The 57,671-nt window shown below is 37.4% G+C and carries 45 protein-coding genes and 1 riboswitch (2 of these 46 only partly in view); of the genes, 19 read left to right on the forward strand and 26 right to left on the reverse strand.

Annotation, left to right across the window (positions count from 1 at the left end):
- The 5 genes from dcd to purD all read left to right on the forward strand — a co-directional run.
- Window positions 1–244, forward strand: partial view of a dCTP deaminase gene (dcd, locus tag AN34_RS03590; RefSeq protein ID WP_029282380.1) — the end only. The gene continues 293 nt to the left of window position 1, outside the view; only the last 244 of its 537 coding nucleotides appear in the window; its start codon lies off the left edge, out of view; the stop codon is at window positions 242–244.
- Between the two features lie 80 nt (window positions 245–324).
- Entirely contained in the window at window positions 325–3,018 is a 2,694-nt protein-coding gene (locus AN34_RS03595; RefSeq protein WP_029282382.1) for a TonB-dependent receptor plug domain-containing protein, read from the forward strand.
- A gap of 79 nt (window positions 3,019–3,097) precedes the next feature.
- On the forward strand, window positions 3,098–3,859 hold the full coding sequence (locus AN34_RS03600) for an enoyl-CoA hydratase/isomerase family protein (protein ID WP_029282384.1): 762 nt from the start codon (window positions 3,098–3,100) through the stop codon (window positions 3,857–3,859).
- Between the two features lie 100 nt (window positions 3,860–3,959).
- Window positions 3,960–4,841, forward strand: a complete 882-nt coding sequence (locus AN34_RS03605) for an SDR family oxidoreductase (RefSeq protein ID WP_029282386.1) — start codon at window positions 3,960–3,962, stop codon at window positions 4,839–4,841.
- Between the two features lie 544 nt (window positions 4,842–5,385).
- Window positions 5,386–6,657 (forward strand): phosphoribosylamine--glycine ligase, encoded by a 1,272-nt coding sequence (gene purD / locus AN34_RS03610; RefSeq protein WP_029282389.1) that lies wholly within the window; start codon window positions 5,386–5,388, stop codon window positions 6,655–6,657.
- 86 nt (window positions 6,658–6,743) lie between these two features.
- On the opposite strand, the gene AN34_RS03615 is transcribed toward purD, so the two are convergent.
- Window positions 6,744–7,889, reverse strand: a complete 1,146-nt coding sequence (locus AN34_RS03615) for a TlpA disulfide reductase family protein (RefSeq protein WP_029282391.1) — start codon at window positions 7,887–7,889, stop codon at window positions 6,744–6,746.
- Between the two features lie 70 nt (window positions 7,890–7,959).
- Window positions 7,960–9,141 (reverse strand): formimidoylglutamase, encoded by a 1,182-nt coding sequence (locus AN34_RS03620; RefSeq protein ID WP_029282393.1) that lies wholly within the window; start codon window positions 9,139–9,141, stop codon window positions 7,960–7,962.
- A 71-nt stretch (window positions 9,142–9,212) separates the two neighbouring features.
- Here AN34_RS03620 and AN34_RS03625 point away from each other — a divergent pair, with 71 nt between their 5' ends.
- Window positions 9,213–10,175 carry an NAD-dependent epimerase/dehydratase family protein gene (locus AN34_RS03625; RefSeq protein WP_029282396.1) on the forward strand — a complete coding sequence of 321 codons (963 nt, stop codon included), beginning with the start codon at window positions 9,213–9,215 and terminating at the stop codon, window positions 10,173–10,175.
- Window positions 10,175–11,476, forward strand: coding sequence for an HAD-IB family phosphatase (locus tag AN34_RS03630; protein ID WP_029282398.1), 1,302 nt, complete (start codon window positions 10,175–10,177; stop codon window positions 11,474–11,476). Before AN34_RS03625 ends, AN34_RS03630 begins: the two co-directional genes overlap by 1 nt.
- A gap of 362 nt (window positions 11,477–11,838) precedes the next feature.
- On the opposite strand, the gene AN34_RS03635 is transcribed toward AN34_RS03630, so the two are convergent.
- Window positions 11,839–13,128, reverse strand: coding sequence for a voltage-gated chloride channel family protein (locus AN34_RS03635; RefSeq protein ID WP_029282400.1), 1,290 nt, complete (start codon window positions 13,126–13,128; stop codon window positions 11,839–11,841).
- Window positions 13,129–13,144: 16 nt separating this feature from the next.
- Window positions 13,145–13,207: riboswitch (Fluoride riboswitch) on the reverse strand.
- A gap of 62 nt (window positions 13,208–13,269) precedes the next feature.
- Here AN34_RS03635 and AN34_RS03640 point away from each other — a divergent pair.
- Together AN34_RS03640 and AN34_RS03645 are read left to right on the forward strand one after the other, a co-directional pair.
- The gene (locus tag AN34_RS03640; RefSeq protein WP_029282402.1) at window positions 13,270–14,235 is read left to right on the forward strand and encodes a tryptophan 2,3-dioxygenase family protein; all 966 of its coding nucleotides are present in this window, start codon (window positions 13,270–13,272) and stop codon (window positions 14,233–14,235) included.
- 147 nt (window positions 14,236–14,382) lie between these two features.
- The gene (locus tag AN34_RS03645; RefSeq protein ID WP_029282404.1) at window positions 14,383–15,447 is read left to right on the forward strand and encodes a branched-chain amino acid aminotransferase; all 1,065 of its coding nucleotides are present in this window, start codon (window positions 14,383–14,385) and stop codon (window positions 15,445–15,447) included.
- 191 nt (window positions 15,448–15,638) lie between these two features.
- Here AN34_RS03645 and AN34_RS03650 read toward each other — a convergent pair whose 3' ends face one another.
- Window positions 15,639–16,106, reverse strand: a complete 468-nt coding sequence (locus AN34_RS03650; RefSeq protein WP_029282406.1) for a DUF4920 domain-containing protein — start codon at window positions 16,104–16,106, stop codon at window positions 15,639–15,641.
- A 341-nt stretch (window positions 16,107–16,447) separates the two neighbouring features.
- Window positions 16,448–17,824, reverse strand: a complete 1,377-nt coding sequence (gene radA / locus AN34_RS03655) for a DNA repair protein RadA (protein ID WP_029282408.1) — start codon at window positions 17,822–17,824, stop codon at window positions 16,448–16,450.
- A 256-nt stretch (window positions 17,825–18,080) separates the two neighbouring features.
- Here radA and hflX point away from each other — a divergent pair, with 256 nt between their 5' ends.
- The 5 genes from hflX to AN34_RS03680 all read left to right on the forward strand — a co-directional run bounded on the left by hflX (window position 18,081) and on the right by AN34_RS03680 (window position 21,607).
- Complete coding sequence (hflX, locus tag AN34_RS03660; protein ID WP_029282410.1) at window positions 18,081–19,268, forward strand: GTPase HflX; 1,188 nt, start codon at window positions 18,081–18,083, stop codon at window positions 19,266–19,268.
- Window positions 19,269–19,279: 11 nt separating this feature from the next.
- The gene (rbfA, locus tag AN34_RS03665; RefSeq protein WP_029282413.1) at window positions 19,280–19,657 is read left to right on the forward strand and encodes a 30S ribosome-binding factor RbfA; all 378 of its coding nucleotides are present in this window, start codon (window positions 19,280–19,282) and stop codon (window positions 19,655–19,657) included.
- Window positions 19,658–19,822: 165 nt separating this feature from the next.
- Entirely contained in the window at window positions 19,823–20,530 is a 708-nt protein-coding gene (locus tag AN34_RS03670; RefSeq protein ID WP_036676383.1) for a peptidoglycan DD-metalloendopeptidase family protein, read from the forward strand.
- Window positions 20,531–20,563: 33 nt separating this feature from the next.
- Window positions 20,564–21,217 carry a TonB family protein gene (locus tag AN34_RS03675; protein ID WP_029282417.1) on the forward strand — a complete coding sequence of 218 codons (654 nt, stop codon included), beginning with the start codon at window positions 20,564–20,566 and terminating at the stop codon, window positions 21,215–21,217.
- Window positions 21,218–21,607 carry a hypothetical protein gene (locus AN34_RS03680; protein ID WP_029282419.1) on the forward strand — a complete coding sequence of 130 codons (390 nt, stop codon included), beginning with the start codon at window positions 21,218–21,220 and terminating at the stop codon, window positions 21,605–21,607.
- 187 nt (window positions 21,608–21,794) lie between these two features.
- Here the strand turns inward: AN34_RS03680 and AN34_RS03685 are convergent, their stop codons facing one another.
- Window positions 21,795–22,649, reverse strand: a complete 855-nt coding sequence (locus AN34_RS03685; protein ID WP_029282421.1) for a diacylglycerol kinase family protein — start codon at window positions 22,647–22,649, stop codon at window positions 21,795–21,797.
- A gap of 59 nt (window positions 22,650–22,708) precedes the next feature.
- On the opposite strand from AN34_RS03685, the gene AN34_RS03690 reads away from it, so the two are divergent.
- A complete protein-coding gene (locus tag AN34_RS03690; RefSeq protein WP_029282423.1) occupies window positions 22,709–23,683 on the forward strand; it encodes an App1 family protein in 975 nt (324 codons plus the stop codon).
- Between the two features lie 50 nt (window positions 23,684–23,733).
- On the opposite strand, the gene AN34_RS03695 is transcribed toward AN34_RS03690, so the two are convergent.
- On the reverse strand, window positions 23,734–24,102 hold the full coding sequence (locus AN34_RS03695; RefSeq protein ID WP_029282425.1) for a YccF domain-containing protein: 369 nt from the start codon (window positions 24,100–24,102) through the stop codon (window positions 23,734–23,736).
- Between the two features lie 120 nt (window positions 24,103–24,222).
- Between AN34_RS03695 and AN34_RS03700 the strand changes: the two genes are divergently transcribed.
- Window positions 24,223–24,567: a hypothetical protein gene (locus AN34_RS03700; RefSeq protein WP_029282428.1), complete on the forward strand. Its 345-nt coding sequence runs from the start codon at window positions 24,223–24,225 to the stop codon at window positions 24,565–24,567.
- Window positions 24,568–24,847: 280 nt separating this feature from the next.
- Here the strand turns inward: AN34_RS03700 and AN34_RS03705 are convergent, their stop codons facing one another.
- The gene (locus tag AN34_RS03705; protein WP_029282430.1) at window positions 24,848–26,047 is read right to left on the reverse strand and encodes a DUF1501 domain-containing protein; all 1,200 of its coding nucleotides are present in this window, start codon (window positions 26,045–26,047) and stop codon (window positions 24,848–24,850) included.
- A gap of 17 nt (window positions 26,048–26,064) precedes the next feature.
- On the reverse strand, window positions 26,065–27,501 hold the full coding sequence (locus tag AN34_RS03710) for a DUF1800 family protein (protein WP_029282432.1): 1,437 nt from the start codon (window positions 27,499–27,501) through the stop codon (window positions 26,065–26,067).
- Between the two features lie 75 nt (window positions 27,502–27,576).
- On the opposite strand from AN34_RS03710, the gene aat reads away from it, so the two are divergent.
- Complete coding sequence (gene aat / locus AN34_RS03715; protein WP_029282434.1) at window positions 27,577–28,206, forward strand: leucyl/phenylalanyl-tRNA--protein transferase; 630 nt, start codon at window positions 27,577–27,579, stop codon at window positions 28,204–28,206.
- Between the two features lie 74 nt (window positions 28,207–28,280).
- On the opposite strand, the gene AN34_RS03720 is transcribed toward aat, so the two are convergent.
- From AN34_RS03720 to AN34_RS03775, 11 genes are all read right to left on the reverse strand, one after another.
- The gene (locus tag AN34_RS03720) at window positions 28,281–29,063 is read right to left on the reverse strand and encodes a DUF1080 domain-containing protein (protein WP_029282436.1); all 783 of its coding nucleotides are present in this window, start codon (window positions 29,061–29,063) and stop codon (window positions 28,281–28,283) included.
- A gap of 66 nt (window positions 29,064–29,129) precedes the next feature.
- On the reverse strand, window positions 29,130–29,444 hold the full coding sequence (locus tag AN34_RS03725) for a YgaP-like transmembrane domain (protein ID WP_029282438.1): 315 nt from the start codon (window positions 29,442–29,444) through the stop codon (window positions 29,130–29,132).
- A 77-nt stretch (window positions 29,445–29,521) separates the two neighbouring features.
- Entirely contained in the window at window positions 29,522–32,413 is a 2,892-nt protein-coding gene (locus AN34_RS03730) for a DEAD/DEAH box helicase (RefSeq protein ID WP_029282440.1), read from the reverse strand.
- 193 nt (window positions 32,414–32,606) lie between these two features.
- Window positions 32,607–33,179: a pentapeptide repeat-containing protein gene (locus tag AN34_RS03735; protein ID WP_029282442.1), complete on the reverse strand. Its 573-nt coding sequence runs from the start codon at window positions 33,177–33,179 to the stop codon at window positions 32,607–32,609.
- A gap of 713 nt (window positions 33,180–33,892) precedes the next feature.
- Complete coding sequence (locus AN34_RS03745) at window positions 33,893–34,879, reverse strand: pyruvate dehydrogenase complex E1 component subunit beta (RefSeq protein ID WP_029282446.1); 987 nt, start codon at window positions 34,877–34,879, stop codon at window positions 33,893–33,895.
- Window positions 34,880–35,149: 270 nt separating this feature from the next.
- On the reverse strand, window positions 35,150–35,707 hold the full coding sequence (locus AN34_RS03750) for a GNAT family N-acetyltransferase (protein ID WP_029282448.1): 558 nt from the start codon (window positions 35,705–35,707) through the stop codon (window positions 35,150–35,152).
- A 182-nt stretch (window positions 35,708–35,889) separates the two neighbouring features.
- Window positions 35,890–38,745: a PD-(D/E)XK nuclease family protein gene (locus AN34_RS03755; RefSeq protein WP_029282450.1), complete on the reverse strand. Its 2,856-nt coding sequence runs from the start codon at window positions 38,743–38,745 to the stop codon at window positions 35,890–35,892.
- A gap of 222 nt (window positions 38,746–38,967) precedes the next feature.
- Window positions 38,968–40,428: an ATP-binding protein gene (locus AN34_RS03760; RefSeq protein WP_029282452.1), complete on the reverse strand. Its 1,461-nt coding sequence runs from the start codon at window positions 40,426–40,428 to the stop codon at window positions 38,968–38,970.
- A 74-nt stretch (window positions 40,429–40,502) separates the two neighbouring features.
- Window positions 40,503–43,721 carry an exodeoxyribonuclease V subunit beta gene (locus AN34_RS03765; protein ID WP_029282454.1) on the reverse strand — a complete coding sequence of 1,073 codons (3,219 nt, stop codon included), beginning with the start codon at window positions 43,719–43,721 and terminating at the stop codon, window positions 40,503–40,505.
- A 104-nt stretch (window positions 43,722–43,825) separates the two neighbouring features.
- Window positions 43,826–44,617, reverse strand: coding sequence for a ThiF family adenylyltransferase (locus tag AN34_RS03770; protein ID WP_029282456.1), 792 nt, complete (start codon window positions 44,615–44,617; stop codon window positions 43,826–43,828).
- A gap of 16 nt (window positions 44,618–44,633) precedes the next feature.
- Complete coding sequence (locus tag AN34_RS03775; protein WP_029282457.1) at window positions 44,634–45,290, reverse strand: TatD family hydrolase; 657 nt, start codon at window positions 45,288–45,290, stop codon at window positions 44,634–44,636.
- A gap of 110 nt (window positions 45,291–45,400) precedes the next feature.
- On the opposite strand from AN34_RS03775, the gene AN34_RS03780 reads away from it, so the two are divergent.
- The gene (locus AN34_RS03780) at window positions 45,401–45,934 is read left to right on the forward strand and encodes a thioredoxin family protein (protein ID WP_029282460.1); all 534 of its coding nucleotides are present in this window, start codon (window positions 45,401–45,403) and stop codon (window positions 45,932–45,934) included.
- A gap of 66 nt (window positions 45,935–46,000) precedes the next feature.
- On the opposite strand, the gene AN34_RS03785 is transcribed toward AN34_RS03780, so the two are convergent.
- Window positions 46,001–46,204: a hypothetical protein gene (locus tag AN34_RS03785; protein WP_029282462.1), complete on the reverse strand. Its 204-nt coding sequence runs from the start codon at window positions 46,202–46,204 to the stop codon at window positions 46,001–46,003.
- Between the two features lie 250 nt (window positions 46,205–46,454).
- A complete protein-coding gene (locus AN34_RS03790) occupies window positions 46,455–48,155 on the reverse strand; it encodes a glycoside hydrolase family 3 protein (RefSeq protein ID WP_029282464.1) in 1,701 nt (566 codons plus the stop codon).
- A gap of 279 nt (window positions 48,156–48,434) precedes the next feature.
- On the opposite strand from AN34_RS03790, the gene AN34_RS03795 reads away from it, so the two are divergent.
- Window positions 48,435–48,614 (forward strand): hypothetical protein, encoded by a 180-nt coding sequence (locus tag AN34_RS03795; protein WP_029282466.1) that lies wholly within the window; start codon window positions 48,435–48,437, stop codon window positions 48,612–48,614.
- 59 nt (window positions 48,615–48,673) lie between these two features.
- On the opposite strand, the gene AN34_RS03800 is transcribed toward AN34_RS03795, so the two are convergent.
- From AN34_RS03800 to AN34_RS03820, 4 genes are all read right to left on the reverse strand, one after another.
- On the reverse strand, window positions 48,674–49,351 hold the full coding sequence (locus AN34_RS03800) for an epimerase (protein WP_029282468.1): 678 nt from the start codon (window positions 49,349–49,351) through the stop codon (window positions 48,674–48,676).
- Between the two features lie 100 nt (window positions 49,352–49,451).
- Window positions 49,452–51,593, reverse strand: coding sequence for a S9 family peptidase (locus AN34_RS03805; protein WP_231625474.1), 2,142 nt, complete (start codon window positions 51,591–51,593; stop codon window positions 49,452–49,454).
- A gap of 1,778 nt (window positions 51,594–53,371) precedes the next feature.
- On the reverse strand, window positions 53,372–54,820 hold the full coding sequence (locus tag AN34_RS03815) for a WG repeat-containing protein (protein WP_029282474.1): 1,449 nt from the start codon (window positions 54,818–54,820) through the stop codon (window positions 53,372–53,374).
- Window positions 54,821–56,430: 1,610 nt separating this feature from the next.
- A protein-coding gene (locus AN34_RS03820) for a tetratricopeptide repeat-containing sensor histidine kinase (RefSeq protein ID WP_082468306.1) crosses the window boundary here: on the reverse strand, window positions 56,431–57,671 show its 3' portion. 811 nt of this gene lie beyond the right edge of the window; the window shows 1,241 of its 2,052 coding nt (coding positions 812–2,052); the start codon falls outside the window, past its right edge; its stop codon occupies window positions 56,431–56,433.

The following is a 57,671-nucleotide window of genomic DNA, read 5'->3' on the forward strand; positions in this document are numbered from 1 at the left end:
CCGTTTGGGTATTGATATTCATGCTACGGCTGGTAAAGGTGATGTTGGTTTTTGTAATACCTGGACATTAGAAATATCCGTTGCACAACCTGTAAAAATATATGCTGGTATGCCTATTGGCCAGTTGATATACTTTGTTGTTGAAGGGAATATTGAAACGATGTACAATTCTAAAGGTAATGCCAAGTATAATAATAAAACAACCCGCCCTGTAGAAAGCATGATGTGGAAGAATAAGTTCTAAACAAAATTCATTGTACCTTCATTATTATATGCCTCGGGTTTTGTAACTTGAGGCATATTTTTATTTATAGCTTTCGTAAAATGAAATTCAGCATCAAGCTCGTTATCAGTTTTCTATTGATTGTTCTTGGCTTTTCAGCCTTCAAAATGGATGACGATCCATTTACGCAACTCCTGAAGAAGCTGGAAGATTATACCAATAAATATCCACAAGAAAAAGTACACCTTCATTTAGATAAACCATATTATGCCATTGGAGATGATATCTGGTTTAAAGCTTATGTAATTGATGCCAAATCTGCAGCTCCATCCACATTAAGTGAGATCCTGTATGTAGAACTGATCAATGAAAAAGATTCTGTTAAAAAACAATTGAAATTGCCTGTTGTGGGCGGCATTACCTGGGGAGATTTTAAACTTACTGATACCCTTGCTGAAGGCAATTATCGCATCAGGGCTTATACCAATTACATGCGCAATTTCGGCACGGCCTTTTTCTTTGATAAAAGCATAAAAATTGGCAATAGCTGGGCAAATAAAGTTTTTACGGAAACCCAATACGATTTTAAGAAAGAAAATAACGTTGATAAAGTAACAGCAACCATTCATTTTGAAGATAAGAACGGATTAGCGTATAAAAATAGTGAGCTGAGTTATGATGTTCAGCTGGATTATAAATCAGTTGAGAAAGGAAAAACAAAAACGAGTGTAAATGGCGATGCCGTAATCACCTTCGTAAATACCACAGGGCTTTCAGGTAAAACAGGAAAGATTGTAGCGACCATTACTTTGGCTAATAAGCAAAAAGTAATCAAGTCGATTCCGATTACTTCAACTTCCAATGATGTTGATGTTCAGTTTTTGCCGGAGGGTGGCAATCTGATTCAAGATTTGCCGCAAAAAGTTGCCATTAAGGCTGTGAATGCAACTGGTCATGGTGAAAATGTAAAGGGAACAATTGTTGATGAAACAGGATCTGAAGTCATGGCGTTTGAAACAACATACCTGGGCATGGGGAATTTGATTTTTAATGCCCAGGCAGGTAAGTCCTATACGGCTAAAGTTAAGCTTGCTGATGGCTCCTCAAAGGATGTTAAAATGCCACTGGCCCAGAAAAGTGGTTATGCCATCGCCATTAATAATTTAGATACAGCAAAAGTTTCCCTTAAAATTATGTCGAGTGCAGATTTGGTTAACGGGGCAGAATTAAAAGTGGTGGCACAACAAGCCGGAAACGTATGTTATGTGTCCAAAGCAAACATGGATAAACAGGTGCTAATGGCAACCATTTTAAAAAAGAACCTGCCAAGTGGAATTGTACAATTCACACTTTTCTCCGGCTCTAACCAGCCTGTAGCAGAAAGATTGGTTTTTGTGAAAAATAAAGCTGACTTTTTGGATATTGCATTAAATACCACGTCTGTATCAAACAGCAGAAAAGGAAAAACAACTTTCACCTTCGATGCCACTAATCAGCAAAAACCAGAAATCGGTAGTTTTTCTGTCGCGGTAACAAATGCAAGTAAGGTTGTGCCAGATGAGGATAATGAAACAAATATGCTCACCTCATTGCTTTTAACTTCCGATCTTGCCGGGTATGTTGAAAAGCCGAATCATTATTTCGCAAATGATGATATCAATACTCAAAAAGAGCTTGATAATTTATTGCTTACCCAGGGTTGGAGAAGGTTTCTTTGGAAAAATGTAATGAGTGGTGCTGGCCCTACCATTACTTACGGAGCAGAAAAATCTTTAGCCATTACAGGTACCATCATGAAGGGGAATAAACCTGTTGCTGGTGGAAAGGTAATGTTGATGGCAACAAAAGGTTCAACTTTTATCATTGATACCGTAACCAATGCCGAAGGAAAATTTGTTTTTGACAACCTAAGCTTTGAAGACAGTACCAAATTTGTGGTACAGGCCAGAACCAAAACGGAGAGAAAATTTGTAGATATTAATATTGATGTGGTACCGGGCCAGGTAGTTACAAAAAGTAAAAACAGCCCTGATGTAGAAATAAATGTGAATAACAGCATGATGAAATATATTAAAGAGAGCGATAACTACTTTAATGAAATGACACGGCTAGGTTTACTGGAAAGAACAATAAAACTGGATGAGGTAACCGTTACCGAAAAGAAAAATCCGGCTAAAAACTCTGCAAATCTGAATGGCGCAGGTCGTGCAGATTTTGTCATGTCGAGTGATGACCTTTCTACTTGTGTAACCTTATCTCAATGTTTACAAGGTAGGCTACCGGGGGTAATTTTCAGGGGTAATGTACCTTACTTGATGAGAAGTCAGAACACGCCGATGTCGATTGTTTTGGATGGAATGCGGGTAGAATCAGAATTTTTAGACAATATTGTGCCAAGCGATGTAGAATCTATAGAGCTGTTGAAAAGCATTGGCAATACTGCAATCTACGGTTCACAAGGTGGAGGTGGTGTGATTATCATTACCACTAAAAGAGGTGGGGGAACTTCAAATTATAACAGGTATGCACCTGGAATTGTCAGTATAAATCCAAAAGGATTCTCGGTTTCAAGGGTTTTTTATGCGCCAGTATATGATGGTGCCACAACCAATAGCACACGTAAAGATTTCAGAACAACTATTTATTGGAATCCTCAGGTGGTTGCACAAAAAGATGGAAAAGCAAAGTTTGAATTTTACAATGCTGATGAAGCCGGACAGTACAGAGTGGTTATTGAAGGTATAGATGCATTAGGCCATTTGGCGAGAAAAGTTTATACTTATGAGGTTAAATAAAGAAAAATAGATAAATTTGATTATTATGCAAGCATAACTTATTTAGTTCATGCTTTATACTCAATCTCATACGATTACCATGAATACAATTAAAGTAAGTGTTAAAGATCGCCTGGCAACCATTACTTTCGACAAAGGGAAGTCAAACGCCCTGGGAAGAGAGCTGATTACTGAGCTGGATGATATGCTTAAAAATATTGCTGCTGATGATAACATTGGTGGCGTGATATTAACCGGGAAAACTCCGTTTTTTTCAGCAGGCTTAGATTTGGTAGAACTTTATGGTTATAACGAAGCAGAAGCAAAATCATTTTTTCAACTCTTTTTTAATTTTACAGCAAATCTGGTTTCCTTTAAAAAGCCAATGGTTGCAGCAATCAGCGGGCATAGTCCGGCAGGAGGTTGTGTAATCGCTTTGGCTTGCGATGCAAGAGTAATGGCTGAAGGTCAATACATCATCGGACTGAATGAAGTGCCCGTAGGTATTATTGTCCCCAATAGCATTTTTCAACTTTATTCCTTTTGGATTGGAAAAGGAGAAGCCACCCGCAGTTTATTAACCGGAAAACTATTTAGCCCGGAAGAAGCTTTAAAGGTTGGTTTGGTTGATGAGTTGGTTAAAAATGAAAGCTTGCTTACTGCAGCAGAGCGCAAGATTAAAAAGTTTATGGAGCAGGAAAGCAATACCTGGTCGCAGAGTAAACTCAATATTCGTGAAGAATTAATTGCCGCCATGACAGCAGATCAATCTGCCACGCTAGAAAAAATGCTGGCACAATGGTGGTCACCCAATACCAGACATATTTTAGAAACCATTCTGGCCAATTTGCAGCGGAAATAGCCTAAAGTCGATTACCCAATCTAGGCAAATTAACCAGCCCTAACAATTTAGCAATCCAAAAAATACCTAACCAATTACTCACCTAACCAACTTACCCCATATGTTCAACTACAACTCACCAATGCTTAGAGAAGATGCTTTAAAAGGAAAAACCATTGTTATTACTGGTGGCGGAACAGGGTTGGGTAAAGCAATGGGAATTTATTTTCTTAAACTAGGCGCTAACTTGGTCATTACCAGCCGTAAACAGGAAGTTTTGCAGAAAACTGCCGATGAGATGGAAGAAAAAACTGGTGGAAAGGTTTTGGCCGTGGCCTGCGATGTTCGTGATGCAGAACAGGTAGACCATGTACTGGCGAAAACGTTGGAGCGATTTGGATCTGTTGATGTGTTGTTAAACAATGCTGCAGGGAATTTCATTTCACCAACAGAGCGTTTATCGGCAAATGCTTTCTCTTCAATTATTGATATCGTTTTAAAAGGAACCGTAAATTGCACTTTGGCATTTGGTAAACATTGGATCAAGGAAAAGCAATCTGCTACGGTTTTAAATATTGTAACTACTTATGCCTTTACAGGTTCTGCGTATGTGGTTCCATCTGCTTGTGCAAAAGGTGGTGTTTTGGCTTTAACCAGATCACTGGCAGTAGAGTGGGGGAAATACGGTATAAGAACTAATGCCATCGCACCAGGGCCATTTCCTACGAAGGGCGCATGGGAGAGATTATTACCAGGAGATTTAGCTAAAAAGTTCGATTTCAAAAATCGTGTACCACTTAAAAGGGTAGGAGAACACCAGGAGTTGGCCAATCTGGCTGCGTTTCTGGTTAGTGATTTTTCTGGCTATATTAATGGTGAGGTGATTACAATTGATGGTGGAGAGTGGTTGCAGGGTGCCGGACAAATGAATGGCTTAGAAGCTATACCAAATGAAATGTGGGACATGCTGGAGCAAATGACAAGAAGTGCTAAAGGAAGTTAGTGTTAAAGCTGAAAGCTAAAAGACCAAAGCTAAAAGCTGAAAGGCTAAAGCTAAAAGCTAAATCTTGATCGAACAACGATAAACGAATAACGTTTTTTATTGTGCTATTTTTTTACAAATGTCTTCACACTGGCATCTTGATACTTGATACTCACGTCTTGATACTAATTTTTTTTACAAATGTCCTCGCACTGGCGTCTTGATACTCACGTCTTAATACTAATTTTTTTTACAAATGTCTTCACACTGGCATCTTGATACTTGATACTCACGTCTTAATACTAATTTTTTTTACAAATGTCTTCACACTGGCATCTTGATGCTTGATACTCACGTCTTGATACTAATTTTTTTTACAAATGTCTTCGCACTGGCGTCTTGATACTTGATACTCACGTCTTGATACTAATTTTTTTTACAAATGTCTTCACACTGGCGACTTGATACTTGATACTCACATCTTGATACTCCTATCTAAATACCAAAACATTATCACTTTCTATCTCCCATCCTCCATCTCCCATTTTTATTTATCTTTGCCCATATGAATATCTTACTTTTAGGTTCAGGCGGCAGAGAAAGTGCATTTGCCTGGAAAATGAGCCAGTCTTCGCACTGCGATAAATTAATTATTGCACCAGGAAACGGTGGGACAGGAATTTATGGTACCAACATTAACATCAACGTAAATGATTTCGATGCCATAAAAAAGATTGTTTTAGCAGAAAATATCGAACTGGTTGTAGTTGGCCCGGAAGAACCTCTGGTAAATGGTATTCATGATTTTTTTCTTGCCGATCAAACCATTGCTCATGTTCCGGTTATAGGACCTAAAAAAGAAGGTGCGATTTTAGAAGGGAGTAAAGATTTTTCTAAACAATTTATGGATCGCCATGGTATTCCAACTGCGGCATCAAAGTCCTTCACTCCCGATACTTTAGAACAAGGTTTAGCCTATCTGGAAACACATGCCTTACCAGTGGTTTTAAAAGCCGATGGATTAGCGGCCGGAAAGGGTGTTTTAATTTGTACAGAAACTGTAGAAGCACAGGAAGAGTTGAAATTAATGCTTGGTGGTAAATTCGGTGCAGCTGGAGCAACAGTAGTGATTGAAGAATTTTTAAGTGGCATTGAACTTTCTGTATTCATTTTAAGTGATGGAGAAAATTACATTACACTTCCATCTGCAAAAGATTATAAAAGAATTGGGCTTGGTGATACAGGCTTAAATACAGGCGGTATGGGTTCAGTTTCTCCTGTTCCATTTGCCACACCTGATTTCTTGCAAAAAGTAGAAGAACGCATTATCAGACCTACAGTTGAAGGGTTAAGAAAAGATAATATCGATTATACAGGCTTCATCTTTTTCGGATTAATTAAAGTAGGTGATGATCCATTCGTTATTGAGTACAATGCCAGGATGGGTGATCCGGAAACAGAAAGTGTAATTCCACGTATTGAAAATGATTTAGTAGAGTTGTTCCTCGCAACAGCCAACAAACAATTGAATCAGGTAAACCTGGTTATTTCAGAACAGACTGCTGCTACGGTGATGATCGTAGCCGGAGGTTATCCTGGAGAATATTTAAAGGGCAAAGCCATCAGTGGAATTGAAAACTTACGTCATTCTACTGCTTTCCATGCCGGTACACTTTTAGATAATGATGTAGTAAAAACGAATGGCGGCAGGGTAATTGCCATCACCAGTTTACAGAAAGATTTGTTTACTGCTTTACAATCAGCAACTGCCGATGCCGGAAGAATTTACTTTGACGGGAAGTACTTTAGAGAAGATATCGGATTTGATTTAGTATAGTTTGTTAAAATAAAGAAGCCGCAGATTTGCAGATCATTATTCAATAAAATCTGCGAATCTGCGGCTTTATCTTTATAGCGTAATGCTTATTTAGACTTGCTGCCTAATAATTCCTGGAGCTTATCTTGTAAAGCCTGCTCTCTTAACCCTTTGGCAATAATTTTTCCAGTTGGATCAATCAGAAAGTTTGCTGGTATGGATTGAATGCCATACATTTTAGCAACTTCATTATCCCAGAATTTTAAATCTGATACATGCGTCCATGCTAATTTATCATCAGCAATTGCTTTTAACCAGGCATCTTTTTTACCCGGACGATCTAAAGAAACACCTAAAACGGTAAAGCCTTTATCTTTGAATTTATTATAAGCCGCTACCACATTCGGGTTTTCCTGACGACAAGGTCCGCACCATGATGCCCAGAAATCAACCAGTACATATTTGCCTTTAAAACTAGATAGTTTCACCGGTTTGCCAGCAGTATCTGTTTGCGTAAAATCCATTGCCATAGCACCAACAGCAGTTTTTCTGCCAGCTTCAAATAACTGGGTAAGTTTGTTACCGGTAGGGCTTGATTTTAATTCTGGTGATAAAGCAGAAAACGCTTTCTCTGCTACAGCGGCCTGATCAGGATCGCCAGCCAATTGACCAATGGCACTTAAACTGATGTATGATTTTGGATTTGCATTTGCAAACTGCAACAAAAGTGGAGTTAAGCCTTGGGCCGCTTTTTCATAACGGGCACTTAATGCCTCCATTTTTTCCTTGTTTTGTTTTTCTTCAGGTGTATAGCCATTATATTCTGCATTAATCGCCATCAGCTGATCGTTAACAGGCTTTGTAAGTGCTTTTAATTTTTTTGCATCATCATTAACTGGAGAACCGCTAATGGTAGCGTTTTTTAAAGAATCTGTTGCGGCTAACTTAATGTTTCCTGGTTCTACATAAATAGATAAACCATCTAATTTTTCACCTTGCGCCGGGCGATTCACAAACGGATTTTTATTCAGATATAAACTGCCTTGAGCCGGATTGGCAACCGTTCCTTTAAATGCGAAAGCACCATTGGTTACGGTGGTAGAATCAGTAACGTTTTTTCCATCACCCTGGTAAATCAGATAAATTTTATCTCCGGTTTTCAGGCCTTTTATATCGCCATTTAGCGTAAATGGTTTTTGAGCAAGTGCTGCAAGTGGCAATAGCGCCAATGCAGATAAGAATATTTTTTTCATAGGTTGGTTTGGTTTAACTGATTCAAAGATAGTTATATTGTATTCCTTTAACGAAAATAGGTGGTTAAAATTATGATAGCTTTTGATAGGTTCGCCACCATAAATCTGGCATCTCTCCATTCACTGCAGTTTGGTAATCGTCATATCGGCAAGGCACCAAATGGTAGCGTTCATTTTTAGATTGGCCGGAAGGATAAGGCACTTGCATCCACCAGCGATCGGATTTTTTGCTTTTTACAAACATCATTTCTCCCGAACCATCTTTAAGGCTGGTTCTGTAAATCATGAATTGTGATTTTGGGGTAAGCGGGAAATCCTTTTTGCGGGCATAAAATCCATCCACAAAATACCAAACCATCTGTGCCAGCAAAAAGGCCGTTTGGCCATTATTATCGTAGGCCGGATTAAATTCATAAAACCCAATCGAAGTGAGTTTGTCGTTCATTCCTGCATAGCGTGAAATTCTACATGCTTCCTCACCATCAAAACCATTTGGCGTGGTATTCGCATTAGCTGCTGCATCAGCAGAACGAATCGCACCCAAATCGAAACTGATCATATTCGCATTGCGGATGATGGGCTCTGTTAAACTGATATCCTGTGCAAATTCGCCTAAACGGTGTACATCAAAATATAGTTTATCCATTACACTTAAGCTTTCCTGATTTACAAAATAAGTTTGATAGCCAACATTGCTATAGTTAAATAAGAAATTAGGTTGATGTAAGAAAATCTTATTCAGATAACAGTCAGAGCGGGTTTCCAGGCCTTCACTTTCATCATCACCAATATCAAACTGATTATCAATTACCACCAGATCAACCTTTTGTTCCAGGTCTTCATATCCTAAATATTGGGCATAGGTTAAATCCTGTCCGCCGCCAATAATAATCGGGATAATGTCCTTTTTAATAAGTTCTGAAACCACCATTTTAATGGCGATGTAAGTATCGGCCATGGTTGCGCCATGTTTGATGTTGCCTAAATCTACAATCCTACTGGTAAAGGCACCTTCGTTTAATTTGTAAAACTTCTCTCTAAAATAATCAGGTGCCAGTGCGCAACCCTCATTATTTACAGCTCCTCTTCCATCAAGCACCCCAATAATGGCTAAATCATAGGTATGCTCATCAAAGTCTGGAAATGTTGAGGTGTAAATGTGTGCTTTTAATCCCAGCTGACTGGTGAAAAAACCTTGTTTGGGGGTGAAACTATCAGGGTTTACCGGGGAAAAGAAATCCGTTAACGACATATATTTAAAACTCTCGCCTCAAATATCTATTTTTGAATGCGTATTTCCACATATAGCTCGAAAAAAATAAAATGATACTGGTAACCGGAGGAACAGGATTTTTAGGCGCTGAATTAATAAAACAGTTAACTGATCAAGGTTTAACTGTTCGTGCTTTGAGGAGAGAAAAATCAAAAATACCAGATCTGATTAAGGATAATGTACTGATTGAATGGTTTATTGCTGACATTAACGAACCATCTGCGCTTGAAGATGCCTTCGCTGATATCACCCAGGTTTACCATTGCGCAGCATTTGTTTCTCTTAATTCCAAGCATAAAAAACAGCTATTTCATGTTAATATTGATGGCACTTCGAATATTGTAAATCTTTGTATCGAAAATAATTGCCGGCTGTTACACGTAAGTTCTATTGCTGCATTAGGAATTGCGAAAAAAGGAAAGCAGATTTCTGAGAAAGATTTTTGGGAGTACGATTCAAAAGCCCATGCCTATGGCCTTTCTAAATATGAAGGCGAAATGGAAGTTTGGAGAGGCATTAATGAAGGTCTTAATGGTGTAATCGTGAATCCATCAGTAATTATGGGTAAAAGTGCAGGCCTTGAAGGTAGTGGCGCCATTTTTAAATTGGTGAAGGAGGGCTTTCCTTTTTATACCAATGGGGCATCAGGTTTTGTAGATGTAGCAGATGTTGCACAATCCATGATCTTATTAATGGCAGCTGAAGTAACTGGCGAAAGGTTCATCATCTCTTCAGAAAATATGCATTATCAAGATTTATTTACCCAGATAGCACAAGGTTTTGAGGTAAAGGTGCCTACAAAAGAAGCCAAACCCTGGATGCTCGGCCTGGCCTGGAGAGCGCTCAAACTAGTGTCAGTATTTACCAGGCAAGAACCATCCATAACAAAAGATACCGCAACAAGCAGTGTAACGTTAAGTTACTATGATAATACTAAAGTGATTGAGCAAACGGGAATGCATTTTAAACCAGTTAACCAAATCATCACAGAAATTACCCAATATTTAAAATAATGCCTAAACAAAAAGCGTATTACATTATCGATTTTGATAGCACTTTCACCCAGGTAGAAGCGTTAGATGAACTTGCCAGAATTTCTTTAAAGAACCACCCTGATAAAGAAATCATTTTTCAAAAAATAGAAGACTACACTAATTTTGCCATGGAAGGCAAATTATCTTTTTCAGAAAGTCTGGCGCAAAGGGTGAAACTTTTGGAAGCCAATGAAGAGCACCTTAAATTGTTGATTAAACACCTTAAGAAAAAGGTGTCTACTTCTTTTTCTCGTAATGCTGAGTTTTTTAAAAAGCATGCTGATGATGTGCTGATTGTTTCAGGTGGTTTTAAGGAATTTATTACGCCGGTTGTAAGTCAGTACCATATTAAAAAGGAAAATATCTACGCCAATACCTTTGTAACTACAGGTGATGGAAAAATTATTGATTACGATCATGCCAATCCGTTAAGTGAAGAAGGAGGAAAAGTAAAGTTGCTGCAGCATTTAAAGCTGGAAGGGATGTTATTCGGAATTGGCGATGGCTATTCAGATTTTCAGTTGCGTGAAAGTGGATTGATTAATAAGTTTTTTGCCTTTACTGAAAATATTGCCCGTGAAAGTATTGTGGCCAAGGCCGATCACGTGACACCAAGTTTTGATGAGTTTTTATATGTTAATGATTTGCCCCGGGCAATTTCATACCCTAAAAACAGAATTCTGTGTCTGGTTATTGGAGATGTAGATCCGGCAACAATAGCTATCCTCAAAAATGACGGACTCTCTATCCGGCAGAAAACATCTTTTGAAGAAAAGTATGTAAAAGATGTAGGGATTGTAATATTAGCTGATGGCGAAAAGTTGACAAAAGAGCAATTGAAAGATGCAGTTAAGCTTAAAACTATCGGTTATTTAGGCAATGCAAAGAACAAGATAGATTTTGACGTTTGTACCAAACAAGGTATTGTGGTATTTGACGATCCTAAAAATAATCCACGGAATATAGATTTTATCCCTAAGCGTGTTGCTGATTTTATGAATACCGGGGCAACTTATTTAAGTAGCAATTTCCCGAATTTGCAATTGCCAAAAATTGATAAATCTCACCGCTTAATCCACATTCATAAAAATGTGCCAGGCATCATGGCTCAGATTAATACCGTTTTTGCTAAACATGATATTAATATTGTAGGGCAGTTTTTAATGACAAACCCGGAAATTGGTTATGCCATTACTGATATTAATGCACAATATGATAAGCAACTGTTTAAATCGCTTAAGAAAATTGAACATACTATTAAATTTAGGGTGCTGTACTAGATTCTGTTATCGCTTGTTAACTTTTGCTACAACTAAAATTCTTAATGAGCGGCTACTGCGATCGCTACTCCCTTCCTTTTTTTAAGGAGGGTGCCCAAAGGGCGGGGTGGTTGAATTCAGCTTGATCTATTTAAAAAGAGAGATTGCTTCACTCCACCGTGTCCTTCAGTTCGCAATAACGATACCGCTTTGTAAGCTGACTTACGAAGTTTCATGGGGTTTAGGAGGTGGAAAACTTCGTCAGTCTCATAGCAAAAGATTGCTTTACGCCATCACTAACCCTACCCTCAGTTCGCAAAGACGGATTCAACCCTAACCCTTGCCCTCAGTTCATTATATAGGTGATAATTTACAAGTATGATTTACTCCAAAAACTGATGTTTTTTAATGCGAAATTTTTGAAAATGGCCAATGGCCTGTGATTGATAAATTCCGGCATGACCAGAAAATAAGTATGCTGCAATGCAGGCCAAGGCAATGTAAATTGCTGATTCCATACCAAACAATTCTATCCCCATAAAAATACAAGCCAACGGTGTATTTGCTGCACCAGAAAAGACAGCAACAAAACCCATTCCAGCTAATAAACCAACAGGTAGTGGCACAAAAATACTTAAGAAACTTCCTAATGTTGCTCCGATAAAAAATAGAGGCGTAACTTCCCCACCTTTAAAGCCACAGCCCAGGGTTAAAGCGGTTAGAAAAAGTTTAATTGCAAAGGTATAATAGGGTTCTTGTTGGGTAAACGACTCTAAAATTACTGGAACACCAAGCCCTATATACCTGGTATTCCCGATCAGGAAGATAATGATGACTAGTAAAAGGCCTCCAATGAATGGTCTGATCGGTGGATATTTTATTTTGCTAAATAATCTGGATATTAGATGGTTAAGCATCGAAAAGCTTCGTGAGGCTAATCCAAAAATTATTCCTGATCCAAGCGATAACAGCAAATATGTAAAGTTCATTCCAGGTACTGATGTAATTGAATAGTGCGTATGGTCTACACCCCATGCTTTGCAGGCATAATCAGCAATTATTGCGGTAATAAAAGAAGGTATAATGGCACTATACATTACGCTACCCAATACAAAAACTTCCAGTCCGAAAATGGCTCCTGCCATTGGCGTTCCAAAAACAGAAGCGAAACCGGCACTTATTCCACAAATTAAAATAATTTTTCGGTCGCTCGGTTTGAGTTTGAATAGATGGGTTAACTGATCTGCAAATGCACCTCCAATTTGCACAGCCGTTCCTTCACGGCCTGCTGAACCGCCAAATAAATGGGTAAAAATGGTCCCGGCAAAAATTAATGGGGCCATAATTAAAGGAATTACTTGCTTTGGGCTTTGTAATTCCTCAATCAAAAGGTTATTTCCTTTCACCACTGCCTTCCCCCAGTAATGATAACTTAAGCCAATAGCTAAGCCAGCTAAAGGCAAAAAGGCAATCATCCACAAATGATGCTCACGCAAATTGGTCGCCCAATTTAGTGTGACTAAAAACAAAGCTGATGCTGATCCAACTATTCCACCAATAAGCAGGAAAAAAAACATCCACCTGATGGATTTGGTGAGGTTTAAACTAAGATTTTGCTTTACAAAACGATTGATAAATAGCAGAAATCTTGCTATTAAATTTTTAACAGGCATTCGAATTCAATTTAATAAAATTGTAGGAGTCATCAGCCTGTTTTGGCGGTTTTGGCGGTACCCCATCGCCTTCACTTCAAATGTAGAAAATTTAGCTATTTCTACAAAATCTTTATCACCTTTGTTGGGATAAACAAAACAATGGACTTTACACCTGAAATTAAAGATAAATTAAATCAACTTCAGCAAAAATACACGGCAATGGGTCAGGATATGGCTTCCTATTTGGATGGATTGCTATATGCTGATTTCCTTACTTACTGGGATTATATTCATCTGGATACTTTATTGAGTTTACAAAGCCCGAAAACACCAATTCCTGATGAAGAAATTTTTATCATGTATCATCAAATTACGGAGCTTTATTTTAAACTTTCCTTACATGAATGCAGGCAAATTGCGGAGCATGAAAATTTAACTGTAGCCTTTTTTACTGCACGTGTAAAAAGAATAAATGCCTATTTTAATGCATTAACCACTTCTTTTGAAGTTATGGTGGATGGCATGGAGAAGGAGCAGTTTTTAAAATTCAGAATGTCACTTTTGCCTGCTAGTGGTTTCCAATCTGGCCAATATAGAATGATAGAGATTTGCGCCACAGATTTTATTCGCTTAGTAGATAAAAGCAAGAGAGAAGAATTAAAGACAGCAACCATTGAGGAACAGTTTGAATATATTTATTGGAAATTCGGGGCAACGGAGCTTGCATCAGGAAAACAGACATTAACACTAAAGCAGTTTATTAAAAAATATGCAGCTCAATTTTTGCAATTGGCTAAAGATCGTTCATTAACTAATTTTTCAGCTTTATTTAAACAATTACAAGCCAGTGGTGCTGATGTTTCTGCACTTGCAGAAGAATTACGTAAACTTGATTTGTATGTTAATGTAGAATGGCCATTGTCACATTATAAATCTGCGGTTCGTTATCTGGAAAAAGATCCTGTTGATGTGGCTGCAACCGGAGGAACCAACTGGCAAAAATATTTGCCTCCACGTTTTCAGAAAAGGATTTTTTATCCGTTTCTATGGACTAATGAGCAAATGGAAGAATGGGGGAAAGGCTGGGTACTAAGTGTACTTAAAACACTCAAGAGCAAAGATTAATATCAAATAATGCTATTATAAAAGCGGTTTTTTTGCTATTTTGCACAAATACAATAATGATTGAATTATTGATTGAAGGAATGATAGAATTTGCGATTTGCAAATCATTCAAACATTCAAAAATCACTCATTCAAAATTAATATAAAATGACCGAGACATTAGATATAAAAATCACTAAAATTGATCAAACACGTTTAACTGTAACTGATTTTTCCCAATTACCATTCGGTAAGGTTTTTACCGATCACATGTTTACAGCCGATTACGAAGATGGCGAATGGAAAAACTTACAAATTCTTCCATATGGACCAATTCCAATGAGTCCGGCAATTTCGGCGCTTCATTATGGACAGGCGATTTTTGAAGGTTTAAAGGCTTATAGACAACCTGATGGTAAAATCAGTGTGTTTCGTGCCAATAAAAACTTCGAGCGTTTTAATAAATCCGCAGAAAGAATGTCAATGGCTACAATTCCTGAAGAAATATTTATGCAAGGCCTGGCATCATTAATTTCAATCGATGAAAAATGGGTGCCAAATCAAGAAGATTATGCTTTATATATTCGTCCGGTAATGTTTGCTACTGATCCTTATTTGGGCGTTAGAGCATCTGATACGTATAAATTTGCCTTGTTAACTACACCAACCGGGCCATATTATAGTTCGGCATTAAAGGTAAAAATTGAAACTGAGTTTACCCGTGCTGATGATGGTGGTGTTGGTTTTGCTAAAACAGCCGGAAACTATGCCCGTTCATTATATCCTTTTGAACAAGCCAGAAAAGAAGGTTTTGATCAGTTAATCTGGACAGATTCTATCGCTCATGAATACATTGAGGAAGCTGGAACCGCCAACTTAATTTTTGTAATTAATGGTAAATTGGTTACTCCATCTGTACGCAGTACGGTTTTAGATGGTGTTACGCGTGATACGATTATTAAATTGGCTACAGCATCTGGTATTGAGGTAGAAGAACGCAGGGTTTCTGTTAAAGAAGTGATCGAAGGGATTCAAAATGGAAGTTTAACAGAAGCTTTTGCTGCAGGTACTGCTGCAACAGTTACGCATGTTGGGCAGATTGGTTATAAAGGAGAAATTTATCAATTAACTGATCCATCAACCAGATCGATTTCAAATGGTATTGCTAAACAACTAAACGATATCCGTTATGGCTTAGCACCAGATGAATTTGGCTGGAACTGGGTTTTATAGGGAAAACATTTTTAAAAACAAAATACCCCTTGTACAAAATGTATCAGGGGTATTTTTTTTTAAGCATTCCGCTTTAAGCTTTAATCTTTATGCATTAGCCTTAACCTTTTCGCTTTCGGCTTTAATCTTTATGCTTTAGCCCTAACCTTTTCGTTTTCGGCTTTAACCTTTCCGCTTTAATCTTTATGCTTTTATAACTTATCCAGAATGACTACGCCTTTAGCTTCAAAAGCAAGTTCCTTTTTAGGGTCGGTTATTTTAGCTACTTCTTCAGGTGATTTTTTAGCGTCTTCAGCATAGTGGCGTAAAGTTTCTACAGAGATGGTTTGTTTTTTCGCTAAACCATCCAGCACTACATTTTTACCAACAATATCCATCGGCATAAAAAAGGCATAATCTTTAAAGGTTACCCGCATTGGATCACCATTTGGCATTTCCAAGGTCATCCAACAGCCCTTTTTCTTGCAAACATCCACCACCTTACCCGTAATTTTCATGTCAGCAGTAGTTTTATTGCCCATTGCTGCTTCCATTTTGGCTGCAGTTTTAACATCTCCGGGTTTTACCTCTTCTCCAAATTTCTGACCTGTGTATGCCGTTTGCGAAAAACCAGCGATGGCGAACAGACAAAAACATACACTTAAAATGATTTTTTTCATGGGTTATGATTTTAAAGTTTTAATCCAGTTGTTTATCTGATTTAAAGTTATCTAAAATTTAGATAAATTGTGCAAACAAAAAAAATCCTCGCTAGCTATCGCTAACGAGGAAAATCATCCCTATTGTTATAGATCACATCCCATGATGTACAACATATTACCTTAGGCAAACGTGAATCCAAAACAGGGAATGCGGCAAGGTGATTTTGTAATCATTTGATTTGTAGTGTTTTGATTAATTTTTTAACGTATGCCAAAAATGTGGGTATATTAATGTTGGGGAATTTTATAATCAACATGGGGAAAATTTGTTGAACTAATTCCCCCATCATCAGTATCGATCAACCAAAAATCATTTCGAAAACTTCCTCAATTTTGCTTACTGCTTTAATTTCCAGGTTATATTTAGCAATATCAATTCCTTTCAGGTTATATTTTGAGATATAAATGGTTTCAAATCCTAGTTTATCAGCTTCAGCAATACGTTGTTCAATCCGGTTTACTGCTCTGATCTCTCCTGATAACCCTACTTCTGCCGCAAAACAATTTTTTGATGAAATGGAAATATCCTGGTGGGAAGAAATAATTGCAATGAGTACAGCCAAATCAATCGCAGGATCCTCCACACGAATGCCGCCTGCAATATTCAGGAATACATCCTGTGTACTTAACCTGAAACCACAACGTTTTTCCAATACAGCCAAAAGCATATTCATTCGTTTGGTATCAAAACCCGTGGCCGATCGTTGCGGTGTGCCATAGGCGGCGGCGCTTACCAGGGCCTGTGTTTCAATTAACATAGGACGTGCGCCCTCCAGCATAGCAGAAATAGCTATACCACTTAATTCTTCATCACGTTGTGAAAGGAGTATTTCAGAAGGATTGGATACTTCTCTTAAGCCACTTCCCTGCATTTCATATATCCCAAGTTCAGCAGCGGCTCCAAAACGGTTTTTGATGGATCTCAAAATGCGATAAACATGATGCCTGTCTCCTTCAAACTGCAAAACCGTGTCAACCATGTGCTCCAGAATTTTTGGTCCGGCAATGGCACCATCTTTAGTAATGTGGCCAATCAGGAAGACAGGCACACCAGTTTCTTTTGCAAAACGAAGCAATTCTGCCGTACATTCTCTTACCTGCGATACACTTCCCGGCGTGGAATCGATATGAGAAGAATGTAAGGTTTGAATAGAATCTACCACCAGTATTTCTGGTTCCAGTATTTCAATTTGTTTAAAAATATTTTGAGTAGACGTTTCTGTTAAGATGTAGCAATCTGCGGATGGACTTTCCTTAATCCTTTCTGCACGCATTTTTATCTGTTGCTCGCTTTCCTCTCCAGAAATATATAAGAGTTTTTTCCCTTTTAAATTTAGTGCCAATTGAAGCATCAGCGTTGATTTACCAATGCCAGGCTCTCCGCCAATCAACACCAGCGATCCTTCAACTAAACCGCCCCCTAAAACACGATCCAACTCCTTATCTCCAGTTAAAATTCTTCTTTCAACAGATGACTGGATCTCATCCACCTTACTGGGCTTGCTTAATTTTCTAGAGCTTGTTTCAGTTTTCCAGGTCGGTACAGCTGTGGCCGTTTTTTCTATAATCTCTTCTACAAGTGTATTCCATTGGCCGCATGATGGACATTTTCCCAACCACTTTGCCGATTCGTAACCACAACTCTGACAGAAATATGCTGTTTTTGTTTTTGCCAATTGATTTCAGTTTTAAAATACGAATTTAACCTTTAGTGCTTGATTGTGTTTTTATTTTTATAAACATTTAGCAATAGTAAGTTTGCCAGGTATTATTAAATGTAAACCTTAAGTAAGAATTCACTCGTTCCTGTTAATTCTGTTCTCCATTTGCTGCAGTAAAAGGTAAATCATTTCAAAAGGAAACATTCCAGTCACCTAATAGGTTGTAAATGAAATTACAAGTTTGCAAAATTTGTATCTTTGTACATATTACATGGGAAAACAAAAATTTTATGATACTGCGATAAAGCAGGAACGGGCCATATTGGTTGGTGTAATTACGCCAGGCGAAAAAGAAGAACAAACGAGAGAATATTTGGATGAATTGGCCTTTTTGGTTGAAACAGCTGGTGGCGTGGTGGAAAAGAATTTCACCCAAAAGATGTTAAAGCCGGAGCGTGCTACTTTTGTGGGTACAGGAAAGCTGGAAGAAATTAAAGCATATGTAAAATCGGAAGAGATTGATACCGTGGTGTTTGATGATGAATTATCGCCATCACAACTGCGGAACATCGATCGTGAACTTGGCGTAAAAGTATTGGATCGCAGTAACCTGATTCTCGATATTTTTGCAGGCAGAGCCCAAACTGCACAGGCTAAAACACAGGTTGAACTGGCACAGCTGCAATATGTTTTGCCTCGGCTAACAGGTATGTGGACTCACCTTGAACGCCAGAAAGGTGGTATTGGGATGCGTGGACCAGGTGAAACGCAGATAGAAAGTGATAGAAGGATCATCTTAAATAAAATCTCATTACTTAAAGAACGTTTGCGATTAATTGATAAACAAAATGAAACGCAACGTAAAAACCGTGGGCAGCTCATTCGCGTGGCTTTAGTGGGTTATACCAACGTAGGTAAATCAACCATCATGAATATGCTGTCTAAATCCGAAGTATTTGCAGAAAATAAACTTTTCGCAACGCTGGATACTACAGTTCGAAAGGTGGTGATTGAAAACCTCCCATTTCTGTTATCTGATACGGTTGGTTTTATCAGGAAACTGCCTCACCACCTGGTTGAGTGTTTTAAATCTACGCTGGATGAGGTACGGGAAGCTGATATTTTAATTCATGTGGTGGATGTTTCGCATCCTAACTTCGAAGATCAGATTCACATTGTGAATGAAACTTTAAAAGATATTGGCGCCATTGACAAAGACATGATCCTGGTTTTTAATAAAATTGATGCTTATGTATCACCAGAAACTGAAGGAGATGATGACGATGGTAAATTAAGTCTGGAAGATTTTAAGAAAAGTTGGATGAGCCATGGTAAGGCACCAGTTTTGTTTATTTCGGCAACAGAGAAAGAGAATATAGAAGAGTTTAAAACTTTATTGTACGACAAGGTAAAGGCTGCGCATACTGCGAGATACCCGTATGATAATTTACTTTATTAATTACAGAAGATATGGAAAGTAAACGTCAGCAAAAATTTGCAGGAGTACTACAGGAAGAATTGGCACAGGTTTTTCAACGTGAGGGTGGCTCGTTTTTGCCCAATACATTGGTAACCATTACCCGTGTGCGGGTATCGCCAGATTTAGCTGTGGCGAAGGTATATCTGAGTTTTTTTAATACCAGTAACACAACATTATCAATCAATACAGTTAATGCACATGCCGGCGAGATCCGGTATAAATTAGGTGCCAGAATCCGTCATCAGGTAAGGGTGGTTCCTGAACTTACTTTTTTTGTGGATGATACCAATGAATATGTTGAGCGCATGGATCATCTTTTTGAAAAAATAGCAAAAGAACCAAGGCAACCAGATGAGGAAGCTGAGTAAGCTACAATGAGGCAATTGCTGATTGAATAGCGTTTTACACCCGCATGGTAGACATACCTGCGGGTTGTTTTTTGTACGGAAAGACCGCTTGATTAGTCATCTGTTTATCGTTTAAAAAGCCAATCAAAAAGACTCGAATCCATCACATAATTATTTTAACATAAAATGAAAACTTTTGAACAGGTTATTAAGGCGAATGCGTCACTGATAGAAAAGGTTGTTGATTTTGACGAAAATACAGATCTGCTTTTGCCATTGGATTTTACAGCGGCGAATACTGAACTTACAACTGAAACTTTAGCAGATACTGATTTGTTCTCTAAATGGGTAGATTGGCAACTTTTAAAACATAACGCACGATATGGAATTGGTGGTTATAATGAACACCGAACCATTTATACCCGTAGTGCTCATTTTGATACGGAAGAAGAGCCACGAAGATTGCATTTAGGTGTAGATATTTGGGGCCCTGCAGGAACCGGGATTTATAATTTCTATGATGCAACTGTTCATAGCTTCGCCGACAACAATCACTTTGGAGATTATGGCGCCACCATTATCCTCCAATATGAAATAGAAGGTTTTACATTTCATGTGCTATACGGACATTTAAGTCTGGAGTCTTTAAATGGATTAAAGGAAGGGGATTTTATTCCTGCCAAAGCAGAATTTGCCGCATTCGGTGATAAAGAAGAGAATGGAAACTGGCCGCCACATTTGCACTTTCAGGTTATTTTAGATATGGGCAATTTAATGGGAGATTATCCTGGTGTATGTAAGTTTAGCCAGCGAGATCAATACCTGGCAAACTGCCCTGATCCAAATATCATATTGACTCATCATTTGAAAATGCCCGATAACATGAAGACTTAATCGCTGAAGTTATTTTTTACGTAAATTAAGAATATGAAAGTGTTTATTACGAGTTGCTTTATTTTTGCCAGTGCATTTGTATCTGCCCAGGTTCAGTTCCAAGCAGGAAAGGGAAGCATTGCTGATTTTTTAAGACAGCATACCATCTATCCATCTTTTTCTAGAGCGAATTGTATTCAGGGAACGGTTAATGTGAGCTTTAAATTAAATGAGCAAGGAAAAATTTACTTTTCTAAAATTACTAAAGGTATTTTAACGGATTTGGATGATGAAGCCCTTAGGCTGGTGCGCTTAAGCAGTGGAAAATGGCAAGTGCCTTCAGGCTATGATACTACAACCGCCGTTGTTATTCCGGTAAATTTTAAGCTGGAAGGATACCAGTGCGAAGGAAAATCCAAATCGGCAATGCAAGCAGCCATCAGGGTTTACCAATCAGAAGAAGCATTAACCAATTCCGTGATCAATTTCTATAAAAATATAGATCAGGCAAAGCCCGGACAGGAGGCTCAGTTTATAGCGATTAAAAAGCAATTGGGTATTGATGATGAGTACCTGAACTCAAGGATAGAAACTGGACTCAAAAAAATTAAGCAGGGTGATAATCAAGGTGCCTGTGAGGATTTTTCTTTTGTTAAAAATATGGGAAGCACTCTGGCAGATGTTTATCTTTCGAAATATTGTAAATAAATGAAAAATACGGCCCGCTTTTTTGCCATTCTGGATATCATCAGCATCATTTTATTGGCTAAACAATTCTGGGGAATTATTACGCATATAAATGAAATTCCTGATCAGCTGGTTTCGCAATTAAAAGTATGGTTAACCCTTTTTTTGTTTGTACTGCTTTTTGTTTCAGCAATTGGTTTACTTTTATTCCGGAAATTCGGCTTTATCGCTTATTATGTTCAGTTTCCTTTTCGATTAATCATCTGGATTTTTTCTATTGGTTTTATCACCTATTTACCAGAGTTGCTGAACCTAAGTGAGGTTTGGTTTAATATTCTTTTTCGGGTGTGCTTTATTGCTGAGTTCTTTAGACTGTATTTTACGATTCAGACCCATAGAAGATATTCTTAAAAGCATAATTGAGCGATACAGGGATTTCTAAAGTAGAAGCATAGAAGTATTTCCAGCAGATTACAGAGATCTGGAAGGCTAAAATGTCATTAATTTTAGCACAAATCAGAACAGAGTAGACCGGATTAGGTTTCCCCTATTCCCTACTATCCATTCTCTATTTTCCGTTCATTAGAACCCCTGAAGGCTACAAAATTACCGTTACCGAGGCAGGTAAAATTTTTGCTGTGACTTCGTTTACTTTACCTATATATTCTCCATCTACCTGGAAATGTGCCTTGTGTTTGGAAGATATTTTTACCTGTGAAGTTTGAAAAACTTCTATTTTTTTGGGGTTAAATGGAAGTTTAGTCAGCCAGATTTTTAGAATTTCGAGATAGGAATAATCTTTAACCACAACAATCTCAAATAATTCATCATTCAGTTTTCCGTCTGGGTTTATTTTAAGTCCCGTACCATACATGGTAGCATTGGCGATGGCTACCATTGCAGCAGCTGATTTAATCGTTTCACCCTTAATGTTTAATTCTATTTGCATGCGTTTATGGCTCCATAAGGCATGCCAGGTAGCTTTAGCATAGCCCCACATACCGCGTTCAGGCATGGCATCGAATTTTTTAACCAGATAAGCGTTAAAGCCCAGGTCTGAAAGGTGAATACATAATTCATCATTAAGCTTAACAGCATGAATTTTATGGGGTTCTCCACTTATCACTAAATCAAGAGCTTGTTCTATATCTGTTGGAATACCCAATTCTTTAGCCATTCCGTTTGCAGATCCGGCAGGGATAATTCCTATTGGAATATCGGTATTGAGCAAGCACTCTGCCACCAGTTTTAAGGTTCCGTCTCCACCAACAGCCACCACGCGGTCTGCCTTCTCCTGATCAATTTTTTCTTTAATTTTTTGTAGTGAACAGTCTTTAGAAAGTTCAAATAATTCAAAGTGAACATCCTTCGAAGAAAAATGTGAAGAAATTACTTCCTTTAAATTGAGATCGTGGCTGCCAGAGCCTGGATTTATAATAAATAGTAATTTCATGTGCTTAACCTAGTGGCTTACAACACAAACAACTTTTGTTAAACTCTGTTTTAATATCAATGAATAAATCTGTAAGTGTAAAAGTGTATCATGGTTATGGCCACAAGCATAACCTTGTTGTTTATGGCCATGTATTTAAACGTAAAGCAAAAAGCAAGCAGGTTTACAGCAATAATATTTTTGTAAACATCATACATCTTTTAAAGCTTTTTATATTGAAGCCTTATCCATTGGTAAAGGTGAGATTACATTTCTTTGGACAAACTGTTTATCAGAATACTGAACAGGATGGTTTCTTTAAGTTTGAGTGGGAAGCAGTTGGAGATGTTCAGGCAGGCTGGCATACTGTTCATGTGGAAGCCGTTGACGAGCATAATCAGGTTTTAAATGCTTGCGAGGGAAAGGTGTATGTGCCGCACATTACACAATATGCATTTATCTCAGATGTGGATGATACCGTGATGATTTCTCATTCTGCAACCATTGGCAGGCGGCTTCGGGAGCTTTTTATTAAAAATCCACATACCCGGAAAACATTTCCTGATGCGGCAAGCCACTACCAGCAACTGGCTCTGTCACATACGGAAAAAAATCAGCCTAATCCCTTTTTTTATGTCAGTAGCAGTGAATGGAATTTGTACGACTACCTGGTAGAAACCTTTCGCTATAATCAACTGCCTGATGGCGCTTTCTTGCTTAATACCCTAAAACGATGGAGCGATTTAATTAAAACCGGTAAAACTGGTCATGAAGGGAAATTGTTAAGGGTAATGCGGATTCTTGATGCCTTCCCAAACCAGAAATTTATTTTCTTCGGTGATAACTCACAGCAGGATCCTGAAATTTATACCCAGATTGTAGAAAGGTATCCTAAAAATATTGAAGCTGTTTACATCCGGAATATTAGGCCTGAACGAAAAATAGACACGGAAGCATTAATGCAAAAAATTCAGGCACAACACGTGCATGCCTGTTTGTTTAGAACCAGTAATGAGGCTATCGAGCATTCCAAATCGATTGGCCTTATTCAATAAATTTGAGTGATTTATCTACCGGGCAGTTTTATTTTTCTATGAAAAGGTTTTTAAGAAATTGATTTTCCAAATGGTGTAAATGCCAGGTTCATCAATTTAAAGTGTTGCCTGCCAAAAGGAATACCCACAATGGTGATGCACAATAAGATTCCGAAAAATAAATGAGTTAAGGCAATCCAAAAGCCGCCACATACTAACCAAAGTATATTCATTATGGTTGATAAGCAGCCGGTGTTGGAGGATGTATCGGTTATTTTAACGCCGAAAGGTGCCAGGCCAACAATAGCAAATTTAAAACACTGTATGCCAAATGGAATGCCCACAATGGTTAAGCACAGAATTAAACCTCCAATAATATACTCGAAGAAGATAAAAAGCCCGCCAAAAATAATCCAGATGATATTGCCTAAAAAGTTCATTTTCTATTTTTTTAGTTAAGATTATTTTGCTGTATAAATGTTACATTTTGAATGTTGATTCTGCTTTTTTTATGATTTGATTGTGTTTAATTTAAGGCCACACACAAAAGAAAAAAGGTTATGAAAAAAGTAATGATTTTGGCCACACTGATGGCTGGCTTTGCGCTATCCATTGTTAAAGCACAAACTGTAAATGGAGTTAGGCTAACAGAAATAAAAGCTGATTATATCCAGGTTAAGCAGATAAAACGCACGTTTTCAGATAAGGTTTTTATATCATTAGAATATGGGCAGAATGTACCGTATTTGGTAGATAGCTATATCAAAGATGATAATGGCAATAAAATGGAATTTGATTCTGCATTAGATTTTGTGAATAAATCGAAATCTTATGGTTACGAGCTTTTTCAGGTTTTCACGGAAGGTGAGGATAATCGCGCTGTATATTTATTGAAAAGGAAATAAACCTATAGGCAAAATAGTTATTTATATTATACCATGATAAGGTGAATTCTTAGCCTAATATAGAGGGTTAATTAATCTTTAGTTGGCTGTTCTATTTTCGGTCGGTGAGACACCGACCGATAGGTGAAGATTTGTCATGTTGAGCTTGTCGAAACACCATTAAGATATTTTTTTATTTTATGGTTGGTGTTTTCACCAAAACTGTATGGACAAGCTTTATCCCATTGGAAATCAATTATTTTAATTTCGATCAGTGTTATGCCAACTGATAAGTGAAAAATTAAATAAAATCTAGCGTGTTAAATTTCTTGTTTAAGATATCGCCATTATTTACATCCAGCCACTTGTCTAGAATAGTGCCATAAACCTGCCGAAAGTCCAGCTGATATTTTAAATCGCCATTATCTAAATCGCTTAAGTTAGGTGCCGCATTAAAAATGCCTTGCTTTTTAAGGCGACCTCCAAATACAAACATATTGTTTGCCGTACCATGATCAGTACCACTACTTGCATTCTGTTCTACACGCCGACCAAATTCTGAAAAAGTAACAACCAGTGTATCATCCAGTTTGTTATTGCTTTTAAGATCTTTTATAAAAGCGGCCATCCCTTCGCTATACTGCTTTAATAAATTACCTTGCTGGCCAATTTGATTCACATGAGTGTCGAAACCACTCAGTGAGACATAATATACTCTGGTTTTTAAACCCGAAGAAATGAATTTAGAAACTGTTTTAAGCTGGTTGGCAAAACCGCTTGATGGATAAGTAAATTTAGACTGATAGATCTTCGAAGTATTTTGAATGTAGCTGGCCGATGACTGTGTTTCAATCATGGTTTTATACAAATATCCTAAATTATCTTCATCTAAATGTTCCTGGTCATTTTGCAGTACTGCTTTAAAAAAAGGGTTATTGGTATTACGGAAAAGCGCTGCCGGATCTTTCAGCGCAATTCCTTTTTTTGTTTGTCCTTTCATGGCCAACGATAATGAATCATCTACTTCAATGGCAGTGTAAGGAAATTTGCAAGTCTGGCAGTTACTGTCCAGGTAACGACCAATCCAACCGGTTGATAAGAACTGATTGCTATCACTACCAGTTTGCCAGATATCCATAGAGCGGAAGTGTGAACGATCTGGATTAGGATAACCGACATCATTAATGATAGTCATCCAACCTTGATCATAAATTTCCTGCAGCGCTGCCATATTGGGGTTTAGCCCTTGCATATCGTTCAGTTTGATTACATCCTCTGGCTTAATAGCAATACTTTTTCTTTTTTGATAATAAAGGTCATTTCCAAAAGGGACTACTGTGTTCAGACCATCATTGCCACCTGAAAGTTGAACCACCACCAGATTTTTATAAAGGCTCAGCTCATCAAGTGCCAAAGCCTCAAAGGGTTTCATAAATGCAGGTACAAATAGTGATCCTGCAGCAACAAAACCTGTATTTCTTAAAAAATTTCTTCTGTTCATTTCCTTAGGATTTTAGGTTAAACAAGTTGATATTCTGGCATACTGGTGATCTCCACAGCGGTACTTCTGAGTCCTTTATTATCGCTCACCATTTTAATGATTTTATCGTTTAGCTTGGGTTGTAAAAGAAATGCAGTCAGTTCCAACGGTGATGTTCCTTTGGGAAAAGTGCTCAAAAACTTTGACCAGTCGGCATTGGCATTTACATAGGATTTCGGCTTTGCGTTATTAGCATTGGCTGTTGCATTTTTATTCAAGGCAATAACAGCCTCATCTTCGGGATCAGCTTTGCCACTAAAATCGATTTCGCCATCATTTAAAACCAAAGAGGGGATACGCATCCTCAACATAAGTGATGAGCTGTCAATCCAGTTTTGCCCGCCCGGCCAGCCCGCTACATTAGGAGGGTTGAACAGGTATTGGCCCAAACTACTTTGTAGCTGAATCAGTATTTGTGGTTTGTTGTAAGTAACATAAAACTCACGACTTAAACCTACCAGAAATTCTATTGGTGATTTGATTTTAGTACCTACATTCTCCGCACTATAAAACCATTCAGAAGTGAACATTTTTTTTATTAATGCGGAGATATCATAATTCGCAGCATAAAAATGATCACCCAATTCTTTTACATGTACTTCATTCGGTTGATCATTCACAAAGAATTTATAAACTTTTCGGGCAATAAATTCGGCAGTGTCTGGTTTGGCTAAAATCAAATCAATAATATTTTCGCCGTCGAAATTGCCAGTTTTACCAAAGAATGTCTTGGTGCCATCATCGTGAAGGTTTTGCCTGAAGATGAAAGTTCCGTCTTTATCGTACATCCATCCGGTAAACGATCTGGCCGATTCTTTAATGTCATTTTCAGTATATTTTCCTCTTCCCAATGTGAACAGTTCCATTAACTCGCGAGCAAAGTTTTCATTGGGCTTGCCTTTCCTGTTTTGTTGATTGTTCAGGTATTGCAACATGGCTGGCGATTTTGAAACCTCCATCAATAGCGTTTTAAAATTGCCTAATCCATATGTTCTCTGAATGTTATTAAGCTGTTGTGCATAGAGTGGCTCATTGCTGCGGCATGCAAAATGGCCATGCCAAAAAAGGGTCATCTTTTCTCGCAATGGAGAAGTGGTGTTGATCATTTTATCGATCCAGGCAATGTTCAGGTCTTTACTTACTTCATTTTGCATACGGATAATTTCCTGCCGGATTTTCTTTTCCTCATCGCTCAGGTTTTTCTTGGTATATAAACCTGCCTGCACGAGCATCTGGCGCCTGGATTCTGTATCACTCACCAATGTGATTGGATCATCTTTTGTTTCCTTTAATAATCCGGCAACAATTTTTTCTGTATTTTTTCTACTAAGTTTATGCAGGTCAGCATAAGAAATACCAAACCCCGCTCTATTGTAAAGATGCTTTACCCGGAGAGAATTATCTTTCGCATTCATAATAAACAGTTTAGTTGTAGGACATCATTTATTTGCAGGGGTTTAATCGTTATTTTTTCTTTCTTACTTTTGCGTATGTTTTTTCAATTGCCAGATCATGAAATGATTTTCCCTAATCCCGCCCTGGCTGAAGCTGATGGTTTGCTTGCCATTGGTGGCGATTTAAGTATGGAAAGACTTTTGTTGGCTTATTCTAATGGAATTTTCCCATGGTTTAGTGAAGGTGAACCTATCTTGTGGTACGCACCACATGAACGTTGTGTAATTTATCCTGAACGCATTTTAGTAAGCAAAAGCATGCGTAAAATTATTCGGGATGAGGTATTTGAGATTACACTAAATACAGCATTTGAAGAAGTGATTTTTAACTGTGCCAATACAGCAAGGAAAGGGCAGGATGGAACATGGATTACCAATGAAATGCAGGCTGCATATATCAATCTACATCAGCATGGCTATGCGCATAGTGTGGAAGTATGGCATCATGAGCAATTGGTTGGTGGCTTGTATGGACTAAAAGTAAACCGTGTTTTTTGTGGTGAAAGTATGTTTAGTACTGTAAGTAATGCTTCAAAAGCAGCCTTAATTTATTTAAGTAAGCTAGATCTCGAATTAATTGATTGTCAGTTACCGAATGATCATTTGATGAGTTTGGGAGCTGAAATGATTGAGCGTGAAGTGTATATGAAGATGCTTGAAAAATAGCGTTGTCAACTTTAATAGCAAACTAGCTAGAAAGTTAACAACGCTTATAAGTAGTAATTTTATTTTGAAATCAATTAAAGTTCTCTAATCCAGATATTTCTGAAGCTTATAGCTGGGCTAGGGTCGCCATGATCCTGAAGTTTGATTGATGCGGCACCATGTTTTTTATATTCAGGTGCGCCAATCCATCTGGTTTCTCCCTTTACCACAAAATTATTCTGTAATAATACGCCATTCAAGATAACGGTTACAGTTGCAGGTTTAAGCACTGTGCCATCCTCATTAAATCTAGGTGCGTTCCAGATGATATCATAATATTGCCATTCACCTGGTTTCTTATTAGCATTGGCTAACGGAATACCTTGTTTATACACACTGCCGGTTTGCCCGTTTACATAGGTTTTGTTTTGATAAGAATCCATGATCTGAATCTCATATCCGTTATCACCAGTTCCGGTTGAGGCTAAAAATACACCACTGTTTCCCCTTGCCTGGCTTGTTCCAGTAATGTTAGCCGGAATCCTCCACTCCATATGAAGTTGATAATCGGTAAACTTTTTATTGGTTTCAATATTTCCTGTGCCTTTTTTAACGGTAAAAAAGCCGTCATCTATCGTCCATGCGGCAGGTTTAGATGGATCATTTACAGAATGCCAGGCATCCAGGTTTCTTCCATTAAACAAAACGATCGCATCAGAAGGTGCATCCTGTGGTAAGTGTCCAGGTGTAACAATTTTAGGAACAGGTTCCCAAATTTCTGTTTTAGCCGCTTCTTTTGCCGGATCTGTTTTTTTATCCTGCGCCAATGCCGACATACCAAATAAAGTTGGAATAAAAAGTAGTGCGTATTTGCTCATAATTATAGGTTATCTTTTCTAAAGTTAACCAGTTTATTAAGAAATAGAAATTTCGTATTCAATTTATTACGCCAGGTCATCGGCTAAATAAGTTTCTTTGATTACAATTTCATCAGGAATTAGATCTTCGCGTTGTTCTTGTAAATCCTTAAGCGGGCAATATCCGGTTAAACCTCTATAAAGTAATCCTGCTCCGGCAGCTGCTCCGGTTAATGCAATAACCGGATGTGAAAATACATTGGTTAAGCCTTTAAAAAGCAAATATGTTCCGGCAGCACCAGATAACCAACGTTCTGATCGTGAAATATTTTGAAATAATTCTGGGTATTTCCAGGCTTCTTTTACATTATCAAGTGCTCTATTTAAATTTTCGTTTTCCATGATAGTAGATTTAATATTATTTACTTAACAAACAGAAAATGATACAGTTTTAAAATGATGTTGATAAATTAATTAACTTAATTCAGGATGTCTCTGATATCATCCTTACTTAAAGATTTGAAGAAGCTTTCCTCCGTGGTGATTAACGAATTGGCCAGCGATTTTTTCCGGTTCTGAAGCGCAAGAATTTTTTCTTCCACAGTATCTTTTGCAATAAATTTGTAAATAAAAACCTTCTTATCCTGGCCGATACGGTGTGTTCTGTCAATGGCTTGTTGCTCTACGGCAGGATTCCACCAGGGATCTAAGATAAAAACGTAATCTGCCTGTGTTAGGTTTAAACCCACGCCTCCAGCTTTTATAGAAATGAGGAAAACTTTCAGGTCATTATTTTGCTGAAATTCAGATACAATTTCTCCACGGTTACGCGTAGCTCCATCCAGATAAGCAAATGGTATTTGCTCAGCCTGAAAATGCTTTTTGAAGATATCTAAATGTTTTACAAACTGTGAAAATACCAATACTTTGTGCCCACCTTTAAGTACATTATCCAGCGTGTGAATTACATTTTCAAATTTACCTGAATCAGAAAGGTAAGTTCCGTCAATCATTACCGGGTGATTAGCCAATTGGCGTAAAGCTGTTAATCCCTGTAACAGTTGAACCTGTTTCTGTGCAAAAGTTCCATCATCCATGCTCTGCAATAAATCATTGCGGTAAGCTGATTTTGTTTTTTCATAGTAAGCTGCCTGATCTTCGCTCATGTCGCAATAAATTACCTGCTCGGTTTTGGGTGGTAATTCTGCTGCAACCTGTTCTTTGGTTCTGCGCAATACAAAAGGCTTAATAATGGTTTGAAGCTTACGTGCTTTTTCTTCATCTTTTCTCTTCTCTATAGCCTGTACATATTCTTCATAAAAGAATGCTTGAGTACCCAATAAGCCTGGATTGAGGAAAGTAAGTTGCGACCAAAGATCACCTACTGAATTTTCTACAGGTGTACCACTCAGAATCAATCGGTGCCTGGATTTCAGGCTTCTAACGGACTTAAATGATTTGGAAGCCGGGTTTTTAATGTTCTGACTTTCATCCAGAATAACATAGTTGAAATAAAAATCTTTTAACTCTTCTACATCAACTCTGGTTACACCGTAGGTAGTGATAATAATATCATAATTGGCAAAGATCTCAACATTTTTATTACGATTGCTACCAGTATGGGCATAGATTTTAAGTTTGGGCGTAAATTTTTTAGCCTCAGTTAACCAGTTGTAAATTAATGAAGTAGGCATGATAATCAGAGAAGTGCTTGGCGTGGCCAGTAACTGATCATCCTCTTTTACTTTCTGCAACATGGCCAGTGTTTGGATTGTTTTACCCAAACCCATGTCATCGGCCAGGCAACCGCCGAAATTATATTCACGTAAAAAACTAAACCAATTGTAACCTGCTTTTTGATAATCGCGAAGGCTGCCCTTAAAATGCACAGGCATTTGTGTATCGGCAATATCTTCAAAGTCTGACAGTCGTTGTAATTTGCGCTCTAGCGTTACATTGGCCAAGCTATCTTCTGCTAAATCATTAAGCAAGCCAATATGATGTTTTTTAAGTCGCAATGTTTTGCCTGTTTCTGCAAGGCTGAATAAGCTTCCATATTGCGTAAACCATTTTTCAGGGATGATGGCTACTTCGCCATCGGGTAACAGAAATTCTCTTCTCTTATGAAGAATATGTTGTTTTAGCGAGAGAAAGGGAATCTGATATTTTCCAAACCAAACTACAGCATTGATATCAAACCAATCATTACCTTCTTTAACTTCCAAATCGATTTTGCTGGTGCCGAATACAAAACGTTTCTGGCCGGTAGCCTGCTCAATTTCAAAGCCTAATGACTGTAGCAATTCAATATGTTCATTTACCCAGTTAATTGCGGCATAGCTGGGGTTTTCATCCGTAATGTTTACTTCCAAATTGCTGAAAAGAGCACTTGTCTTTTTTAAGCCTAGTGAAAGCAATAAATTGAATTGTTTCTTTTCCCATTCAGCAGAACGTTTAATGCGGTGGAAAATGTAATTATCGGCTGTTTTCTCTAGTCGAACAGTTACTTTATGTGCATTTTCTACAGAGAAATGGTATTCGCCATATTTAAAGTACAGTTGAATTTGTGAGATTCCCCCATCAACATACAATACTTTAATGACTGGTGTTGCTTCAAATTGCTCTGTTCTAATCTCAAAGCCTTCTGCATACACATGATGCTTTTCGATTAATGGGGCAACAAATTTTTCGAAATAGGTTGCCTCTGTAGATTTTGGGATGGCGATATACCGTTTAGCTAAAAATGGCTGCAGTTTTTTCCCTTCAATATCCTGATCAAAAAAGTATAAAACATCATTTAATAACAACCATGCCGGTTTATTGCTGATGATCTGCGCCTCTTTAAACATAAATTCAATGCGCAGGTTCTGGTATTTTATGGTTGGAAAATATCGTGTTTCAGTTTCATTTCTTCTGAAATGGAATAAAATTGATGCAGGTTCTGACGCAAGTTCTATCTTACGTTCTACTGGCCAGCCATCTTTATCCATGATGTAAAGTTCGTTTTGAATCTTTAACATCTCTAATGCTTCTGCTAATTTTTTTTCAATTTTTGGACGAACGTTTTCGTAAAATTTGTCGTCGAAAATTTTTGCAAAAAATTCCGTAGGCCTGATGAGTTTTTTATAATATTTTTTAATGATTGAATCTTGTTCAATATCATCTAAAGTTTTAATCAGCTTGTAATCAATTTCGGTTAAGCAAGCCTTAAACTCTTCTGCAGTGTGGGTAAAAATCCTTTGATAAGTAAAAGAAAAATCTCCGTTGGGATTTAGCTGAACAATATGAGGTTCAATTAAATAGCCCAGGTATTCATGTTTGCACAGTGAGTACACAATTTTACAAGGTTTTGAGCTATCTACGCGTAACATTGGTTGGTTTAAAAAAAGAATTAAGAGTTAGCATCTTAAAAACTTTAAACTTACAATATTTTTGCTGTTACATCAAAAGATTGTAACAATTTTAGTGAAAATAGTAGGACGTAAATGAGTAACGGATAATAAACAGGCATAAATTATTCTACTTATTTCTTTTGTTTACCAGTAACATGTGGTAATTAAAAAATTATTGGCTAATGATAAGATCATATTTGGCTAACAATCCTGCTAAACCAGACTGAGAGAATCTGGCTTTCTTTATTCTATTTTTATCTGGATCGATCATATAGTGAGTTGCGGTTCTAAAATCTGCTTTTTCCAGATTAGTTCTGTCGAAGGTTGCATGAAGGAAATCGCAGTAGTCAAAACTCGAATTGCTTAAATCACATTCCGTAAAATCCACTTCATGGAGTTGATTGTTTTTAAAAACGGTTTTTTTAAGTTTAAGTTTATAAAAAGAAGAATGGTCTAATTTGCAACTGTCAAAGCTGAAGGCTAAACCAAAATCATTACAGTTTTCGAAACGTAAACCCAGCATTTTACAATCTTTAAAACTTACATCGTTGAAAGATGTTTTTGTGAGCGTAGCCAAGCTTAGGTTGCATGAAATGAATTCACAATCTAAAAACTTAATGCCACTTAAATCTGAATTGGAGAAATCACAATAAAGGAATTTACAGTTTTCATATTCACCTTGACGCAATGCATTTAAGGTGAAATTGGTTTTTTCAAAGATTTGATCGGCTAAATATTCAGACATGGCTTGTATAATTTGGGCAAACGAAGATAAAAATAATTTTTCACTGCCGTTGATATAGACCATTTAAGCTTATATGTTTCTTGTATGCCTTATGTGTTAGAATATATAATTGCTATTGATTTATTACCATATAAGAAATGTAAGGATCATTAAAGCTAATATGTTTCTTATATGCCTTATATGTTAGAATATATAATTGCTATTGATTACATTACCATATAAGAAACTTAAAGACCATTTAAGCTTATATGTTTCTTATATGCCTTATGTGTTAGAATATATAATTGCTATTGATTTATTACCATATAAGAAACGTAAGGATCATTTAAGCTTATATGTTATTTATGCCCTATGTGTTAGAATATATAATTGCTATTGATTCATTACCATATAAGAAACGTAAGGACCATTTAAGCTTATATGTTTCTTATATGCCTTATGTGTTAGAATATATAATTGCTATTGATTTATTACCATATAAGAAACATAAGGATCATTTAAGCTTATATGTTATTTATGCCTTATGTGTTAGAATTATAATTGCTATTGATTTATTACCATATCAAAAACGTAAGGATCATTGTATAAACTTACATGTTATTTATGCCCTATGTGTTTAAATCATGTGTACTTACAAAGTTAAAAAATGAAACAAAAAAAATCCCCCGAATTACTTTGGAGGATTTATATTTGAATAGACTGATTGTCTCGATTTATTTTGTTGCGTACATTACTTCTTTAACCGCTTTAATTACTTTTTCAGCGTTTGGTAAGCTTGCTGCAATTAAAGTTGGAGAATATGGAAGTGGAACATCAGCACAAGTAATTCTTAAAACTGGTGCGTCCAAATAATCAAAAGCTTTTTTCTGTACCATAAAAGCAATCTCACCAGAAAGTGATGCTAAAGGCCATGCTTCTTCTACTACAACTAAGCGATTTGTTTTCTTAACAGACTGGATAATGGTATCATAATCAATCGGACGAACAGTACGTAAATCGATTACCTCAACATTGATTCCTTCTTTAGTTAACTCTTCTACAGCTGGATTAACAACACGGGTTAACATTTTACCGAAAGTTACGATGGTTACATCAGTACCTTCTTTTGTTATGTTTGCCTTGCCAAATTCAATGTAATATTCTTCAGCAGGAACATCACCTTTATCGCCATACATTACCTCAGACTCCATGAAAATAACCGGATCCGGATCAATGATAGCTTGTTTTAATAAACCTTTTGCTTCGTAAGGCGTAGATGGGATAACCACTTTTAAACCCGGTGTATTGGCAAACCAATTTTCAAAGTTTTGTGAGTGTTGTGCACCTAACTGACCAGCGTTACCTGTTGGTCCGCGGAAAACCATTGGACAAGAGAACTGACCACCACTCATTGATAAAATTTTTGCAGCACCGTTGATGATTTGATCAATAGCTACCAATGAGAAGTTAAATGTCATAAACTCTACAATTGGAATAAGGCCAGCAGTTGCGGCACCTGTTGCAATCCCAGCGAAACCTAATTCGGCAATAGGGGTATCGATAATACGTTTTGCACCAAATTCATCAAGCATACCCTGACTTACTTTATATGCACCGTTATATTCTGCTACTTCTTCACCTAATAAAAAAACGCGGTCATCTTTACGCATTTCTTCGCTCATGGCTTCGCGTAGTGCTTCTCTAAATTGGATTTCTCTCATTGTAAATTTTAATAACGGTGGCAAATATAATTATTAATCGCTACCAAACCAAAGGCAATTAGGCCTGTATTTTGTAATAATTATAATGGTGAATAAGGCTCTTTTTATAGTATAACAGCATTCTTTTTGATTAGTGGCAGAAAATTAAAATATAATTTCGGAATGATATCTTTAATGCTTCTATAGTATCTGATATGATGGGTATTTCGAAATATTTATATTGCTTAATTCTCAAATATTAAAACAGTTAATACTTTAAGCTATTGTAATTTAATGATTTGGGTTAATGAGGCCATAAATTTCGCTGTCTAAAAACTTCCCTCTAAAATAATAGTCCTGTCTGAAAAGGGCTTCTTTTATAAAACCATGCTTAAGCAATATTTGCCGGGATGCTTCATTGCCAGTATTAATATTAGCCTTAATGGTATGAAGGTTCATGTTGTTAAAACCAAAATCGATAGTTTTTTTTAATGCTTCAGAGATAATTCCTTGTCTCCAGAAATTGGGATGGAGCATGTAGCCGATTTCAGCCCTGTGGTTAGCATAATCTGTTTGCCAATAACCAACGGTGCCGATCATTTCTGCAGGTTTTTCTTTTAAGGCAATTACCCAGGCTAAGTTATTTCCATTTTCAAAGCCCTCGTTAAATCGTGTGATCACTGTTTTAACTGCATGTACATCTTCAGGTCTTTCTCTGTCGATGTATTTCATTATTCTTTCATCCGTGCGCATAGCATATAAGGCTTCAGCATCAAGAAGATTATGTTCGCGGAGAATTAAACGTTCGGTTTCAAGTACAGGGAATTGAGTAAAGTTCAGGCTGAGCATAGGTAAATTTAGGTATTAAGGTTTTAATCACAAATGTTTATTGTTTCGAAACGTAAAGATGTCCAAGTTGGGTATTATACAATTTGTTTATTGGACAGATTGCTTCGTCGGCTGAAAAAGCCTCCTCGCAAAGACGATTAGACGAGCAGATACTTTAAGCTTTTTGCTTTAGTCTTTCCGCTTTACTTCCCGAACAGCGTTTTGTAAATAGAGTATTTGTAATTGTCTTCTATAGCACTTGCAACAAAATATGGCGCTTCAAACAGTTCAGTTAGTTTTTTTCTAAGTTCAGCTAAAAACTCAGGTTTAATTTCTTCCAGGTATTCTCCAGAAAGCGTTTGTCTTCCTGATTTGAACCAAACCCCATCAACTGCCATGGTTTTTACTACATACAGGTTTGGCTCTACAAAAGTTTTACCCGAAAACTGTTCATAAGCATAAGTATAAAGTAAGGTTTGAACTAACGCTTTGTTGATGTGTTTACCATCCGAATTAAACAGTTCAGTTACATCTTTAAAAGTTAATTTATCACTACCGGTTTTATAATCTACAATTTTAGTCACCCCATCTTTTACATCAACCCGATCTATATAACCAAAAATTTTAACGCTGGCGTCCTTGCCATTTAAAGGGAAATTAATCTCTGCTTCTACCTTTTGTTCTAAACTGATAATATGAAAAGGCGTTTGTGATTCATCCTGATTTACAATAATGTTTACGTAGGCATCAACAATCGACAGGATAACTTTTTGCATGCCTTTATATTCCATCACTTTATCCGGATGATTAAACATTACAGCATTAAAAGCTTTTTCAATAAGTGCAGGTATCTGCTTCCTTTTCTCCTTAATTCGTTCCAAAGTAATTTCAGCCTTCATCAAATCCTGATAAAAGTACTCCATCACTTTGTGTAAAATAGAACCAATTTCGTTCGCCTCTACAACGGCACTCACTTCTTTTGGTTCTTTAATCCTAGCGATGTAGTTGAAGAAAAAATCGATTGGATTGGAAATGTATTGTGTTAAAGCAGATGGCGAAAGTACTTTCTTTTTGTCCAGGTATTTTTGAAGGGTTTCCTGGATAAAAACATTATTGGTTTTTTCGATGCGAACTTCTTTAAAAGGTTCTGTTTTTACATCCAGATTGAGTTCATGATAAGTAAAACCGAATCCGCTTTCATACTCCAGCTGTTTTAAAATTCTGCTCGCTTCGCCTGTTGTACTTTCATCGGTTAAACTATTATAAACAAAGTTGATGTTTTTTGCCCTTTGCATTAAACGGTAAACCATGTAGGATGAGATGGCATCGAGATTTTCTAAAACAGGCAAACCGTATACCCGGCGAATAGAATCAGGAATAAAACTATTGCCGATGGATGATTTCGGAATAATCCCTTCGTTGAAACCTAAAATCACCACCTTATCAAAATTTAAGTTCCGGGTTTCGAGCAAACCCATTAACTGAATGCCGTTTAGCGGATCGCCGGAAAGGGGTACGGCAATAGCTTGTAACGATTTTTGAACCAGATAGATCACGAACTGGATTTCTTCATTGCCAATATGCTTGCCGAAAGTATCATGTAGCCGGTTGAGTTCTTGTATGGTTTTTACAAAAAGTTCAGCATCAATTTTTTTGAGTGTTTTGGCATTTGATAGCCTGGTTAAAATAAAATCAAGTACTTCCAGCAGGTATGGAAACACCTTTTTGGGATGATCAATTTTTTTATAGAACACTTCAAATAATCCGCTTTGCCTCAAAAGCCTTTCATGTGCAATTTCTACCTCGTTTTCTTTCAAAATGGCAGTCAGGATTTTATCACGCATTTTATGGCTCAGGCCCGTAAGCGGATGGGTTAAAAAAGCCTCTACGTTTTTGTAGGAAATCTTTCCGGTATGTGTAATTTCCAGTTGAGATGAAAACCATAAATCTGCCAGGCCAAAAATACTGGATGTAGATAAAGCAAAACCCATGGTTACATTCAGGTCGATATCTTTTCCATGATAAGAAGTCGGGATTGTTTGCAAAGCAGGTAATAACAGGCTTTCATCAGCCAGAACCACTACGGTTGAGCCTATTTCATTGCTTTCAGCATAATCATCCTCCAGTATATTATTCAGGATTTTTGCCTGTGCAGATTGTCCCTGAACTTTAAAAACATTCACCTGATGCTCTTCGGTTTTCATCAGGCTAGGTTTGTTTTCGAATACATTTTTCAGGCCGAGTTGATTCAGGTTTTTCCTTAAAAATAATCCTGCTTCCTGTAAAGGATCATTCACGTAATAATCATCAGCATCGAAATAAAATAATGCTTGATTTGCTTCCTGAAGCTGTGTAAAAATTTTTGCCTCAGCGCTGGTTAAGGCATTGAAACCAACAAAAATGATTTTGCCTTTTTCAAAGTTTACAGGTAAATCTTTAGCATGCTCTTTTTCTTCGGCCAGTTGCCGATAAACATAGCCATTGGTTAAATAATCCTGCGCCTTTAATGAAGCATGAAATTTGTGATAAAGCTTTGGCATCCGGCGCCACATTTTAATAAAAAGCTCTTGTTGCTTCTTGTGCTTGCCTTCGGAATAAGATGTCCAGAATTGAGCCAGAAATTGATATTGTTCAGGGCTGAGGTAATCGAAATCTTTATTGATGACGGAGATATCTTCCAAATCACGATATAGTTTTCCGGCATCAACTAAATCGTTATCTATTTGTGTAAAGTCGCTTAAAATTATCTTTGCTAAAGGGAAAAATTTATGACTGGAAATGGGCTCCAGTTTTTCTTCGGTCAGTAACTGGTTGTAAATTTTATGAAGGGTAAAAAACTGCAGGTAAAAATCGGCAATTTTATATGGTGTTGCAGTAGCAAAAAACTCTTGGATAGTATAAAACGCCGGACTAAAAAAAGGTTTGCCAATAATATCAGCCAGGTATTTCTGCATATAAGCAGATGGACGTTTATTATTGAAAACGATTGCGCAATTTTCCAGTTGATTTCCAAATCTGGTAACTAAATCTTCGGCAACTTCTTGTAAAAATGGTTTCATTTAAGGTCTGAAGAGTTTATTAAAATTGTTATTAATTTATATTGTGTCGTTTTTCTAATGAAGCAAAAACGTTTTGATTATCAGAGTGTTATGTATTTTGTTGTTTTTGTAGTGAAGCAAGATTAGCATAACATAAACTAATATGTCGTTTTTCTAATGAAGCAAAAACAGTCTGTTAATCAGTATTTTATGCTTTTTGTTGTTTTTGTAATGAAGTAAAAATCATCCCCAATACGGGATGTATTCCACAAATTTTGTAGAACTATTATCAGGATCTTTAAGTTTAATTTTGCCTGCTTCTAAAGTATTTTTTATTACTAAAGAGACTTGTGATCTTTGACGTTCGCTCATCTTAAATCTTTCTCTTAACGAAGTATTATTCATACTGCCACTACTAAGGTATTGAATAATGGAATGCTGATAACAAGCTTCTATTCTTTCAACTTCTGATAATTTAGAAAATGATTTTGGGGTATATAAAGTAGCTCTAAAAGCCGTTTCTAACTCTTCAATTTTTAATGGAGGCAATCCATATAATTCTATGCCTGCAATAGTTTTTGTGAAGCCAGAGCCTCTTTCTTCACAAATTTTCAATCTTCTAAACGAAGATGCTAACTTTTCATTTCTACTTAAAGGGGTTGTACCAATAATCCTATCAAGCTTTTTTGACGGAAGAAGCTTTCCTGGGTTCGTTATAGATATTCTATCATCAAATATTTCAATAATAGGCCCTGTCCCTCTAATAGTAAAATCTTGATGTATTAGTGCATTTGCAAATAATTCTCTTAACGCAATTTCGGGAAAAATAGATTGTTCACTTCTAAATGCCGATTTAATAACCTCACTAGAAGGAAGCATTTGCTTTACAAAATTAATGAGACCTTCAAAACCTATTGCATATCCTTTAGATCCAGGAAATTCTCTTTCTGTTTCTGCTTTATTAAGCCCTTTATATTTTATTACCCTGATAGATTTTCTAGACAAACCATCAAAATCGTTAAGATTTACGGCACAAGTTAATGCACCCAAATTTGTTATATAAAATCCATTATTTTCTTCTGTTATTATTCCTTCATCCTTTAACAGATAGATTATTTCGGAGGAAGTTATTGGAATGGGCTTGCTAAGCAAATTAAATAATTCTCGATAATCTAACATAGACAGAACTTGCATCTCGGTCAATAACTTGGTAGAATGTAATTCTTCATAATTCGGTGTCTTACTATTTAAAAGTAAACCACCTACTTCTTGTCTTGATGCTTTTTGTGTACAACCACCTGTTCTTACAAAAGTATCTTCTATTGTTTTGCTTTTTAAATAAACAGGTTTAATAGCACTTTCTTTAATAAATACTATTAATATTTCCTTTTCTTTAAATACTTCTATGCTATGATCTAAACTAACATTAGGCTCCAAGCTATCTCTACCAATAGAACTTAAACGCTCAATAATTAAATTTGCCTGCTGCGGTAAAATCCCCATTACTTCCGCTGTTTTATCATTGATACCAAAAACAATAAAACCACCACCCGGATAATTTGAAAAGGCAGCTATATGTTGGGCAAGTTTGTTTGTATTTGCAGATAAACTTTCTTTCCAGTCTAAATCATTTAGCTCTAATGGAACATTTCCTAAAGTATGATCCAGCAAACCAAATGCCCTATTTATCCAATATTTACTCATATATGATTTAGTCAAATTGACCTTAATTTCAAAGATAATATTTATGTAATCTAAGCAAGTTATACAATTTCAAATTACACTAATTTTAATTTACTGCTAACGGCGTAAAATAAATAGGTTTTTACCTGGCTGTGTCCCATCTCCATGAGCAGATTTTTGTAATTTTCAACCTGTTCAATATGTTTATCGCTTTCAGTAAGCGTAAATTTATAATCCAGAATGATTACTTCATTCTCGTGAAATAAAATACGATCTGGCCGATGAAGTTTGCCTTTTGTATCAATAATGCTTTTTTCCGATATACTTTCGGTTGCCCTGCTTAAAACCGCTTTTAAATCAGGATTTTCCAATACAGCTAAAACTTTTGATTTTAGCTGCTCCTTTTCCTCTTCCTGTATAATACCATCCAAAATCAAGGTGGTAATGTATTTATCTGTTTCTGTTTCATTACTGGCATTGGCCAGAATATCGTGCAATAAAGAACCTTTTCTACCAGATTTTTCGATATTAACCAAATGCCTTAAATGCTTTTCTTCAGAAGGAATGTAAAGTTCAGACAGGCGTGTGGTGGTTGGGTAATGCTTTAAATCAATAAAGTCATTTTCATCAATTTTGCTTTCCGTCGAAATGTAATCTACTATTTCATATACACCGTTTTCATCAAATTCGTGGTCAAAAGTTAAATTGATCACATCACCCATGTTGGATAATTTCAATTCTTTTTTAGCCATCGTAGCGATATAGAGGTAATCTTTCGAGCGTGTGGTAGCCACATAGAGCATATTTAATGCATCCATATTGTTGTATAGCAATTCCTCATAATAGGCTTTTGCTATTGCCGAATCAGCCAGGGCTTCATTATATTTCAGCGGAATGCCCTTAAGTTCTTTATAAACCGTTTCTTCAGATGATACCCAGAAGGTTCCATTTGCTTTTCCTTTAATTTCCCAGTTGCAGAAGGGAACAAAAACCGCTCTGAATGCAAGCCCTTTTGATTTGTGAATCGTGATGATCTGGATAGCATCTGCACCTTCTGGCGATGGAAGCGATTTTTTAACCCCATCTTCTTCCCACCAGGTTAAGAAAGCAATAATTCCTTTTTCGCCTGATTTTCCTGCTGTTGCGGTTAAATCTCTAAAAGCTAAAAGATAGGGCAGGTGAGCAGTAAGCATTTTCAGACCATAGCTTTCTATTAAAATCTCTACCAATTCTGGTAACGGAAGTTGAAGCCAGCTTTGCCAGTTTTCACATAAAGATAAAGGCAATACCGAGGAAAGCTGATTTAGTGTTTTACTGGTGAGGTTAATGTAATGATTGGCATCAGGTGTTTTTCCTTGTAATGAATGGTAAAGTGCTATGCAGTTTGCCTTGTAAAGCGCACTTTGTGCCTCTAGACCGATTAACACTTTTAAGGTATTAATGATAAGCTGTATAGCGGAGTTATTCGAAATTAATAGGGCATCGCCCGATAAAACAGGAAGATGGTGCTCCATCAATTTCCGCACGGTGAGTAAAGCTTCGCTATTAGACCGTACTAAAATGGCAATGTCCTTCAAGGCATAATTCTGCTGATCTTTTAAAATTTTAATTTCATCAATCACGTCATTCAAAGCAATATCCCTAAATACGGTCTCCGTGAAACGGGCCTCATCGGGAGCATGTTCTTTGCCAAATTTTTTGATTTTAATCGTGCCCCCCTTTAAGGTATTGCCTGCAAAATTTTGCGTGGAAGCACTATAAATATCGGTGATGATTTGTGTATAATTTTCGTTGGCCCACCAATTGGCAATACTTTCGGGTTTAGCTGCTAAGTTTGTGTTAAGTTCGTTTTGTAGCGTTAATGGAATTGAGCGATAGATAAAATTATTAAACGTGATGATGTTTTCCGTGCTGCGGTAGTTTTCTGCAAGGCTTTCTTCTAAAACATTTTCTATGCCCACTTCGCGTTTAGCATGTTTATGCAGGATATTCCAGTCGCCGTTTCGCCATCGGTAAATAGACTGTTTGGTGTCGCCAACAATTAAATGATCAGTTAAATCTTCACTTGGTGTGGCCATTGCATTGGTAAGTAAAGATTTAAAACTACCCCATTGGCTGGTTGAGGTATCCTGAAATTCATCAAAGAGAAAGTTGCGATATCGGTTACCTACTTTTTCCCAGATGAAAGATGGGTTTTCTCCGGCATCTTCGGTAATGCCGGAGATTAACTTCTGGGCATCGCTAATTAAAAGATTGTCATTCTCCGCACGATACTCTTTTAGTAACATCGCAATTTCCTGCATCAGCCTTAAATAGTACAGGTTTTTATTGAAGGCAATGGCCAGGCTATAATTAGGTAAGTGTGTTAAATAATGGTTTTTTATTTGCTGAAGAATTGGATTTACCACCTCAAAGGCTTCAGGGAAATTTGCATTTTTCTGAAACCATTCATCTGGTTCGTCTATTAAATTAAAAAGCGATTCCACTTTAGAAAAGTCTCCACGGGCTACCAGGATAATTTTGGCTAAGGCACTTCTCGATTTTCCTTTGAAATGTTCATTTTCTACCCCTAAAACATTAAGGGCCTCATTGGCTTCTGTTGCCAGGCGGATCATCTCTTCTTCAAAATTTTTAATTTCGGCCTTGGTTAGGTTGATGTATTTTTTAAAGAGTTCATCAATGTTTTCCAGCCCCAAGGCGGTAACCGCATCTTCAAAAATCTGGAAGCGTTCGGAGAAAATCTCTCCTATTAAATTATAGAGTTCAAATTTATAATTCCAGCTTTTGTTATCGCTGATGCGTTCAATTGCCAAATCTATAATCCACTGTAAAAGTTGCTGATTGGTGTCCAGGGCTTCATCCAGTTTGTTTACCAGGTCATCTTTTACCTTGTCATAATTCATCTCTAAATTATAATCAGCATTCAGTCCCAACTCAAAGGCAAAGCCACGAATTACCTTTTGCACGAAACCATCAATGGTACTCACTGAAAAACGACTGTAATCATGAAGGATTTTACGGTAGATTTTATCAGCTTTAAACTGAAGTTCCTGTTCGCTTAACTGGGGGTAAGCAACGAGAACCAATTTTCGGTAATCATCTATTTTTTTTGAGGGATTACCCTTTGCCAGCCCAAGTAATACCTCCAGGATTCTGGTTTTCATTTCCTCTGTGGCTTTATTGGTAAAGGTTACCGCTAAAATCTCACGGTATTTATTTTCACCAGAAAAAAGTAAAGTCAGATAGTGCGCCGTTAAACTGAATGTTTTACCAGAACCGGCAGAAGCCTGAAGTATTTTAAGTGGTTTGGGCATAGTGTTTTCTTTAATTTATGCTAATTTTTAATACCCCCGCATTTTAGTTAGGCATTTTGTAATTCCCCTCCCTTGGAGGGGAGACCACAGGGCGGGGTGGTTACTTAACTTTTCTTCTTCTTTTTCGCTAATGTTTTATGGCTAATTCTTGCTGGTCTTTCTGTCATTTCGATTTTAAGGCCTAGTAAATCTCTAATCACAACTGATGCGCAGGCACCGCCGAAAGCTGCAGGCAAATAAGAAACTGTACCATAAGCTGATCGTTTAAAATTACTGCCATCTGTCATAATCATTGAGTTTTTATCCATTTGTTCTGTAGAAAAAACAGCCTTGATTTTATCCGCATTTACCAATTTATTCAATCTTTTTCGAACATAACTGGCGAAAACACATTGATAAGTATCTGGTAACATCGCAATTCTTAATCTCGTTGGATCCATTTTACCACCAGCACCCATTGAGCTTACAATCGGAATATTTTTTTCTAAAGCAGTAGAAAGCAAGGTGATTTTTGGCATCACACTATCGATACAATCCATAATGTAGTCAAATTTTGATTCTAAGATTTCCCTGCACTTTTCAGGGCTAAGAAAAGTATTTACGACATGAAGTTTCAGTTCCGGGTTTATGGCTAGCAATCGCTCCTGCATAATTTCAGCTTTACTCACACCATGATTGGTAGCTAAGGCAGGTAATTGCCTGTTCCGGTTAGTAGGATCTACCACATCGCCATCTACAATGGTCATTTCGCCAATACCCGAGCGGCAAATAAATTCTGCAGCAAAAGAACCTACACCACCCAGGCCAATGACCAGGATATGCTTATTCTGCAATTTTTCAATTCCATCATTACCTACCAGTAGGGCAGAACGCGAAAGCCAAGAAACATCTGACATATAATTTTATACGAATTTACAGTAAATCTAATTTTTTCCAGTTAGCAAACATACAAGCTTTGAGTGCATCAACTGAACAATTTTTCAACTTAGCAGCAGCGTTATAGATTTCCTCAATTTGTATTTCCGAATCATCCGTCTCCAGGAAAAACAGATCTGTATTGCGGATAAGTTTTGAAGCACCAGAATTTTCTTTCAGAATTGCCGTGCCAAACGATAACAAAAAGCCTTTTTTTAGTAGTTGAAGACCTAACGCCTCATTTTTATTAAAGCCGTGAATAATCATCGGAACATTAACCTTCAGCCGGTCTTTAATTTCTATTAATTCGGAAAAAGCTTTTACGCAGTGCAAAATTAAAGGTTTATTTAGTTTTTCGGCCAGCTTAATTTGTATTTCCAGAATAGAGATTTGATTTTCAATTTGCGCACCTTTTAGCTGATCTAAACCACATTCACCAATTAGTTTAACATTCTGCTGACTGGCCAAGACACTCATATACTTCATTTGCATCTCCAGTTTATCTAAGGTGGCATACCAGGGGTGAAGTCCGATTGAAATAGGCTTCGTTTTGGGCATGGCCAGGAAAATATCGCTGGTTAGTGATAAACTTTGGATACTTGTGATATCTTTTTTTTGGGCGGCCTGGTGTGTATGTATGTCTAAAAAATCCATTCGATATTCAAATATAGGCTTTTGTAAAAAGTATTTTTACTGTAAAGAATTTGCTGTTAATTAATAAAATCTGTCTTCTTTAGTATTTTACATCATAATTAAGATCATTTATGAAAAAGCTATTTATTTTATTAACGGCTGTGTTAATATCTACAATAACATTCGGACAGTCTAAAACTGCAGGGGTACACATATACAATCCTGAAGCAAACGCCATGGCCGATTTAAAGGCTGCAACAGCGAAAGCGGCAAAAGAAAATAAACATGTATTGGTTCAGGTAGGTGGAAACTGGTGTAGTTGGTGTATTGCTTTTCATCAATTGGTAGAATCAAACGCAACATTGAAAAAAAACATCAATGATTCATATGAATTTGTGCTAGTTAATTGGGACAAAGAACATCATAATGACGAGGCAATGAAATATTTAGGATTTCCTAACCGTTTTGGTTACCCGGTTTTTGTAGTGCTGGATGGAAAAGGAAAAGTGCTTCATATTGAAAATTCATCTTATCTGGAAACAGATGAGTTGGATGCCAATGGTAAAAAGAAAGTGGGGCATGATGTGAAAAAAATCACTTCATTTTTGAAAGGCTGGACGGTTGCCGCAGTTGATCCAGATACTTATAAACCAAAGGCTAAATAAGCTGAAAGTTAAAGCGATAGAGCCGCAGATTTGCAGATTTTAATCTCTGAGAATCTGCGGCTTTTTTTAGTCTTGCGACCCCTCATCTTTCAGTTCGTCAACGTTTAATTCGTATGAAGGTCTGGACGCTTCGTCTGCTTGTTCCAGTTTATCTTTATCATACTCAATGCTTGGGTCATCACCATCGATCTCATTGATATTGTCTACATCATCTTCTCTGCGTAATGCATCGTTTGGGTCTTCTGAGTAATTATCTTTTGGGTCTATCATAACTTTAAGGTTTTATGAATAGATAATGACTTTCGGGAAGAAATTGTTTTAGTTTTATGAGGAAAGGTTAAAAGACCAAAACGAAAAGCTGCGCCAGGCTTCAAAGTCGACTTACGAAGTTTCAGTAGGGTGGTGTGATGGAAAACTTCGTCAGTCTAATTGAAGAGATTGCTTCACGACCTCGCTTAACCCTGTGCTTCTCCATTCCTCCTCTCAAATCTTTGCGAGGAGGAATGGAGAAGCAATCTATTTATAAACCATCGCCATATTTATAATTTGGTAAAATGCTAACAGGTAATTTTCCGGTAGGTACTAATCTGTTATTAATCACAGCTGCTGCAGAAATTTGCATATAGTCTTCTTTTTGATAAGCCACTATCAATCCTTTACTCTTTTCTAAACCAGGTAAACCAGCAAGGTTATATGGATTCGCAAATAATGCAAATACCGCATTCTTAGTACTTAATTCTTTAATAAAATTCTTTACACCAGCATTTAGCGGGATATTATTTCCAGGTCTTGAACGTGAATCATGAATACCTACAATCACTTGGTCAAAAGCACCAATTTCCCGGGCAATATTAGAGATTTGAGTAGCGCTTGCATCTTTGTCCAGTACATAATAAACCGAATTATAAAACCCCTTTGAAACCTCTTTTTGGAATTTGGTAACGGTTGGAACACCAATACTGATGATTGCTGTCCGTCTGATTGGAACCATGTTTTTAATATTTTCTTTACCCTTTAGCAGTGTAACAGAAGCATTGGCCAGTTCCTGAACCAAAGCATTACTCGCAGTACGGTTTACACCTGCAATAAGGCCTTTTGTGTCTATCGTATCGCGTTGTGATAAGCCTGCCCAGTATTTCGCAGTTAAAATCTTACGGACACTTTCGTCTATCGTTTTGATATCAATTCTACCTTGTCTAACAGCTTTACGAACCAGTTTAATTGCTCGATCGCTATTTTCAGAAAGTTCTATGATATCATTCCCGGCAATAATACCACGTAGATCAGCTTCGCCATCTTTAAAGTATTTAACCACACCTTTCATGTCCATCGCATCAGAAATAATCAATCCTTTAAAACCCAGCTTTTGTTTTAAGATGCCTGTTACAATTGGTTTTGATAATGTGGATGGTAGATTTTTGGTCGTATCTAAAGATGGAATATTCATGTGGGCAATCATAATACCTGATGCACCTTGTTTAATCAACTCTTTAAAGGGATACATTTCAAGTGTATCTAAACGTGTTGCACCAAAAGTAAGTTGCGGAAGATCATAATGTGAATCTACATCAGTATCACCATGGCCAGGGAAATGTTTTAGGGTGGTTAGGAGACCAGCATCCTGCATGCCCTTCATATAAGCACCAGTTTTTGTAGTTACATTAAATTTGTTTTCTCCGAAAGAACGATAATTAATTACCGGGTTTTTAGGGTTATTGTTGATGTCAGCATCAGGAGCCAGGTTCATTTGCATGCCCATGCGCTTGAAATCTTTGGCAACTTCCTGGCCCATTTTATAAATTAAAACTTTATTTTGAATGGCACCCAATGTCATTTGATAGGGAAAAGAAATGGTGCTGTCCAAACGCATTCCCAATCCCCATTCGCCATCATTGGCTACGATTAAAGGTACGTGACTTAGTTTTTGGTAAGCATTTGTTGCCTTGGCTTGTCTAACCGGGCCACCTTGAAAAAATATAACGCCACCTAACTGTTCTCTTTTTATAACCTGCCCAACTGAATCTGTATACTTTTGGCCTAAATTGGTATGCGCCCTAACAAAAAACATTTGAGCAATGCGTTCCCGGCGATTAAGCTTGTTAAAAACAGAATCTACCCACTTAGGCTGATTGGTTAACATTTGTAAATAGGTTTGCTTTTGTGCAGCTGCAGAAAAAGTAATGGCGCACAGAATGGCACAGGAGAATAAAATTTTTTTCACGGATGTGTTTTGTTGAACTGCTAAATTAATAATCAAAAGCCGAATTAAACAAAAACCAATCCAAGTAATTAATTTAATACAATTATGTTTGAAATTTAGAGTTGGTGTGTTGTTAAGATGTTGGAGTTGGTGAGTTGTGAAGGTGAAGCACTTCAAAACAAATAAACAATAAAATTTCCATCAATATCTGATTCAATTGAAAAAAATGAAAACCTATTTAATCCATATCGGTTATTATAATAGCGCTCAGCAAATAATTATTCACTAAATATTACAGCTATGAAAGATACGGGCACACCAAAAAACAACCCTACAGTTCAAGGAAGTTCAATCGCAGACAGAGCAAATCATGATGTTAAAACGGATAAGAAGATCCAGGGCATTACCAATGGTGGTGGCCAACGTTCTGATCAAACTTCAAATAAAGATAATCAGCGCAAAGTAGATAATAAAAAGTAATTTACTTTGTATTTAATAGAAATGGATGATGGCTTATAAGCAATCATCCATTTTTTTATTTAAGATGGTTCATGGGCCAATTTAATAATTTCACTTCCTTCAAGCACTCTTCGTTCATTGTTATGGCTGAGGGAATTGATCATTGCCGCACCAAGTTCCCGCATGGTACAGAATCCATTTTTTGAAACTGCCCTGCCAATTGGGAACAGCCAGTTAATAAACTTATAGAAGGTATGTGCATACTTCTGCTCTTTAATGGGCTTAATAAAGCCCGGGCGTAAATTATATACCTGGGCAAAAGGTAATTGCATTAAATCATTTTCCGTTTTACCTTTAACTTTCTGCCAGCTTAATTTACCTTCAGGATTAGTGCCACTTCCGGAAACATAACAGAAAGTCATTTCCTGGTTTAACCTGCTCAACGTTTCAGCCACATGCATCGTTAAGGTATACGTCATTTTATAATATGGTTCTTTGGCTACACCAACCGAAGAAATTCCTAAACAAAAAAAACAAGCATTGTAACCCGAAAGCTGGTGCTCAATAGGAGCGAAGTTGAAAAAATCCTGATGAATAATTTCTTTTAGTTTGGGATGCGTATAGCCGCAGGGTTTTCGGTTAATCACCAGGACAGCATCAATTTCCGTACTGTTTAGGCAGCAAATCAAAACACCTTCTCCAACCATTCCGGTTGTACCCGTTATGATTACCTTGTTTACACTTCTTGTTTTTCCCATTTTAGATTAGCTTGAATATTGATTAAATAAACTCACTGCTTGCTAATTAGTTTCATTTTGGAACATAAAAAAGGTCTCGATGACTTCGAGACCATTAACCTTATTGAATGACAGTGCCTTGCATTTTATAATCTTTTGGTGGTTCTGCATTTAAAAGATGCTGAACAAAATAATCCCACCTACGTCTCATCATATAGGGTGAATATGATCCATAACCATGTGCACTGTTCGGGAAGATGACCAAATCGAATGATTTATTTGCCTTTTCTAAAGCTTCTACTACCAACAGTGTATTGTATGGTGGTACGTTATCATCCATCATACCATGCACCAGCATTAACTTTCCTTTTAAGTTTTTGGCATAGTTCTGATTAGCCTGAGATTCGTAATCGGCGTTTTCTGCTAAACCATTGTAGCGTTCGCCCCAATCATCTTCATAATTCCTGTTGTCGTGATTTCCCGATTCAGCAATGCCTACCTTAAAGAAATCAGGATAACGGAACATGGCCGCCGCAGTAGCAAAACCACCGCCCGAATGCCCCCAGATACCTACCTTAGTCGTATCAATCGGATATTTTGTAGCCAATTGTTTGATGGCGGTAATTTGATCAGGCAAGGTGTTAATGGCCATGTTGCCATAACTCATGTCATGAAAACTTTTTGAACGGTTAGGATTACTGGTACCCTCCATCAAAACGACAATAAAGCCCAGTTCGGCAAGCGCCTGATGGTCTCCACGAGAGGCTGAAAATCCCCAGCTGCCCACGCTGCCACCTTGTGGGCCTGGATAAATGTAATCAATTACCGGATATTTTTTGCCGGCATCCATTGTAGTTGGTGTAAAAACTAAACCATAAATGTCTGTATTATTGTCGCCTGCTTTAACCGAAACAGGTGTTGGTGCTTTCCAGCCAGTTGCCGCTAATCTGGATACATCTGTTTTTTCTATCGGAGTAACCAGTTTACCGTTGATTTCTCGGTAAACCATTACGGCTGGTACATCTGGTTGAGAAAAGCTGTCAATAAAATATTTTTCAGATGGCGATAATCTTACTTCGTGGTTCCCAGGTTCAGGCGTTAGATCCGTTAGGTTTTTTCCATCCAAGCCAATTTTGTAGAAATGTTCAAAATAGGGATTAATTTTATCGAGGCCACTAGCCATAAAATAGAGTGTGCGGCTTTTTTGATCGACCTTAATTAAACGGGTTAGCACCCAATTGCCTTTGGTAATCTGGTTTTTTACCTTTCCCGTAGTGGCATCATAGAGATATAAATGGCCCCAGTCATCGCGTTCAGAATACCAGATAATTTCCTTGGAATCGGGTAAATACCGCCAATTAATTTCGCCCTGACCAGATTCATATTGTGTTTTAACAGTTTCTTCAAATACCTCCCTTACTGAGCCAGTTGCTGCATTTGCGACTCGGAATTTTTCATTTTTATGATCGCGAGATGTAGAAACAAAAGCCAGTTCTGTACCATCAGCTTTCCAGTCGATGTCATCAAATGTGCCACTACTTGATATGTCATCACTCAATGTGGCCCGATGAGGATCAGCAGGTATATTTAGGGAAATCACCTTTGGGTTTTCAATATCAATAATTACCCTTCTGATGGTAGGGATTTGTTTATCGCCAGGTAAAGGGTATTTCCAGGCCTCTAATTTTGGAGCACCCACATTGGTGGTTACCAGATACATGTCTTTCGAGTTCCGTTGATCCTGTTGAAAGGTGGCAATTTTTTTCGAGTCCGGCGACCAGCGTAAAATTGGTCCGTTGCTATGTTTCCAGCCGGCATTATCGGTAGCATAACCATAATCTTTTATCCCATCGGTAGTAAGTTGCGTCAGCTTTCCGCTGGCTACATCTTTAACATAGAGGTTATAATCTTTAATCAGAATGGCTTTTTTGCCATCGGGCGAGATCACTTCACTTCCACCACCTCTTCTTCTTCCCGCTGCCGGTGAAGCATCATTTCCATATGCAGTTGTTAAAGTTTTTGTTTTTTTAACGGGATCTACCAGGTAGTTTTCAGCGCCTTTGGCTGTTTTTTTGGTATACCAAAATTGATCGCCTGCAAGCCAATTCGGCTGCGAAATCAAATTGTCAATAAATTTTGAGGTATTATAGCTCATGAAACTTTCGGCTCTTGCATAATCTTGAGCGGTAAAAGTTTTTTTCTGAGCGTTAGCAGTAACAGCCACTGCGCAGGCTGTAAGGGTAAGCCAATATTTATTCATCATCTTTGTTAGTCTCAGCTGATAAAATTAGCACTGTTTTATGAACTGCTAAGTATTAATGCTGATACAAAAAACAACCTCTATCCGCCTATCGACACCTTTCCTATGGAAGGGAAAGGGCGATGAAAAATAAATCCTACTCGGAGAAATCGTCATTCCGACCGCAGTGGAGGAATCTTTGAACCTTGTATCCAAATTGATAGTAAATTAAACCCCTATACCCGCCTATCGGCAGCTTTCCCATGAAAGGGAAAGTGCGAGAGAAAAAAATATTCTTTACAGCTAGCGGGTTAAAAAATGCTTAGGTAGTAAAATGAAGTAAGTGGTTATAACCGCAGGGATTCTTTGCTACGCTCTGAATGACAGTGATAGGAAAATTGCCCCTATCCGCCTGTCAGCACCTTTCCCCAGAAAGGGAAAGGGCGATGAAAAATAAATCCCACTCTGAGAAATCGTCATTCCGACCGTAGCGGAGGAATCTTTGAACCTTGTATCCAAATTGATAGTAAATTAAACCCCTATACCTGCCTATCGGTACTTTTCCTCTGAAAGGGAAAGTGCGAGAGAAAAAAATATTCTTTGCAGCTAGCGGGTTAAAAAATGCTTAGGTATTAAAATGAAGGAAGTGGTTATAACCGCAGGGATTCTTCGCTACGCTCTGAATGACAGTGATAGGAAAAATAGCCCTTATCCGCCTATTGGCACCTTTCCCCAGAAAGGGAAAGGGCGAAGTAAAAAACCATTCTTCACACCATGCAATAAGCACTTTGCTATTTCCACCCTGCTATCCGGCCTGGGAAATGATGGAAGGAGAAAACGTTAAAGCTTCTGCAAAAACTTTCAAGCCACCACTACCCAAGGCAGCGCATACTCTGCGATTTTTCATCGCCGCTTGTGCTGCCGAAATAAAGCTTTAACGAATTTATCCGACATCATATCCAAGCCTTGATTGTTTGCTTCTTTATTATCAAGAATAAAGAAGAAGCCCCTTCATCGGTAGCCGAGGCCAGCCAACAGAATGGGGAAATAATCGCTATCGCCTGTCGGCACCTTCCTACTAAAGGTGAGAGCGTTAGAAAAAATATTCTTTGCAGCTAGCGGGTTAAAAAATGCTTAGGTAGTAAAATGAAGGAAGTGGTTATAACCGCAGGGATTCTTCGCTACGCTCTGAATGACAGTGATAGGAAAAATAGCCCCTATCCGCCTGTCGGCACCTTTCCCATGCAAGGGAAAGGGCGATGAAAAATAAATCCCACTCTGAGAAATCGTCATTCCGACCGTAGCGGAGGAATCTTTGAACCTTGTATCCAAATTGATAGTAAATTAAACCCCTATCCGCCTGTCGGCACCTTTCCCATGCAAGGGAAAGGGCGATGAAAAATAAATCCCACTCGTAGAATCGTCATTCCGACCGTAGCGGAGGAATCTTTGAACCTTGTATCCAAATTGATAGTGAATTAAATCCCTATCTGCCTATCGGCACCTTTCCCAAGAAAGAGAAAGGGCGTGAAAAATAACATTTGTCGAGGCAAACCACATCGTGAAATCCAACTCCCCTCCTTTTTTTCAAGGAGGGGTTGGGGGTGGTTATTATAATAATTGGATACAGTAGAACCCCTATCCTAATTTTTAGGTAATACATAGTATTATTGTAGCCACACAACTTTGTTCTTACGAAAAATCTGCGCATTTGCTATTTTTTCTTCGTTGAAGTTGTGTGTGAAAGACAGGGTGTTCAAAATGATAAAATACAATATTCACCCCTTTTTATTTAGTAAAACCTACTCTTTATATGCTGTGCCGGTTAATGGATTGATATAAAAATATTCCCATTTTTCTCCATTGAAAATGCCTGCTTTTGCACTGGCATCGAGGCTGTTGTATTGAGGGCTAACCGTTATCTTTTTTGTAGATACGTCAATCAATCCATATTTTTTCTTTTTAAAATCGGACTCGTTTTGAAGCTCAAAGCGCCATAAATTTGGATAGGCTGTTAATTCACTCAGGCTTACATATTCCATTGGCAAAATCCAATTTTGACTATCGTTATCAAAAATTCCCGATCGCATATCAGTGCTATTCTGACGGTTTCCTGTAACTAAAAACCATGATTTATTCGCACGGGTATGTTCAACCCTTTTAATGTTAAAGTTGTTGGGTAATGCACCTTCAATACCCAGTTCACTGGCATCAGGGTACATTAACTTGCCACCGTTAGAACTGATGATAAAATCCTTAGTTTTTTTTCTATCACTTTCCCATGTGCCGTTTTGGTGAAGGATATAAAATGCAGATTTATTTTTAACATTACTCCGAATGATAAAATAGGGGCTATTGGGTACAGAAGAAATCATTGATGCATGTTCAAAAATGGAAGATGCGGCTATCTTTTGATCAAAATATGGGTCTATTTTTTTAGGAAAATGTTTGTTTAAATAAGGATAGATAAAAACATATTGATCCTGGTTTTGCATAAAATTCAATTTCACCCTGATACCCGCGTCTATTCTTTCCGTTTGGATTTCTTGTATATATCCGTTTACTTCCACCGTTATCAGAGCAGGAATTTTGAAAATATCGTCATTTAGAGGTTTCAGATGCTGATCTAAAAGCGTATATGTATTACCTTTTTTTTGTAACAGGGTAGCGTTTGAAAAAATAGCTGTGACGTTATGGCAATCTGGCTGGATTTCCTCCTTACTGATTTGATATAATTGATCATTAATTAAAACTTTATCCTGAAAACTGTAAATGCCCGATGAGGGATAAGGATATTCATTTGGCTGGTGATTGGAATTGATGATGGTTTGATTGTTACGGAGCGAAATAACCTTCCAGTTTATGCTGGGCACATCTGTATCAAACCACCTTTTATCTCTTGTTCCACCCATGATTGAAAAGCCAGGAAAAATTTTCCAATTTTGGATCTTCCACCAGGCATTATATGTTTTCCTGGTAATCGCCAGGGTTTCTTTTCCAATTGCCACAAGTTCGATTCTATCATAGTCAAAATCAAGTTTGATGGCTCCGGTTTGATCTATCACGCCATTTTTTCCACCTTTTTGTACTACAGAAAAGTCATTGGTGAAAAGGCTGGCATCTTCAAACTGGGGTTTAATTTTTACTTGATTGTGTTGATCACAAAAGCCAATCAGGCCAGACTTACTTTTCCAGGGATATAGTTTTTGTTGTGTTAAATCCTGAGCGGTTGCTACGATATTTGATGTCATAAAAAATAGGAAATAGCTTATTATCAAAGGGGATATGCGCATGTATAAAATAGGTTAATGATGCTAAAGGTTTAGAATCGCAACTAATATGCCATTATTGATTAAGCCCTCTATATTGGCATCATGTACTATTAACCTGAATTCGATAATTAATTGCTTTTAACACCTCGGTGTTTTTTCGCCCTTTCCCTTTCAGGGGAAAGGTGCCGATAGGCGGATAGTGGTTTAGCCAATAGCGATAACTTATTCAAATAATACTTTAAGGCATATCATTAATTGGATTATCAACAAAACTTCTTTAACAAGATAACTTTCCGTTTAATGAAGTAAACAAAACCACCCCGTCCTGCGGACACCCCTCTGGAGGGGAATTCTGGTTTCGCCCTTTCCCTTTCAGGGGAAAGGTGCCGATAGGCGGATAGGGGTTAACTGATATCAATAACCAGTTTAAATAGTATGGTAAGGCATATGATTAATCGAACACTCAGGTTATAGAATTAATTTAATTATTCTTCCTATATTTAAGGTAGTGTTAAATCACTGACAAGGCAAATTGATTTCTTTACCCCGCCTCCAGGCCACCTTTACTGCACATTCAGGCCACCTTTAATCTACCTATACTTGCCTTGTACATAACTTAAGTCTGCCTGTATATTTTAACGATAACTAGCTGATATCGTCTATCCGGCGATAAGATAATCACTAAGAACCTGCCAATTTATTCTAGGCACATCCAGTTTAACCTCCGGTTTTATCTATTACGCCATTTTTTCTACCCTTTTATACTACAGAAAAATCATTGGTAAAAAGACTGGCATTTTCATATTGAGGTTTGATGGTCGTCATTCCCTCCGATGCACCGGAGGGAGCCCAAAGGGCGGGGTGGTTGAAATATAAATTACCTGTTTAAATAGTATGGTAAGGCATATGATTAATCTAACTAAGGGTGTTAATAAAACTTCTTTGACAGGATAACTTTCCTTTTTATAGAGTAAACAAAAAACCACCCCGTCCTGCGGACACCCCTCTGGAGGGGAATTCTGGTTTCGCCCTTTCCCTTTCAGGGGAAAGGTGCCGATAGGCGGATAGGGGCTTAACTAATAGCGATAACCTATTCAAATAGTACTTTAAGGCATATATATTAATCGAACTCGGATGATCAACAAAACTTCTTTAACAAGATAACTTTCCGTTTAATGAAGTAAACAAAACCACCCCGGTCTGCGAGACCAACCCTCTGGAGTGGAATTCTGGTTTCGCCCTTTCCCTTTCAGGGGAAAGGTGCCGATAGGCGGATAGGGGTTTAACTAATAGCGATAACCTATTCAAATAGTACTTTAAGTCATATTATTAATCGAACTCGGATGATCAACAAAACTTCTTTGACAAGATAACTTTCCGTTTGATGAAGTAAACAAAACCACCCCGTCCTGCGGACACCCCTCTGGAGGGGAATTCTGGTTTCGCCCTTTCCCTTTCAGGGGAAAGGTGCCGATAGGCGGATAGGGGCTTAACTAATAGCGATAACCTATTCAAATAGTACTTTAAGGCATATTATTAATCCTATTTGGATGGATTGTTATCTCTCGAAATAAAAGCACACTATATATCTATACTTTCGTGTAAATATGATCGGCCAGCGGCAAGGAGACATAAAATGTGCTTCCTTCGTTAATTTCGCTTTCAAACCAGATACCGCCATGATGCGCCTCCACAATTTGTTTGGAGATGGCCAGGCCAATACCAAAAGAGTGCTCACCAGAGGTACCTTCACGCTTGGTATCGGTAAACATATCAAAGATTTTTTCCCTGTGATCCATCGGAATCCCAATGCCATGGTCGCTAATTTTTACCAAAACCGCATGATCACTTTTGGTCATCAGAATTTCTATATCTGCACCAATTGGACTAAATTTAATCGCATTAACGATCAAGTTGCTCACTACCCGCCAAATTTTTCCACTATTAGCCTCTATGGTAACATTTAAGCCCTTATAAATTAAATTTTGTGCTTTCTCTCTGGCCTTAAACTGCAGCAAACTGATGCTGTATGCAACCAGCGAATTCAATTCCACCAATTCTGTTTTCATATGGGCAGAGCTGGTGTTGATATTGAGTAAATCACTAATCATATCTAAAGATTGTACACTGGAAGTCTCCAACAGGTTTAGCAATTTGTGCTCTTCATCCGTCAAATCAGCATTTTTTAGTAGTTGGGTGATGCTAATCGTTGCTGCCAGCGGACTTCTAAGATCGTGTGCAACAATCTGCATCATTCGCATATTTTCACGCTGGCTCTGCTCCAATGCGGTTAATACATGCTGCATCTGAACATTCTGCTCGGTGATTTGGATATTCAACATCTTTAATGCCCTCTTCCTATACCAAAGAATTAATATCGTGAAGGTGATCAATATAAATAATATCACAAAAATAACCAGATAGTTTTCCTGTACATCTTTTTCTTTATTCAGCGTGTTTAATTGATACTCCTGCTCATTATTTTTGAAAGACATGTCAACATCACTTGCTTTCAGCCCCATATTTGTCCTGTTCATAGAATCCTGCATGTTGTGATAGCGTTCCAGGTATTGATATGCTTTAGGGATATTTTTAATTTTATCATAATATAGCCATTCGAGCTGATACAGCTTTATTTGGGTTTCTATTGGCATAGCTTTCTCAGAATTGTGATCAGCCAATTTTCGACGTAATGCTTTTAGTAGATAATCAGTTTTTTTTACCTGATTAAAGTTTAGGTAAAGTTTTGCCAGTTTAATTTTTGCCGTTAAGGCATCCACCTCATCAAACTCTGGCCGGTCGTTAATTGCAATACTTTTTTTGAGGTATA

Origin of the sequence: Pedobacter sp. R20-19 (assembly GCF_000708265.2) — a bacterium.
Lineage (GTDB): Bacteria > Bacteroidota > Bacteroidia > Sphingobacteriales > Sphingobacteriaceae > Pedobacter.

Excerpts from the sequence above, each read along its gene's own strand:
- AN34_RS03630 (WP_029282398.1), top strand. The coding sequence starts at position 10,175 with ATGCCTAAACAAAAAGCGTATTACATTATCGATTTTGATAGCACTTTC.
- AN34_RS03645 (WP_029282404.1), top strand. The coding sequence starts at position 14,383 with ATGACCGAGACATTAGATATAAAAATCACTAAAATTGATCAAACACGT.
- AN34_RS03725 (WP_029282438.1), bottom strand. The coding sequence starts at position 29,444 with ATGGAAAACGAAAATTTAAATAGAGCACTTGATAATGTAAAAGAAGCC.
- AN34_RS03815 (WP_029282474.1), bottom strand. The coding sequence starts at position 54,820 with ATGACATCAAATATCGTAGCAACCGCTCAGGATTTAACACAACAAAAA.
- AN34_RS03705 (WP_029282430.1), bottom strand. The coding sequence starts at position 26,047 with ATGAACAGAAGAAATTTTTTAAGAAATACAGGTTTTGTTGCTGCAGGA.
- AN34_RS03780 (WP_029282460.1), top strand. The coding sequence starts at position 45,401 with ATGAAAAAGCTATTTATTTTATTAACGGCTGTGTTAATATCTACAATA.
- AN34_RS03760 (WP_029282452.1), bottom strand. The coding sequence starts at position 40,428 with ATGAGTAAATATTGGATAAATAGGGCATTTGGTTTGCTGGATCATACT.
- purD (WP_029282389.1), top strand. The coding sequence starts at position 5,386 with ATGAATATCTTACTTTTAGGTTCAGGCGGCAGAGAAAGTGCATTTGCC.
- AN34_RS03675 (WP_029282417.1), top strand. The coding sequence starts at position 20,564 with ATGAAAGTGTTTATTACGAGTTGCTTTATTTTTGCCAGTGCATTTGTA.
- AN34_RS03605 (WP_029282386.1), top strand. The coding sequence starts at position 3,960 with ATGTTCAACTACAACTCACCAATGCTTAGAGAAGATGCTTTAAAAGGA.
- AN34_RS03600 (WP_029282384.1), top strand. The coding sequence starts at position 3,098 with ATGAATACAATTAAAGTAAGTGTTAAAGATCGCCTGGCAACCATTACT.
- AN34_RS03640 (WP_029282402.1), top strand. The coding sequence starts at position 13,270 with ATGGACTTTACACCTGAAATTAAAGATAAATTAAATCAACTTCAGCAA.
- AN34_RS03750 (WP_029282448.1), bottom strand. The coding sequence starts at position 35,707 with ATGCTCAGCCTGAACTTTACTCAATTCCCTGTACTTGAAACCGAACGT.
- aat (WP_029282434.1), top strand. The coding sequence starts at position 27,577 with ATGTTTTTTCAATTGCCAGATCATGAAATGATTTTCCCTAATCCCGCC.
- AN34_RS03700 (WP_029282428.1), top strand. The coding sequence starts at position 24,223 with ATGAAAAAAGTAATGATTTTGGCCACACTGATGGCTGGCTTTGCGCTA.
- AN34_RS03670 (WP_036676383.1), top strand. The coding sequence starts at position 19,823 with ATGAAAACTTTTGAACAGGTTATTAAGGCGAATGCGTCACTGATAGAA.
- AN34_RS03635 (WP_029282400.1), bottom strand. The coding sequence starts at position 13,128 with ATGCCTGTTAAAAATTTAATAGCAAGATTTCTGCTATTTATCAATCGT.
- AN34_RS03805 (WP_231625474.1), bottom strand. The coding sequence starts at position 51,593 with ATGATGAATAAATATTGGCTTACCCTTACAGCCTGCGCAGTGGCTGTT.
- AN34_RS03710 (WP_029282432.1), bottom strand. The coding sequence starts at position 27,501 with ATGAATGCGAAAGATAATTCTCTCCGGGTAAAGCATCTTTACAATAGA.
- AN34_RS03770 (WP_029282456.1), bottom strand. The coding sequence starts at position 44,617 with ATGTCAGATGTTTCTTGGCTTTCGCGTTCTGCCCTACTGGTAGGTAAT.
- AN34_RS03625 (WP_029282396.1), top strand. The coding sequence starts at position 9,213 with ATGATACTGGTAACCGGAGGAACAGGATTTTTAGGCGCTGAATTAATA.
- AN34_RS03755 (WP_029282450.1), bottom strand. The coding sequence starts at position 38,745 with ATGAAACCATTTTTACAAGAAGTTGCCGAAGATTTAGTTACCAGATTT.
- AN34_RS03795 (WP_029282466.1), top strand. The coding sequence starts at position 48,435 with ATGAAAGATACGGGCACACCAAAAAACAACCCTACAGTTCAAGGAAGT.
- rbfA (WP_029282413.1), top strand. The coding sequence starts at position 19,280 with ATGGAAAGTAAACGTCAGCAAAAATTTGCAGGAGTACTACAGGAAGAA.
- AN34_RS03690 (WP_029282423.1), top strand. The coding sequence starts at position 22,709 with ATGAATAAATCTGTAAGTGTAAAAGTGTATCATGGTTATGGCCACAAG.
- AN34_RS03595 (WP_029282382.1), top strand. The coding sequence starts at position 325 with ATGAAATTCAGCATCAAGCTCGTTATCAGTTTTCTATTGATTGTTCTT.
- AN34_RS03685 (WP_029282421.1), bottom strand. The coding sequence starts at position 22,649 with ATGAAATTACTATTTATTATAAATCCAGGCTCTGGCAGCCACGATCTC.
- AN34_RS03800 (WP_029282468.1), bottom strand. The coding sequence starts at position 49,351 with ATGGGAAAAACAAGAAGTGTAAACAAGGTAATCATAACGGGTACAACC.
- AN34_RS03615 (WP_029282391.1), bottom strand. The coding sequence starts at position 7,889 with ATGAAAAAAATATTCTTATCTGCATTGGCGCTATTGCCACTTGCAGCA.
- hflX (WP_029282410.1), top strand. The coding sequence starts at position 18,081 with ATGGGAAAACAAAAATTTTATGATACTGCGATAAAGCAGGAACGGGCC.
- AN34_RS03745 (WP_029282446.1), bottom strand. The coding sequence starts at position 34,879 with ATGAGAGAAATCCAATTTAGAGAAGCACTACGCGAAGCCATGAGCGAA.
- AN34_RS03650 (WP_029282406.1), bottom strand. The coding sequence starts at position 16,106 with ATGAAAAAAATCATTTTAAGTGTATGTTTTTGTCTGTTCGCCATCGCT.
- AN34_RS03720 (WP_029282436.1), bottom strand. The coding sequence starts at position 29,063 with ATGAGCAAATACGCACTACTTTTTATTCCAACTTTATTTGGTATGTCG.
- AN34_RS03735 (WP_029282442.1), bottom strand. The coding sequence starts at position 33,179 with ATGTCTGAATATTTAGCCGATCAAATCTTTGAAAAAACCAATTTCACC.
- AN34_RS03775 (WP_029282457.1), bottom strand. The coding sequence starts at position 45,290 with ATGGATTTTTTAGACATACATACACACCAGGCCGCCCAAAAAAAAGAT.
- AN34_RS03765 (WP_029282454.1), bottom strand. The coding sequence starts at position 43,721 with ATGCCCAAACCACTTAAAATACTTCAGGCTTCTGCCGGTTCTGGTAAA.
- AN34_RS03730 (WP_029282440.1), bottom strand. The coding sequence starts at position 32,413 with ATGTTACGCGTAGATAGCTCAAAACCTTGTAAAATTGTGTACTCACTG.
- AN34_RS03785 (WP_029282462.1), bottom strand. The coding sequence starts at position 46,204 with ATGATAGACCCAAAAGATAATTACTCAGAAGACCCAAACGATGCATTA.
- AN34_RS03695 (WP_029282425.1), bottom strand. The coding sequence starts at position 24,102 with ATGAACTTTTTAGGCAATATCATCTGGATTATTTTTGGCGGGCTTTTT.
- AN34_RS03620 (WP_029282393.1), bottom strand. The coding sequence starts at position 9,141 with ATGTCGTTAACGGATTTCTTTTCCCCGGTAAACCCTGATAGTTTCACC.
- AN34_RS03680 (WP_029282419.1), top strand. The coding sequence starts at position 21,218 with ATGAAAAATACGGCCCGCTTTTTTGCCATTCTGGATATCATCAGCATC.